This window comes from Rhizobium sp. R86522 (assembly GCF_042466255.1).
Classification (GTDB): domain Bacteria; phylum Pseudomonadota; class Alphaproteobacteria; order Rhizobiales; family Rhizobiaceae; genus Allorhizobium.
Genome location: NZ_JAXHBX010000002.1, coordinates 57,672 through 114,214, shown reverse-complemented (window position 1 = coordinate 114,214; position 56,543 = coordinate 57,672). Strand labels below are relative to the sequence as shown.

General features: G+C 57.8%; 55 protein-coding genes (2 of these 55 cut by a window edge). 38 read left to right on the top strand and 17 right to left on the bottom strand.

All coding sequences use genetic code 11. The features are described 5' to 3' along the window. The 5 genes from SJY08_RS22790 to SJY08_RS22770 form a co-directional block, all read left to right on the top strand. On the top strand, positions 1-1,382 hold the 3' portion of the coding sequence (locus SJY08_RS22790) for a ParB N-terminal domain-containing protein (RefSeq protein WP_377278962.1). It extends 370 nt beyond the left edge of the window; 1,382 of the gene's 1,752 nt are visible here — the last part of the coding sequence; its start codon lies beyond the left edge, outside the window; its stop codon occupies positions 1,380-1,382. Next, complete coding sequence (locus SJY08_RS22785) at positions 1,379-2,284, top strand: DUF7007 domain-containing protein (RefSeq protein WP_377278960.1); 906 nt, start codon at positions 1,379-1,381, stop codon at positions 2,282-2,284. The genes SJY08_RS22790 and SJY08_RS22785 overlap by 4 nt, the downstream gene beginning before the upstream one ends. Beyond that, on the top strand, positions 2,284-2,595 hold the full coding sequence (locus tag SJY08_RS22780; protein ID WP_113376162.1) for a hypothetical protein: 312 nt from the start codon (positions 2,284-2,286) through the stop codon (positions 2,593-2,595). The genes SJY08_RS22785 and SJY08_RS22780 overlap by 1 nt, the downstream gene beginning before the upstream one ends. Before the next feature lie 398 nt (positions 2,596-2,993). After that, positions 2,994-3,581 carry a hypothetical protein gene (locus SJY08_RS22775; protein WP_377278958.1) on the top strand — a complete coding sequence of 196 codons (588 nt, stop codon included), beginning with the start codon at positions 2,994-2,996 and terminating at the stop codon, positions 3,579-3,581. 274 nt (positions 3,582-3,855) lie between these two features. After that, entirely contained in the window at positions 3,856-4,779 is a 924-nt protein-coding gene (locus SJY08_RS22770; protein ID WP_377278956.1) for an ArdC family protein, read from the top strand. A 3-nt stretch (positions 4,780-4,782) separates the two neighbouring features. On the opposite strand, the gene SJY08_RS22765 is transcribed toward SJY08_RS22770, so the two are convergent. Further along, a complete protein-coding gene (locus SJY08_RS22765; RefSeq protein WP_168169002.1) occupies positions 4,783-4,956 on the bottom strand; it encodes a hypothetical protein in 174 nt (57 codons plus the stop codon). A 453-nt stretch (positions 4,957-5,409) separates the two neighbouring features. On the opposite strand from SJY08_RS22765, the gene SJY08_RS22760 reads away from it, so the two are divergent. The 3 genes from SJY08_RS22760 to SJY08_RS22750 all read left to right on the top strand — a co-directional run bounded on the left by SJY08_RS22760 (position 5,410) and on the right by SJY08_RS22750 (position 6,649). Then, positions 5,410-5,718, top strand: a complete 309-nt coding sequence (locus SJY08_RS22760) for a DUF736 domain-containing protein (protein WP_003585013.1) — start codon at positions 5,410-5,412, stop codon at positions 5,716-5,718. Between the two features lie 323 nt (positions 5,719-6,041). Beyond that, a complete protein-coding gene (locus tag SJY08_RS22755; RefSeq protein ID WP_377278952.1) occupies positions 6,042-6,176 on the top strand; it encodes a hypothetical protein in 135 nt (44 codons plus the stop codon). Positions 6,177-6,475: 299 nt separating this feature from the next. Beyond that, entirely contained in the window at positions 6,476-6,649 is a 174-nt protein-coding gene (locus SJY08_RS22750) for a hypothetical protein (protein ID WP_377278950.1), read from the top strand. A 40-nt stretch (positions 6,650-6,689) separates the two neighbouring features. Here SJY08_RS22750 and SJY08_RS22745 read toward each other — a convergent pair whose 3' ends face one another. Together SJY08_RS22745 and SJY08_RS22740 are read right to left on the bottom strand one after the other, a co-directional pair. Beyond that, entirely contained in the window at positions 6,690-7,112 is a 423-nt protein-coding gene (locus SJY08_RS22745; RefSeq protein WP_377278948.1) for a thermonuclease family protein, read from the bottom strand. Between the two features lie 94 nt (positions 7,113-7,206). Beyond that, positions 7,207-7,476, bottom strand: a complete 270-nt coding sequence (locus SJY08_RS22740) for a WGR domain-containing protein (protein WP_377278946.1) — start codon at positions 7,474-7,476, stop codon at positions 7,207-7,209. A gap of 205 nt (positions 7,477-7,681) precedes the next feature. Here SJY08_RS22740 and SJY08_RS22735 point away from each other — a divergent pair, with 205 nt between their 5' ends. Further along, a complete protein-coding gene (locus tag SJY08_RS22735) occupies positions 7,682-7,903 on the top strand; it encodes a hypothetical protein (RefSeq protein ID WP_377278944.1) in 222 nt (73 codons plus the stop codon). Between the two features lie 169 nt (positions 7,904-8,072). Here SJY08_RS22735 and traG read toward each other — a convergent pair whose 3' ends face one another. Genes traG through traC form a run of 3 tightly spaced genes read right to left on the bottom strand, consistent with a single transcriptional unit; the run spans position 8,073 to position 10,510 of the window. Continuing rightward, complete coding sequence (gene traG / locus SJY08_RS22730; protein WP_377278942.1) at positions 8,073-10,007, bottom strand: Ti-type conjugative transfer system protein TraG; 1,935 nt, start codon at positions 10,005-10,007, stop codon at positions 8,073-8,075. Then, positions 9,994-10,209, bottom strand: a complete 216-nt coding sequence (gene traD, locus SJY08_RS22725) for a type IV conjugative transfer system coupling protein TraD (RefSeq protein ID WP_377278940.1) — start codon at positions 10,207-10,209, stop codon at positions 9,994-9,996. The genes traG and traD overlap by 14 nt, the downstream gene beginning before the upstream one ends. Positions 10,210-10,213: 4 nt before the next feature. Then, positions 10,214-10,510: a conjugal transfer protein TraC gene (gene traC / locus SJY08_RS22720; protein ID WP_377278938.1), complete on the bottom strand. Its 297-nt coding sequence runs from the start codon at positions 10,508-10,510 to the stop codon at positions 10,214-10,216. Positions 10,511-10,765: 255 nt separating this feature from the next. On the opposite strand from traC, the gene traA reads away from it, so the two are divergent. Genes traA through SJY08_RS22700 form a run of 4 tightly spaced genes read left to right on the top strand, consistent with a single transcriptional unit; the run spans position 10,766 to position 16,425 of the window. Further along, positions 10,766-14,086, top strand: coding sequence for a Ti-type conjugative transfer relaxase TraA (traA, locus tag SJY08_RS22715; RefSeq protein WP_377278936.1), 3,321 nt, complete (start codon positions 10,766-10,768; stop codon positions 14,084-14,086). Beyond that, positions 14,083-14,649 (top strand): conjugative transfer signal peptidase TraF, encoded by a 567-nt coding sequence (gene traF, locus SJY08_RS22710; protein ID WP_377278934.1) that lies wholly within the window; start codon positions 14,083-14,085, stop codon positions 14,647-14,649. Before traA ends, traF begins: the two co-directional genes overlap by 4 nt. After that, complete coding sequence (locus SJY08_RS22705) at positions 14,639-15,799, top strand: conjugal transfer protein TraB (protein ID WP_377278932.1); 1,161 nt, start codon at positions 14,639-14,641, stop codon at positions 15,797-15,799. Before traF ends, SJY08_RS22705 begins: the two co-directional genes overlap by 11 nt. 14 nt (positions 15,800-15,813) lie before the next feature. Continuing rightward, entirely contained in the window at positions 15,814-16,425 is a 612-nt protein-coding gene (locus SJY08_RS22700) for a TraH family protein (RefSeq protein ID WP_377278930.1), read from the top strand. A 742-nt stretch (positions 16,426-17,167) separates the two neighbouring features. Here SJY08_RS22700 and SJY08_RS22695 read toward each other — a convergent pair. The 5 genes from SJY08_RS22695 to SJY08_RS22675 all read right to left on the bottom strand — a co-directional run bounded on the left by SJY08_RS22695 (position 17,168) and on the right by SJY08_RS22675 (position 22,488). Next, complete coding sequence (locus tag SJY08_RS22695; RefSeq protein ID WP_377278928.1) at positions 17,168-17,845, bottom strand: winged-helix domain-containing protein; 678 nt, start codon at positions 17,843-17,845, stop codon at positions 17,168-17,170. Between the two features lie 13 nt (positions 17,846-17,858). Continuing rightward, positions 17,859-18,635 (bottom strand): 3-oxoacyl-ACP reductase FabG, encoded by a 777-nt coding sequence (gene fabG / locus SJY08_RS22690; protein WP_377278926.1) that lies wholly within the window; start codon positions 18,633-18,635, stop codon positions 17,859-17,861. After that, the gene (locus tag SJY08_RS22685) at positions 18,635-20,350 is read right to left on the bottom strand and encodes an acetolactate synthase catalytic subunit (protein WP_377278924.1); all 1,716 of its coding nucleotides are present in this window, start codon (positions 20,348-20,350) and stop codon (positions 18,635-18,637) included. Before SJY08_RS22685 ends, fabG begins: the two co-directional genes overlap by 1 nt. Beyond that, the gene (locus tag SJY08_RS22680) at positions 20,347-21,699 is read right to left on the bottom strand and encodes an aspartate aminotransferase family protein (RefSeq protein WP_377278922.1); all 1,353 of its coding nucleotides are present in this window, start codon (positions 21,697-21,699) and stop codon (positions 20,347-20,349) included. Before SJY08_RS22680 ends, SJY08_RS22685 begins: the two co-directional genes overlap by 4 nt. Positions 21,700-21,810: 111 nt before the next feature. Then, a complete protein-coding gene (locus SJY08_RS22675; protein ID WP_377278920.1) occupies positions 21,811-22,488 on the bottom strand; it encodes a GntR family transcriptional regulator in 678 nt (225 codons plus the stop codon). 201 nt (positions 22,489-22,689) lie between these two features. Between SJY08_RS22675 and SJY08_RS22670 the strand changes: the two genes are divergently transcribed. The 8 genes from SJY08_RS22670 (at position 22,690) to SJY08_RS22635 (ending at position 30,061) form a co-directional block, all read left to right on the top strand. Beyond that, complete coding sequence (locus SJY08_RS22670) at positions 22,690-23,832, top strand: ABC transporter ATP-binding protein (protein ID WP_377278918.1); 1,143 nt, start codon at positions 22,690-22,692, stop codon at positions 23,830-23,832. A 10-nt stretch (positions 23,833-23,842) separates the two neighbouring features. Then, positions 23,843-24,736: an ABC transporter permease gene (locus SJY08_RS22665; protein WP_377278916.1), complete on the top strand. Its 894-nt coding sequence runs from the start codon at positions 23,843-23,845 to the stop codon at positions 24,734-24,736. Positions 24,737-24,755: 19 nt separating this feature from the next. Then, positions 24,756-25,616 (top strand): ABC transporter permease, encoded by an 861-nt coding sequence (locus SJY08_RS22660; RefSeq protein WP_377279003.1) that lies wholly within the window; start codon positions 24,756-24,758, stop codon positions 25,614-25,616. Beyond that, positions 25,613-26,671, top strand: a complete 1,059-nt coding sequence (locus SJY08_RS22655) for an extracellular solute-binding protein (protein WP_377278914.1) — start codon at positions 25,613-25,615, stop codon at positions 26,669-26,671. The genes SJY08_RS22660 and SJY08_RS22655 overlap by 4 nt, the downstream gene beginning before the upstream one ends. A gap of 124 nt (positions 26,672-26,795) precedes the next feature. Next, positions 26,796-27,506 (top strand): winged-helix domain-containing protein, encoded by a 711-nt coding sequence (locus SJY08_RS22650; protein WP_377278912.1) that lies wholly within the window; start codon positions 26,796-26,798, stop codon positions 27,504-27,506. 106 nt (positions 27,507-27,612) lie between these two features. Beyond that, complete coding sequence (locus tag SJY08_RS22645; RefSeq protein ID WP_377279000.1) at positions 27,613-28,866, top strand: aminotransferase class I/II-fold pyridoxal phosphate-dependent enzyme; 1,254 nt, start codon at positions 27,613-27,615, stop codon at positions 28,864-28,866. A gap of 91 nt (positions 28,867-28,957) precedes the next feature. Next, positions 28,958-29,110, top strand: a complete 153-nt coding sequence (locus tag SJY08_RS22640) for a hypothetical protein (protein ID WP_377278910.1) — start codon at positions 28,958-28,960, stop codon at positions 29,108-29,110. 45 nt (positions 29,111-29,155) lie between these two features. After that, the gene (locus SJY08_RS22635) at positions 29,156-30,061 is read left to right on the top strand and encodes a nucleotidyltransferase and HEPN domain-containing protein (RefSeq protein ID WP_377278908.1); all 906 of its coding nucleotides are present in this window, start codon (positions 29,156-29,158) and stop codon (positions 30,059-30,061) included. 45 nt (positions 30,062-30,106) lie between these two features. Here the strand turns inward: SJY08_RS22635 and SJY08_RS22630 are convergent, their stop codons facing one another. The 3 genes from SJY08_RS22630 to SJY08_RS22620 form a co-directional block, all read right to left on the bottom strand. Next, on the bottom strand, positions 30,107-31,456 hold the full coding sequence (locus SJY08_RS22630) for a hypothetical protein (RefSeq protein WP_377278906.1): 1,350 nt from the start codon (positions 31,454-31,456) through the stop codon (positions 30,107-30,109). 272 nt (positions 31,457-31,728) lie between these two features. After that, positions 31,729-32,937, bottom strand: a complete 1,209-nt coding sequence (locus SJY08_RS22625) for a mandelate racemase/muconate lactonizing enzyme family protein (RefSeq protein ID WP_377278903.1) — start codon at positions 32,935-32,937, stop codon at positions 31,729-31,731. 10 nt (positions 32,938-32,947) lie between these two features. After that, entirely contained in the window at positions 32,948-33,655 is a 708-nt protein-coding gene (locus tag SJY08_RS22620; protein WP_377278901.1) for a FadR/GntR family transcriptional regulator, read from the bottom strand. Between the two features lie 477 nt (positions 33,656-34,132). On the opposite strand from SJY08_RS22620, the gene SJY08_RS22615 reads away from it, so the two are divergent. The 8 genes from SJY08_RS22615 (at position 34,133) to SJY08_RS22580 (ending at position 43,807) form a co-directional block, all read left to right on the top strand. Further along, positions 34,133-35,215 (top strand): glycosyltransferase, encoded by a 1,083-nt coding sequence (locus SJY08_RS22615; RefSeq protein ID WP_377278899.1) that lies wholly within the window; start codon positions 34,133-34,135, stop codon positions 35,213-35,215. A 41-nt stretch (positions 35,216-35,256) separates the two neighbouring features. Further along, positions 35,257-36,699, top strand: a complete 1,443-nt coding sequence (locus SJY08_RS22610; RefSeq protein WP_377278897.1) for an ArnT family glycosyltransferase — start codon at positions 35,257-35,259, stop codon at positions 36,697-36,699. A gap of 22 nt (positions 36,700-36,721) precedes the next feature. Beyond that, the gene (locus SJY08_RS22605) at positions 36,722-37,456 is read left to right on the top strand and encodes a glycosyltransferase family 25 protein (protein WP_377278895.1); all 735 of its coding nucleotides are present in this window, start codon (positions 36,722-36,724) and stop codon (positions 37,454-37,456) included. 80 nt (positions 37,457-37,536) lie between these two features. Beyond that, positions 37,537-38,895, top strand: coding sequence for an O-antigen ligase family protein (locus SJY08_RS22600; protein ID WP_377278893.1), 1,359 nt, complete (start codon positions 37,537-37,539; stop codon positions 38,893-38,895). Next, positions 38,892-40,145, top strand: a complete 1,254-nt coding sequence (locus tag SJY08_RS22595) for a glycosyltransferase family 4 protein (RefSeq protein WP_377278998.1) — start codon at positions 38,892-38,894, stop codon at positions 40,143-40,145. Before SJY08_RS22600 ends, SJY08_RS22595 begins: the two co-directional genes overlap by 4 nt. Before the next feature lie 155 nt (positions 40,146-40,300). Continuing rightward, the gene (locus SJY08_RS22590; RefSeq protein WP_377278891.1) at positions 40,301-40,867 is read left to right on the top strand and encodes a sugar transferase; all 567 of its coding nucleotides are present in this window, start codon (positions 40,301-40,303) and stop codon (positions 40,865-40,867) included. A gap of 121 nt (positions 40,868-40,988) precedes the next feature. Further along, a complete protein-coding gene (locus tag SJY08_RS22585) occupies positions 40,989-42,863 on the top strand; it encodes a polysaccharide biosynthesis protein (RefSeq protein ID WP_377278996.1) in 1,875 nt (624 codons plus the stop codon). Then, positions 42,854-43,807: an NAD-dependent epimerase/dehydratase family protein gene (locus SJY08_RS22580; RefSeq protein ID WP_377278889.1), complete on the top strand. Its 954-nt coding sequence runs from the start codon at positions 42,854-42,856 to the stop codon at positions 43,805-43,807. Before SJY08_RS22585 ends, SJY08_RS22580 begins: the two co-directional genes overlap by 10 nt. 31 nt (positions 43,808-43,838) lie before the next feature. Here SJY08_RS22580 and SJY08_RS22575 read toward each other — a convergent pair. Both SJY08_RS22575 and SJY08_RS22570 read right to left on the bottom strand, forming a co-directional pair. Then, positions 43,839-45,028, bottom strand: a protein-coding gene (locus SJY08_RS22575) for an IS3 family transposase (protein ID WP_377278887.1) whose coding sequence is annotated in 2 segments (ribosomal slippage) — positions 43,839-44,782 and positions 44,782-45,028 — 1,191 coding nt in all. Because the reading frame shifts where the segments join, the coding sequence is not laid out codon by codon here. Positions 45,029-45,214: 186 nt separating this feature from the next. After that, on the bottom strand, positions 45,215-46,867 hold the full coding sequence (locus tag SJY08_RS22570) for a glycosyltransferase 61 family protein (RefSeq protein ID WP_377278884.1): 1,653 nt from the start codon (positions 46,865-46,867) through the stop codon (positions 45,215-45,217). Positions 46,868-47,143: 276 nt separating this feature from the next. On the opposite strand from SJY08_RS22570, the gene SJY08_RS22565 reads away from it, so the two are divergent. From SJY08_RS22565 to SJY08_RS22525, 9 genes are all read left to right on the top strand, one after another. Further along, complete coding sequence (locus SJY08_RS22565) at positions 47,144-48,265, top strand: DegT/DnrJ/EryC1/StrS family aminotransferase (RefSeq protein ID WP_377278882.1); 1,122 nt, start codon at positions 47,144-47,146, stop codon at positions 48,263-48,265. Positions 48,266-48,276: 11 nt separating this feature from the next. Then, entirely contained in the window at positions 48,277-48,990 is a 714-nt protein-coding gene (locus tag SJY08_RS22560; protein WP_377278880.1) for a WbqC family protein, read from the top strand. Beyond that, a complete protein-coding gene (locus SJY08_RS22555; RefSeq protein ID WP_377278877.1) occupies positions 48,983-49,951 on the top strand; it encodes a glycosylase in 969 nt (322 codons plus the stop codon). Before SJY08_RS22560 ends, SJY08_RS22555 begins: the two co-directional genes overlap by 8 nt. After that, positions 49,948-50,919 (top strand): hypothetical protein, encoded by a 972-nt coding sequence (locus SJY08_RS22550; protein WP_377278875.1) that lies wholly within the window; start codon positions 49,948-49,950, stop codon positions 50,917-50,919. The genes SJY08_RS22555 and SJY08_RS22550 overlap by 4 nt, the downstream gene beginning before the upstream one ends. After that, positions 50,916-51,362 (top strand): GNAT family N-acetyltransferase, encoded by a 447-nt coding sequence (locus SJY08_RS22545; RefSeq protein ID WP_377278873.1) that lies wholly within the window; start codon positions 50,916-50,918, stop codon positions 51,360-51,362. Before SJY08_RS22550 ends, SJY08_RS22545 begins: the two co-directional genes overlap by 4 nt. Positions 51,363-51,438: 76 nt before the next feature. Beyond that, entirely contained in the window at positions 51,439-52,188 is a 750-nt protein-coding gene (locus SJY08_RS22540; RefSeq protein ID WP_377278870.1) for a class I SAM-dependent methyltransferase, read from the top strand. After that, positions 52,181-53,116: a glycosyltransferase family 2 protein gene (locus tag SJY08_RS22535; RefSeq protein WP_377278868.1), complete on the top strand. Its 936-nt coding sequence runs from the start codon at positions 52,181-52,183 to the stop codon at positions 53,114-53,116. Before SJY08_RS22540 ends, SJY08_RS22535 begins: the two co-directional genes overlap by 8 nt. A gap of 121 nt (positions 53,117-53,237) precedes the next feature. Next, the gene (locus SJY08_RS22530) at positions 53,238-53,636 is read left to right on the top strand and encodes a GtrA family protein (RefSeq protein WP_377278866.1); all 399 of its coding nucleotides are present in this window, start codon (positions 53,238-53,240) and stop codon (positions 53,634-53,636) included. Continuing rightward, entirely contained in the window at positions 53,633-55,330 is a 1,698-nt protein-coding gene (locus SJY08_RS22525) for a hypothetical protein (protein WP_377278864.1), read from the top strand. The genes SJY08_RS22530 and SJY08_RS22525 overlap by 4 nt, the downstream gene beginning before the upstream one ends. A 204-nt stretch (positions 55,331-55,534) precedes the next feature. Here the strand turns inward: SJY08_RS22525 and SJY08_RS22520 are convergent. Beyond that, a protein-coding gene (locus SJY08_RS22520; RefSeq protein WP_377278862.1) for an IS3 family transposase occupies positions 55,535-56,543 on the bottom strand; the annotation gives its coding sequence in 2 pieces (ribosomal slippage) (positions 55,535-56,376 and positions 56,376-56,543; 1,104 coding nt in all) (it continues 94 nt past the right edge of the window).

Here is a 56,543-nt window from a genome sequence, read left to right as displayed (position 1 = left end):
TCGCCGTTGCTCTCGCCCTTCCCGTCCGCCAGATCCGCAAGCTGCGCCTGCTCGCCAATGTGTTTCCGGCCATGCTCGAGCAGATGGCGCTCGGCGACATGCCGTCAGAGCAGCAACTGCGTGTGATTGCCGCCGCCGTCCAGGTCGACCAGATGGAGGTCTGGAAAGCGCATAAGCCGAAGAAGGGCGACACTGCGCCCTGGTGGCAGATCGCCAACGCGCTGACCAAGAAGCGGATGTACGCGAGAGATGCGAGCTTCGGCGACGATCTCGCTCAGGCCTACGGTATCGAATGGGTCGAGGACCTCTTCGCGCCGGCCGATCAGGATGGTCGCTACACCACGAACGTCGAAGGGTTCCTCGGTGCCCAGCACGAGTGGATGATTAACAATCTGCCGAAGAACGGTGCGATCGTTGACGTCAACAACTGGGGCCAGCCGGAGCTGCCGAAGAAAGCCTCCCAGGTCTACGGCAAGCCGTCAAAGTCCGACCATCAGGCGATGTATCTCGATCGCGATGGCAAGGTGCAGGCGGTTCACTTCCGCATGCCCGAGGCGGCGAAGCCGAAGGGCGCCGGTGGTAATGGATCGGCCACTGGTGGTGATGAAGCTGATGCAATCGCCACACCGAAGGTCCGGCCCGATGTGACCCAGAAGGGTCACGACATGATCGGTGATTTCCGCACCGATGCGCTGCACGACGCGCTCGGCCGCGCTCCGATCGAGGACGGCATGCTGATGGCGCTGATGGTGCTGGCCTTCGCCGGGCAAAACGTTCGCGTCGACTCCGGCGCCGACGGGACGTTCTATGGCGGAAAGCGCTTCTCGCGGCATGCGGTCGGCCTGTTCGACGAGCATGGAAAGCTCGCTTTCGATCAGGATACGCTCCGGGTCGCCGTTCGCTCTGTGCTGATCGATGTGCTCTCGTGCCGCCGTGGCATGTCGAACAGCGGCATGGTCGCGCGCATCGCCGGCGAGGCGATCGGCGCCGACGAATTCCTGCCGAACATGGGTTCCGAGGACTTCCTCTTGTGCCTGTCGCGGCAGGCACTGGAAGCGTCTTGCGCCGAGGCATCGGTCCAGCCGCGGCAGAAGGTCCGCGAAACCCGTGCAGCGCTTGTGGAGCATTTCGCAAACGAGCACTTCGTCCATCCATCCGGCCGCTTCGCACCGCCGGGCGACGAGCTGCTCGACTGGATCCGGGCAAGCTCCGCTACGGATGTCATCGGCGCGGGCGGGGGCGACGGCGGACAAGCTGAGGACCCAGCTGATGAACAGGAAGAGCAGATCGACGAGGATGCAGATCACGATGCTCTGCAGGATACAGACGTCGCAGCCGATGACGAGCGCGACCAGGACTTCGATCAGAGGGCAGCAGCATGACTGCCGCCCTCACGTCGAAGATCGCAGCACCCACCCCCGATCTTTCGGGGGTGGAGTTTGCCACCAGCGCCGATGGCATGCCCGTCGCTCGCATCGATGATCTGGTCCTTGCCATGGTCACGTCGAACAGCAAGTTCGCCTATCTCGCAAGTGCCATCGCTCTCGGTCGCCCGCTCGCAGAGCTGACGCGCGCCGATTTTATCGGCCACGACGGCCGGGTGGCCAATGAGGCCGAGTTTCGAATGCGCGTCGCCGAGACGGCCGGTCATAAACACGATCTGGCCAAGCTCAACCGCGTGCAGACCCGCATGTCGGCGAGCACGCCCTGGGGCGGTTCACAGATGGCGGTCGTCTACGCCGAAGGCGTTGTCGCCCACAGTACGGCCGGCCACGGCGGCTTTCACCTCTCTTCCGACCGCAATTCCAAAGTCCATCCGCTGCTGCGGAAGAACACCACTTGGTACGAGGAAGACTGCGAATGGGCGATCGTCGCCATCACCTTCCCTGACCTCTTCACTGCCTATGAGCGGTCCCTGGCGAATAAGACCATCCGCAATACCTGGCCGGATGAATGGGAGGCGATCCGCAGCTGCAAGCTGGCTGAGGGTGAGAGCTGGGCCAAGGATCGCCGGGCGTTCGATGAACGTCATGCGTCAGACTATGTCGTCACCTCGGCAATCTTCTCCGATAAGAACCCCGGAATGACTGAGGTCGTGGCGGTCGTCGCCGGTGATAGAGGGGCGGGTGACCGAAAGGCCTGGGATAATGAACGTCGCTTCCTTGTGCCGAGCGACGAATATGCCAGGCGCGGTAGGTTCGGATTTGTGATCGATCCCGACCGTCATGCCGAATATCATGGGCCATCCTCATTCCTCGGCTGGCGAAGCCGGGGGATCGGGTAATGATTGATGTCCTCGCATCGAGATCGCTGGCGACGGCAGTCAGTGCCCGGCGTGAGACCCTGCGGCATCTGGATTGTCTGACCCGCCAGATTGCGGCGCGGGCCGGACGGCAGGCGATCACGGTGAAGACCAGGAGCCGGGCGCGCCGGCGATCCGGTCGCCGTCTCTATCATCAGGAGCTTGTCGAGCGCCTGGCCTTCGAGCGGTGGAGCGAACTCGACACGCTCACATGCAGGCTGGTGGTGCAAGAGCAGATCATCGATGAGCACGAGCTTCACGGACACGCGCCTGTTTTGCCTCTCGCGGGATAGGTGGAACCGACGTGGAATGGGCTGCGAGGTGGCTCTTCACCCCCATGCATCTCCGGAGTTAGCCAGGGTGTGGCGGATTTGGCCATGTCGCCATTCCGATGCTTGCGTCTGATATCGGACCCGAGCCGGACTGCCCTTCTTTGTCGCTGCGGTCTGAACCGGCGGCCGATCGTTTCAAGGCCGCTGTCGCGCCGCGTGGCGGCCGATCCAGCCTCTCTGCGCGAGGGCAGGCTCGCGGTCTGCTCAGGTCAAGACCTGCTGGCTCGCAACCCTGCCCCGCTGGCTCAGCCGGATCGGACCTTTGAAGCCGCCCGCCCTTTGCCGGTTCCTGGTCGCCCGCATCGAAGGGCAGACCGGCACGGGCCGGAACCGCTTCGCAAGCCAAGTAAGGAACAGACATGGCCAAGCCCGCCACCCCCAACCGCTCCAACCCACGGGTCTCGCAATCTCGCCGCGGTACCACCCTCGAAATGGTCCGCCTCTCCTGCCCCGATGCAATCCAGGCGTATAAGATCGCGACAAGCTTCGGCACGGCAATCGTCGACAGCGATGGCATCCGTAGCCTGCATGAGCGGCTGATCGTCGAGACCGCCGAGAGCCTCTCCGATGGCATCGGCGAGAAGGCCATGCAGATCCATCTGCAGCGTATCGTCGGAGCCTTCGTCGGATCCGCGCATGGCGCCGGGCAGTTTTACTCCCGCGCCGTCACCGAGGCGCGCGACGCGACCGCCAAGGCGTCGAACGACGCCCGCGATGAGGACCTAGACGGTCCGGTCGGCTATGACAGCGCGGCCCAGCGCAAGCGCGAGTTCGCAGCCGACATGGGCGTCCAGTCCCACTCGCTCCGAATGGCAGCCGAAGGCGCGGTTGCCGCCTACGAGCATGTGGTCGGCGAGACCTGGAAGCCCTTCGACCGGCCGGTCGAGAACCCCGGCGCCTCTCTTGATCGTAAGGCTGCCGAAGCGCAGATGGCGGCTCTCGGATAACACCACCGGCGGTGATGACCCCGCCCCTTTCTCCTCCCCGGGGCCGGCGCCAGACAGCGCCGGCCTTTTCCTTGTCGAAAGTAAAGCTGGAGACGTGCCTTTCGCGGCCCGTCCCGCTCGGCGGTCCTGCAGGAGCCGGGCACCCAAGCAACGGCTTCGCCGTCCTCCACGCTGTTGCGGCCGTTCCGGTGCATGGGCGCACCATCGGCCCCTGACTTCAGACCTCCGTGACGGACCGCGAAAGGCGCGGTTCTGAGAAATGGAGAAAGAAGTCATGGGCAGGAAAACGGATAACGATCGCATCGACATCTATACGCGGATCACCGAACGGATCGTAGAGGATCTCGAACAGGGCGTGCGCCCCTGGATGAAACCATGGAGTGCAGCCAGCACCGATGGGCGCATCACTCGGCCAATGCGCCATAACGGCCTGCCATACTCTGGTATGAACGTGCTGCTCCTGTGGTCGGAGCAGGTTTCGCGCGGTTTCTCCTCCTCGATGTGGATGACCTTCAAACAGGCGCTGGAACTGGGCGGGGCCGTGCGGAAAGGCGAAACGGGCTCGACAGTCGTCTTCGCCAGCAGGTTCACCAAGTCGGTGGCCGACGGAAACGGCAATGATGTCGATCGAGAGATCCCGTTCCTGAAGGCCTATTCTGTGTTCAATATCGAGCAGATCGACGATCTGCCCGACACGTATTATGCGCCGCCGGCCAAGGTCCGGGATCCTGTCGAGCGAATAGAGAGCGCCGATCGCTTCTTCCGCAACACCGGCGCCGTGATCCGATACGGCGGCAACCAGGCCTATTATTCGCCGATCATGGATTACATCCAAATGCCGCCCTTCGAGGCGTTTCGCGATGCTGCTGGGCACGCGGCCGTCCTCAGCCATGAGCTGACCCATTGGACAGCGGCGGCGCATCGCGTCGGACGTGATCTCTCGCGCTATACCAAGGACCGGACGGACCGCGCCCGCGAAGAACTGATTGCCGAGCTTGGAAGTTGCTTCCTTTGCGCCGATCTCGGCATTGCGCCAGAGCTCGAGCCGCGGCCCGATCACGCGTCCTACCTGCAGTCCTGGCTATCGGTGCTGGCCAACGACAAGCGGGCGATCTTCCAGGCGGCAGCCCATGCGCAGCGCGCGGTGAGTTTCCTGCATTCCCTACAGCCGGAATCGGAGGTGAAGGCTGCGGCCTGACGCTCAGTCGCGGTTGTCACCACCTGTGGCGACCGCGTGCTCCTCATCCCGTTCGTCCTTGAGACCTTGTGCGATGTCACCGCCCAGCCTTCCCCAGATTGACGGTTTTTGAGCGTCGGGTTTGGGTTTGCGGGATGGCTTGCGCTCAATGATGAACGGCTTTGTCTGCTGGCGCATTGATCCTCCAGGCTGCGATTCGCGAGTGCAACGATATCGCACAGTGTAAGCTGGGCAAGCGGGTCTACCATGTGAGGGCTTCCAGTCCCCGACTGAAACAAGCAACGACGGCAGAAGTGGGGGATGGCGCAAGAACATTCGTGCCCGGGCGAGTGCGGCGGAACACCATTTCCATATTTCTCACGTCAGAGTTTCAGGCAGCCCATCTGCGGGCTCGATGAGGCATGTCTGACCGGAGACCGGCTGCGCCTCGATCGTCTTCTCGCAACGACAAGGCTCAGATTTCTTACCCCGGAAGGCTGCGCCCTCCTCCTCTCCCGCTAACAAATCTGCGACTTGCCGCCCTCCATTTCATTCCGGCCCTATTGGGTGCGGTCCGATCGTCTCCGGTCTTGTCGACAGCTATCGAGGCCGCGATGGGCGCGGCCCGAACACGAGAAAAGGAATACGACAATGGCAACCATCGGCACATTCACCTCCACCGAAAACGGCTTCACCGGCTCCATCCGCACGCTCGCTCTCAACGTCAAGGCCCGCATAGCCCGGGTCGAAAACCCCTCCGACAAGGGCCCGCAGTTCCGCGTCTACGCCGGTAGCGTTGAACTCGGCGCGGCCTGGCAGAAGACCTCCGGTGAGGGCCGCGACTACCTCTCGGTCAAGCTTGACGATCCGAGCTTCCCGGCTCCGATCTACGCGACACTCGCCGAGGTCGAAGGCGAGGATGGTCTCCAACTCATCTGGTCCCGCCCGAACCGGGACTGATCAGGATCACGAGGCTCCGCCACCGGCGGGGCCTTCTCTCCCGTCGAGAGATCAAAGCCGGATCTGGCATCGAGCCAGGTCCGGCTTTTTTGGTGGTCTGCGGTGAGGGGGAGAAGCTGCTCAAAATGCAGGATTGTGCCAAGCGGCAATGCCGGCCTCAAGGATGAGCGGTTCCCCCAATTTGCTCCACCTGCCCTCAAGGGCAGATTGCGCAACTCGGCTCCCCCACTCCCCGGCTCTGCCGGTCGCTGGCGCGATCCGTGACCCCCGCATCCCCTTCTCGGACCGGTCGGTCATCTTTCACAAACGTCAAGGAGACGAAGATGACCTACGAACTCGAAATCCAGATCGAAGAACTGCGGGCCGAGCTGCGCAACGCTGTCGATGGCGCCGAGCACCGTCAAATCCAGGCCGAGCTCGAAATCGCCCAAGCGGAACTGGCCATCGAGGCTGCCTAGATGGATGGCCTTCTAGAAGCAGAGCCGCCCTTCTGAGGTGGCTGTCATCGCCCGCGTGACTTCGGCGTCGATCTGTTCCACTTCCCTGGCGATCCCGTTTTATCGACATTGGGAATGATGCGGATCGTGCGTCCCGCCGCAACCTCACGCCGTCAGAATTTTCCCCGCCTGCGGCTCCTCGCGGCCCAAAATTCAGCCGTCCTCAGGTCCTGCGCTGCGCTTCGGCCGTTCCGGTGCAGCACTCCTTCCCGATCCGCATTTCATCCCCGCGACGAAACGCAATCGACAGGAGAAACCAAATGCAACAACTCGCCAAATTCCTCAAGGCGACCGGCCGCCGCCTTCGCATCCTCGCCAGGGTGATCTTTCACTTCTTCCGCAAGGGCAAGCTCGGTTTGAAAATCGCGATCAAGATCCCGTTCTTCGTCGAGGTCGAGATCAATTTCGTGACCGACTGGAACCGACGGCGTTAAACGCCATACCGGCCCGGTTCGCCGGGCCGGTATCTACAGCTCAACACCAAGGTTCTCGCCGCCCGCTCCATGTCCTGGCGAGACCTTCTGAAACCATGACATCGCCGAGGCTCCGACCGTCGCGAACCAGCACGCGAAGCTTGCGCCCATAGTGGTCGGTGTCCCGAGCCGGCCATCCTTTGAGGTCGAACGAACCTTCGTTGATGAGTTCAAGCATTCTGTCCATGGCGAGTTTCCCAAGAACCAGTTCAGACGAGCATTTCGGCTCACTCACCTCTGGTGTGTCGATATCCGCGACACGAATATTCTGGCCACTTAACCAGATCGTGTCTCCGTCGACGACGCATGCTTGGCGCGTGCCAGTGGCACATTTTTGGAAGACCCCGCTCACCTTCGATGTGGCCCCGGACGCATAAACGTTGTCCTCAGCCGAAACAGAGACAGCTGGAGGAACTGCGAACATCAGCGACAGGATTAATTTATGACGCTCCGCATTTGCCCATGCACAACATTATCTGATGCGTTTTCCATGCCTGTCACTCCAATTCCGGCGCCATCTACCGCACATCGGGGCATGATTGACGGACAGTTGCTGAGTAGCCGCGGCGCTTCTTCTGCCGGAGGAGATCGAGGAAGAGGGCCACGGCCTCTCGCTCGGTTTCGAAATGATGACTCATGGTCTGGCCGTTCGTTCCGATACGTCCCCAACATCGTGTCAGGCACGCTTCGCCGAACAGGTTGGGCTCGATGGCCATCGCATAGAAACGGGCCATGTTTTTTGTGGCGTCCGTTCTCTCGACGTAGAGATGGTAAGGCTGGGTGATCATGCCGGCATGATCCTGTCTCCAACGCTTCCCGTCCAACGAGAGTTTTGAATCGTTCAGACGCAATCGATTCAATTTCGTGATGTCTCGGTGGACAACGGCAGTCCTCCATCTGTTGAAATGGCAACCTGGCCAACATCAGTACCTCGCGCTTGTCATTGGGTAACGTCTATGGAATGAAGCCGCCTGCCAACTTCAGGAGGAGCAGATGGACGACGCTATCCAGATCGACAACCGCGGCGATTTTGGCCTATGGGCCATCGAAGTGGCCAAGCAGATTGTCGCGGATCAGGGGTTTGAACTTGCCCGTGCTGCTCGCGATGGTTCTGAAGACGACGTCCGCATGGCTGGCAATGCTCTTGGCCAAGCCATAACCAACGCGATGATGGAGGTTTTCGACGGACTGACAGAGGATGTCTCCGGCGAGTAAGCGACCGTCTGAAGCGGAATGCCCCGGTCGGGGGCAGTCGGTCCCGGCTTCCGCTTACGCGGCGCTATGCTAAGCCTCCTGCGGCTGCCCGGTATCCGACCGAAGCATGACGAGAATTCCCGAAATCACACCCTGTCGGTCGTCGCTATGCTGATTTCTCCGATGCTCTTCATTGTTCGTCTGCAGGCGCTTCGCGCCGCCAAAACCTGCTCTCCTTAATGCAGGCTGTCATATCTTTCCGCCGGAGCCAGATGGCGCGGCCGCACCTCAACGGCGCGTTGCCTGCCGTGAACACGATCTGCTCGTCGGCGCGCATTCGAAGCACTTCGTGTGGCTGGATGAGCGGCCGGGCGGCCAGCTGCTTCGACCGCGTCCGCGACGACCCGCGGGATTGGAAGCTGCGGCTGACCTGATCGATTTCGACCGTCGTCATGCCGCATCGACGTGAGATGTAGTCTGCGGTCTCCGGATCGTTTATGGCGGCGAAACTGATCCAACTCGCACTCTCGAACCACTTGCTGGACGCGTCACGCCCGCCATAGGTTTCGCGCAGCTGGCCGATCGACTGATAGATCATCGTTAGCGTGACACCGTATTTCCGACCCGCGTCCCGCGCGGTCTCCAGAATGCGCATGTAGCCGAGACGAGCGACCTCATCGAGCAGGAACAGGGCCCGACCGTCCATGGTGCCATCGCGATTGTAGATCGCGTTGAGGAACGAGCCGATTACGACACGTGCCAGCCCGGCATGGGTCTCCAGCGTCTTCAGGTCGATGTTGATGAACACGTCGGTTTTGCCGGAAGCAATATCCTCCGTCCGGAACGTTGAACCGGACACGAGCGCTGCGTAGTTCTGATACGAGAGCCAATGCGTTTCCTTGATGGCATTGGCATAGACACCGGAGAAGGTTTCCGGCGTCATGTTGACGAAAGCGGCGACGTTCTCTTTCACGAAGTCCGATCCCGAATTGTCGTAGATATCCTGCAGGCGCTGCCGAAGCTTCGGCTCGGGTTCGGAAAGATTCTCGCGGACCTGGCGCAGCGTCTGCTTCTCCGTCGGTGTGTGACCGGACAGGCAGACATCGGCAATGATCGCCGTCAGGAGCTGCAGGCCGGAGGCACGGAAGAAGTCGTCGCGGACGCCACTCGCGCGACCGCTGTCGCTCATGATCCATGACGCGACCGAGGCAATGTCCTCCTCCTTCGTACCGCCATACTGGCCAACCCAGTCAAGCGCGTTGAAGCCTGTCGCGGGTTTGCGTGGATCGAGGATCCTGACACGCCGGCCCGCCTTTTCCCGATGGTCCGAGACCATGGGCGCGACCTCGCTCGAGGGGTCGAGTACGATGAGCGATCCGCCCCACTTCAACGCTGTCGGGATCGTCACGGAGGTCGTTTTGAAACCGCCCGATCCGGCAAAGACGATGCCGTGCGAGGAGCCAAACGAGCCGTCGAAGCAGAGCAGCGGAGACTTGCCGCCGGCGCCCCAGGTCTCGCTGGCATCGGCACGGAACGAGACACCGGCGACACTGTCGCGGTCAACACGATAACGCTCGCCGACCACGATCCCGCCAGAGCCTGGGAAGAGCTTCTCCGCTTCGGCAAGCTTCATCCAGTCGGCCTCGCCGTGCAGGGCACGCTTGCCGGCAATACGTCTCGGCGTAGGACGCGCGAAGGCGGCATTGCCGACCATCGCAACGCGGATCGCAAAGCAGCCGGACATCATTGCTGCGGCCGCGCCAATCATGGTCGATGGATCGAGATAGGAGAGCGCGGATCTTCCCGCCGGCACCTGAGAGGAGAGCTCTGCCAAGCGCACGCCTTCCCGCAAGCAAGCTATCAGGAAGACCGCGGCATTTCCGATTGCAGCACCAACGCCTGCGGCGCGAATGCTTGCAGAGCCGGCCGCCGCAAACAGGAAAATCAGGCCGAGCGCAGCCGCCGTCATGTAGGGTGCAGCGATCCCTGCCCGTCCCAGAGCAAGCTTTGCCGCATCTGATTTTCCGAACCCGGCAAGCCAGCTCTCGATCCCGGTCATCGCGAACACGGTCGCTACCATCATGGCCACGGGCAAAAGGACGAGAACGATCCTATTCACCTTCATTGCCGAACGCCTTCGTCCCGATTGCCGTCAACCGTGTCCGTTCTCTGTCGTCCGACTTCAGCCGCTGCTGCAAGTCCATCAACGCGCCGAGCAGAAGGGCGCGCTTCTCGAAGCGAAGGCCGGCTTTGACGATCAGGCCACCAAGTTCGATCTTGTCGCGCGTGTCCTTCTTCCGGGCGTCAGATGTTACGCTCCTGCTCATGCGCTCAAGCCTCAGCAGTGCCGCCCGAAGCCGCACCAGACGCGACCGTTTCGGACTGCCCGCCGCCCGTGTTGCTTTCACCTGCCCCTTTCCTCCCGCTCGTGCCGGGCTTGCCTTCGCGAAAGCGTTTCGCCAGATCCTCGAACGCCACCTGGAGGTCCGCTTCATCGATCTCGATCTCACCAAGCCCTGCCCTGAGTGCAATGCGGCCAATGCGCTCTGCCTCTCTTGTCTCCGCGTGCTTGAGCTGCTCCTGGAGTTTCGCGATCTCTTCTCGGATTTTGGAGGATGGCTTCTTCATCTCTGGATTGTCCTCTATTGCTGCATGTCTTGGTTCACGCAGCCAGAGTCATTCAGATTGGCGTGCCGATCTACTAACAAAAATGCGAGTAGGCGAAGCCTACGCTTTTGAGCATCATCCCGACCGTTCGCAAGGACGGATCCGAAGGGCGCAATTATACGTCGCTGATGCGACGCTCTGCTTTTGTCCCCTAGCGGGGCCGTCCACTTCTTGCGAACACGTTGATTTTGCTCGATCGCAGGAGTGTTTTTTGTCATGGCCGTCCCGCATTTCTCTGTCAGCATCGTCGCCCGCGGCTCCGGCCGCAGTGCGGTGCTGTCGGCGGCTTACCGGCATTGCGCCAACATGGACTATGAGCGGGAAGCGAGAACGATCGACTACACGCGCAAGCAAGGACTGCTGCACGAGGAGTTCGTCATTCCCGCCGATGCCCCGGAGTGGTTGCAATCGATGATTGCTGACCGGTCCGTGTCGGGTGCATCGGAAGCCTTCTGGAACAAGGTCGAAGAGTTTGAAAAGCGATCGGATGCGCAGCTCGCTAAGGACGTAACCATCGCTCTGCCGATCGAGCTTTCAGCCGAGCAGAACATCGAGCTCGTCAGGGACTTTGTGGCGCGGCACATCACGGCTCAGGGCATGGTGGCTGACTGGGTCTTCCACGACGCGCCGGGCAATCCGCATATCCATCTGATGACGACGCTGCGGCCGCTCACCGGGAGCGGTTTCGGGTCGAAGAAGCTGGCGGTCACTGGACCGGACGGCAAAACGCTGCGCAACGATAGCGGCAAGATCGTCTACGAGCTTTGGGCCGGTGGCATTGATGAGTTCAATGCGTTTCGCGACGGCTGGTTCGCCTGCCAGAACCGGCATCTCGCGCTTGCCGGCCTCGATATCAGGATCGATGGTCGCTCCTTCGAGAAGCAGGGAATTGAGCTGACCCCAACCATCCATCTTGGCGTCGGTACGAAGGCGATCGAGAAGAAGGCGGCCGGCGCTAATGGGCCGGCGGACGAGAAGGTAGTGCTCGAACGCCTCGAGCTGCAAGAAGAGCGGCGAGCTGAGAACGCTCGCCGGATCCACCGCAATCCGGAGATCGTGCTGGATCTGATCACGCGGGAGAAGAGCGTGTTCGACAGCCAAGATGTCGCGAAGATCCTCCATCGCTATATCGACGATGCGGGCCTCTTTCAGAGCTTAATGGCACGCATCCTGCAGAGCCCAGAAACCCTTCGCCTCGACCGCGAGCGCCTGGACTTCGCGACCGGGGTCCGGGCGCCGGCAAAATACACGACACGCGAACTGATCCGCCTCGAAGCCGAGATGGTCAACCGGGCAATCTGGCTCTCGCAGCGGTCGTCGCATGGCGTCCAGCAGCCAGTGCGCGAGGCGACGTTTGCGCGCCATGATCGGCTGTCGGACGAGCAGAAGGCGGCCATCGAACACGTTGCTGGTGTCGAGCGGATCGCCGCCGTGATCGGCCGTGCCGGCGCTGGCAAGACAACGATGATGAAGGCGGCGCGTGAGGCCTGGGAAGCAGCCGGCTACCGTGTCGTCGGTGGCGCTCTCGCCGGCAAGGCGGCGGAAGGTCTGGAGAAGGAAGCGGGTATTATCTCCCGCACGTTGTCGTCCTGGGAACTCCGCTGGAGCCAGGGGCGCGGGCAGCTCGACGACAAGACCGTTTTCGTTCTGGACGAGGCCGGCATGGTGTCGTCGCGGCAGATGGCGATATTTGTCGAAGCAGTCACAAAGGCTGGCGCCAAGCTCGTGCTTGTCGGTGATCCAGAGCAGCTTCAGCCGATCGAAGCGGGTGCTGCCTTCCGCGCCATTGCCGATCGCATCGGCTATGCGGAACTCGAAACGATCTATCGCCAGCGTGAGCAATGGATGCGCGACGCATCGCACGATCTGGCGCGTACCAATGTTGGCAAAGCCGTCTCAGCCTATCAGTCGAATGGCAAGATGATCGGCTCGGAGCTGAAGGCCGAGGCTGTCACGAACCTCATCGCCGACTGGAACCGGGATTACGATCCTGCCAAGTCCACATTAATCCTCGCGCACCTGCGCCGTGACGTCCGCATGCTGAATGGGCTGGCGCGCACGAAGCTCATCGAGCGCGGCATCATCGACCACGGTTCGCCGTTCAAGACCTCCGACGGTGTCAGACGTTTTGCTGCCGGCGACCAGATCGTATTCCTGAAGAATGAAGGCTCGATCGGCGTCAAGAACGGCATGCTAGGCAAGTTGGTGGAAGCAGCGCCCGGTCGCATCGTGGCCGTGATCGGCGAAGGTGAAGATCGTCGCCAGGTTTCGGTCGAGCAGCGCTTCTATAACAATGTCGATCACGGCTACGCCACCACGGTGCACAAGAGCCAGGGTGCGACCGTCGACCGCGTCAAGGTGCTGGCGTCCCTCTCCCTTGATCGTCACTTGACCTATGTCGCGATGACCCGTCACCGCGAGGATCTCGGCGTCTATTACGGCAGCCGATCCTTCGCCAAGGCCGGCGGTCTGGTCGAGATCCTGTCGCGCAGGAATTCCAAGGAAACGACGCTCGATTATGCCGGCGGCAGCATCTACGGCCAAGCACTCCGCTTTGCCGAAGCGCGCGGGATGCACGTCGTCAACGTCGCCAGAACCGTCGCGCGCGACCGTCTCGAATGGACGGTCCGGCAGAAACAGAAGCTCTTTGATCTCACCGGGCGTCTCATGACCATCGGTGCCAAGCTCGGCTTTGCCACCTCGACAGCCGGCACAACTCGAACGTCAGCAAAGGAGGCCAAGCCTATGGTGGCCGGTATAACCACTTATCCCAAATCGATCGATCAGGCAGTCGAGGACAAGCTCGCATCCGACCCTGCGCTCAAGAAGCAATGGGAGGAAGTCTCCATGCGTTTCCACCATGTTTACGCGCAGCCGGAAAGCGCCTTCAAAGCCATCGATGTCGACACGATGTTGCGGGATCAGGCAACGGCGGCAAAGACGATCGCCAGGATTGCCAGCGAGCCTGAAACCTTCGGTGTCCTCAAGGGTAAGACGGGCCTGCTCGCGAGCCGCAGCGAAAAGGCGGACCGCGACCGTGCACTGAAGAACGTGACGCCGCTCGCCGACAGCATCAGCGACTATCTCCGCCAGCGCGGCGATGCGGAGCGGCGAAATCATGCCGAGGAGCTGGCGGTGCGTCGGCGGGTTGCGCTGGATATCCCCGCTCTCTCGTCCAATGCCAAAAGCGTGCTTGAGCGTGTGCGTGATGCCATCGACCGCAACGACCTGCCTTCGGGTCTTGAATACACGCTCGCCGATAAAATGGTGAAGGCCGAACTCGAAGGTTTCGCGAAGGCGGTCACTGAACGTTTTGGAGAGAGGACGTTTTTGCCCCTTGCCGCGAAGGACCCCAATGGCGAGGCGTTCCAGCGGGTCACATCGGGGATGAATGCCGTCCAAAAGAACGAAGTGCAACAGGCCTGGAACACGATGCGGACCGTGCAGCAGCTGTCGGCCCACGAGCGCAGTGTGACGGCACTCAAGCAGGCGGAAGCATTGCGTCAGACGAGATCGCAGGGGCTTACCCTCAAATGAAAATTCGTCATCGACACAGAGTGCTGCGGCGCATGAAGCGGCTCGTCTGGTTCTATCGTATCTGCAGCGTCAGCCTTTTCAAACTTGGCCTCATTGTGCTGCTCGGAGGTCAGGGTTTCAGGGTCAATCTCACACCAAGCGAAGCGCTGGGCCTGTGGCGGATCGTCAAACCCGATCGTCCGATCCTGGTCGGCGATCTGGTCTTCATTTGCCCACCGAACACCGACACGATGCGTGAGGCGCGTGCGCGGGAGTATCTGCGTTTCGGCCTCTGCGCCGGTTGGGTCGCACCACTGATCAAAACGGTAGCGGCAACATCTGGACAGGCGATCGAGATAGTTGATGACGTTCGCGTCGATGGTCGGCCGCTGCCTAACTCCCGTGTTGCGAGGGTGGACGGTAAGGGGCGTGAGATGCTGCGCTACGACGGGGGCGTCGTTCCGCCTGGAACGGTCTTCCTGCATTCTGCGTTTTCGGGATCGTTCGATAGCCGGTATTTCGGTCCTTTGCCGATGGAGGGAATAATAGGACTGGCGCGAAAGGTTTGGACCTATGCGCCGTGAGCTTTTCCGAACGGGTGTCCTCGTCGCGCTATCTGCAAGCGCCGGGTGGACCGGCTGGAGCGGTCACATGCTCCTCCTTCCTTTGGTTGCAGTCTTCCCCATGCTCTGGTCCATGGCACGGACACGTCTGCAGGCAACGGCGATCTCTGCTGCGTACTTCCTTGCTGCATCGCGAGGACTGCCGCAGGGGGCGGCGAACTTCTATTCTTCGGATATCTGGCCTGGTCTCGTGCTATGGCTGGTCGCATCCTCCGCCTTCGTGGCAGTCCATTCGGTGCTCTGGTCGGATCGTAAGGGATGGCAAATGCCGATCCGCTACCTGTCTGCTTGCGTCGTAATGGCGATCCCACCTTTCGGCATTCTGGGATGGGCGCATCCGATCACTGCCGCGGGCACTCTGTTTACCGGCTGGGGATGGTGGGGTCTGGCAATAATGGCAGCCGGCCTGGGCGTCATGACGACGCGGTATCGGCCGGCTGCAGCCTTGGCCATGGCAGGCTTCTGGCTCTGGTCCGCCGCTGAGTGGACGCCGCCAATTCTACGTGCGTCGTGGACAGGTGTCGACCTCGAAATGGGCGCATCTCTCGGACGCGAAGCTGGCCTCGAGCGGCAACAGGAGCTGATCGACGTTGTGCGCGCCCAAGCGCCAGGCACTACGGTTGTGCTGCCTGAAAGCACTCTTGGTTTCTGGACGCCGACAGTTGCTCGTTTCTGGCAAAATGGGCTCGCTGGGACGGAACTGACGGTCATCGCTGGAGCTGCCTTCATCGACAGTGAGGGCTACGACAATGTGCTCGTCAAACTGTCGGCTGATGGAGCCGATATTCTCTACCGCGAGCGAATGCCGGTCCCGGGGTCGATGTGGCAGCCGTGGCGAGCCTGGATCGGCGATCGAGGCGGCGCCCGGGCACATTTCTTCGCCAACCCTGTCGTTGAGGTCGGTAACCAGAGTGTGGCGCCCCTGATCTGCTACGAGCTGCTTCTCGTCTGGCCGATCCTGCAATCGGCCTTTCACCGGCCTGACGCCGTCGTCGCAGTCGGAAACGGCTGGTGGACCGCAGGGACATCGATCATCGACATTCAGCGGGCGAGCAGCGAGGCCTGGGCCCGTCTGTTCGGACTGCCGCTCGTGATATCGTTCAACACTTAACGTCTGAAGCTCGGATGCTGGAAGCTGCGCTGATCAAGGAATGTACCGACCCATCGTTGAAACCTGATATCGTCGAACAGTTTGTCCGGGCGGTCGGCTCCGAGGACCCGCTCGCGATTACCGTCAAATCTGGCGGCCGACTGATCCTCGTTCCCAAACCGAAGACGCCTGAAGAAGCGATTGATATCGTTCGTGAGAGCATCGGCGGCTCTGTCGTGCGGGTGGGTCTCACCCAGATCCCTGCAGGGATCGGGTTGAAGGACGTGTCGGAGTTGAAGGTCGATCTTGTCGACCCTTGCGCCAATCTGCGGATGGGCACAGCGATGTTCGCCAAAATCCTTCGCATCGTTGCCAAGTGGTACGGAAATCCAACAAGCGAAGAGGTGTTCCCGCAGCTGTTCGACGATGCGATCCACGCCCGGCTAAGCGGCAAGTTCGAAGGGGAGAGCGTGTTTCAGGCTGAGGATCCTGGTGGAGCGGTCTTGCAACAGTGGTCCGTGTTCGAGATGGACAATGCTATCCATAAAGAGGAAGACGAAATCGTTGAGGTGCCGGATCAAGCACAGACCGAACCTAACGACGCGAGTATCTGGATCGATCTTACACGCATTCGGGGCCACAAGTGATGCTGCTTCAGATCGAAGGACTATCTGATTTAAATCAGACGGACTTCGGCTTAAGATTGGACGGAACTTCAGACACGTAAAAGGCAAAACCGCGATTAGGCTGCAAAATTGATCGACATCGGCTTTTCGAGGAATTTTGTCAGCCTTTATGAACATGTCTTGGTAGCGAATAGGGCAAGTGTTTCATCGGATGGCGACTGACACGTGCTGTCTCGAAAGCAGCCATCCCTCGATGGGATTCAGCCGCACCTGACATCCACCTCGTTCCGTTCCGCTGTCGGATAGTCTGACTTCACAGCCACCGCCCCTTTGATGCAAGGCTTGCTCGCTCGCAACCCAGGCGATCCGTGCAATGGGAAGCACGTCCGCTCTTGCCAATCGGCCTATGGCCTGTATCATCGAACCTATCAAAGCTCATTGAGCCCCGATCAGCCAGGGACGGCACACATGCTCAATCTTGGGCATGCGCTGTGCGACACCGTCCGGCACATGTTCGGTTCAACTCCTCTGCCGGACGCAGGGAGAGTTCTTTGTCGCGAGTTCCATCGAGGCGTATCACCCAAGCTTTGCCTCAGCCGCCTTCGAAGTGCGGTGAAGGCGCGGCCCATACAACAGAACACGCGCGGGTGCTGTTCGGTTCGGAAGCATCAACTGTGGTTGCTTTCTGCGCCCTGGACGCCTGGCTCGATGGCGAAGAGGTGGAGTATCGATCTTTGGCTCACCTGTTTCAAAGACTGAGCAACTAGCTCGGCACTTCGAGCGCGTAGCCACGTCCGCGGATCGTGCGGATCAGATCTGGCCCGGTTCCCATGAGCGCCCGCCGGATGTGTCCGATATGGATGTCGACGGTGCGTGGCTCGACTTCGGCAGTCTGCGGCCAGCACGCTTCGATCAGCACATCGCGGTCACAAACCGCCAAGGGCGTTTGCAGCAAGCGTCGCAACAAACGGAACTCGAGAGCCGTCAATTGTATGGCGCGGCCGGCGCGTTGAACCTTGACGGCTGCAAGATCCATCGACAGATCGGCGAACCGAAGGATTGCACCAGAATCCGCCCTCTCCTCTTCGATCGACCGGTTTCTCAGACGTTGAAGGAAATCGATGAGAAGAGCAGGATCGAGCGGGCTCTCCAACAGCAGATCACAAGCATCCGACGAGATCTCTCTGCCCGGCATTTTCCGGAGAAGATGGATGACCGAAGCCTGCGGGAAAAGTGTCCGAGCATGACTGAAACCCGCATTCAGATCGGCGTCTCCTGCTCCTCTATCGACAAGCATGGCCACGATCTGGCGGCTGCCGGCCAAGACCGAAACTTCCGCCGGTGTCGTTACCAGTAGAGCCTCGAACCCTGCCCTGTTCAGGAGAAACCGAAGCATCAGGAAGAGCTGGGCATCCGTCACGAAGATAAGGATCTTCAACATGACTTTCTCTCGTTCAGACAGGCGTGAACTCGCCGCCATTCACGTCAAGGATTGCGCCATTGATAAATCCTGCCTTGTCCGAGACGAGAAACGCGATGGCGTGTGCGAGGTCAAAACTTGTGCCGAGCCGCCCGACGGGAATACGCTCCAGGGCAGCCAAGTTGACCGGACTGTTCGCTGGTCCGGCCATCTCGGTCAGGATACGCCCCGGTGCGACGACATTGACCGTGACCTGACTGCCGCGGCAGCTCGAAACCAGCGAGCGACAAAGGCCCGAGAGCCCGGCCTTGGAGGCGACATAGGCCGGGCCCGCAACTTTCGGCAAAGCGCGGCCGGCGATCGAGCCCACCAGGACGATGCGGCCGAAGCGTTTCGACATCATGGATGGAATGACGGCCTGGCAGCAAAGCATGGCACCGGTCAGGTTGACCGAAAGGACCCTTTGCCATTCGTCCAGGTCCATATTGGCAAAAGATGCCGCCTGACCGTCGGGCCGCTTCGGCGATATTCCGGCATTGCAGATCAGCGTATCCGGGGTCGCCCAGATCCTGGCCACCTCGGCAAAGAACGCTGCGACATCCTCTGGCACGGCGATGTCTGCGCACCGACCAATGACATTTCGGGGATCGAATTGTCGATGCAGCGTGGTCAGCGCTGCATCGACATGGGTGATGTTCTGTCCGAAAAACGCCACCTTGTATCCCGCAGCAAGCAGCTGTTTGACAACGGCAAGCCCGATCCCTGAGCTTCCGCCGCTGACAACCGCGATGCGTTGCGGGAGATCATCCATCAGGCTGCCTCGTCCATCTTGGCAAACAGCGAGAGCGGTGGGTGTGCATCCGGATCCGTCATCACCTCGATCAGATAGGGACCATCAGCCTCAATCCCCTCACTCAGCCGTTCAGCTAGCTGTGCCGGGTCCGCAACGCGCGCCGATCGGCATCCGCAGGCCTCCGCGATTTTCGCATGATCGACCGGCGCAAAATGGCAGGCCGTGGTGTAGCGGCCGAACTTGACCGTCTCGGCATCACGCTGAAACCCGAGAATGCCATTGTTGAGAACGATGACAGTGACGGGAATTTCCATGCGGACCATGGTTTCAAGCTCGGCCCAGCTATGGGCAAAGCCGCCGTCACCGACAAGAGCGACCACCGGTGCGTCAGGACGGGCAAGCTTGGCGCCGATCGCAAGCGGCAGGCCCCAGCCAAGCCCGGCAAGCCCACGCGGGGTGATGAACCGGGTGCCCGAGGAGACCGAGCGCAGTTGTCCCGTGACCCACATGGACGAATAGCTGGCGTCTGCGACAACTGTCAGGTCCTTGTTCAGCCAGGGCTGAAGCTCACGCATCACCCGCTCGGGCCGTATCGGCGAACGCTCCGACTGATAATGGGAGGCGCGCGCCGCTTCGAACTGTTGCCAGCACATGGCCACCGCACGCTCGAGGTCTGGCCGGCCGGCACTTCGCAGACCAAGATCACGCCTTGCAAGGGCTGCGTTCAGGGCGATAAGCGTTTCGCGTGCATCGCCTGCGAGCCGCAGGGCTTCGAAGTTGCGGCCAATCTCGCTCGGATCGATATCGATATGCACAAGCCGCGCGCTCTGTGGGATCTGCGACCAGTTGTCGGTGCCGTTCTGATTGGTGCGGGTCCCGACAAGGATGATCAGATCGGCATTCGCGAGAAACGTGGCAGTGTGCAGCCCAAGCGATGCCGGGCCGGTCAGCGACCCGAGCACGCCAAGGGACAGCGGATGATGCTCGTCGACGGTTCCCTTGCCCATATTGGTGGTGGCGACAGCAAGGCTTGCGAGATGCTGAAGACGGGCCAGTTCGTGAGAGGCACGAGCGCCGTGGACGCCGCCTCCCGCAAGCACCACCGGACGTTTGGCAGACGCGATCCAGTCGGCTGCCTGTTCAATCAGTGTGTCTGCAGGTCTTTGTCGATCAAGCGGATAATGGCCAAGGCTCGCACGCCGCAATGTCACAGGAGACGTGATCTTGGCGCGCAAGAGATCGGCAGGCAAAAGCAGGGCGACCGGACCTGGACGCCCGGAATTCGCCGCCGTGAAGGCAGCGTCAATATAGTCTTCTATGCGGTCTTCGACCTGAACCCGGCGAACCCACTTCGTGCAGGACTGAAAGAGCGCGACATGATCGAGTTCCTGGAAGGCGTTGCGATCCGCCTGATCACGTTCGACTTCCTGGACAAGGGCAACGATTGGCACGCTTGCTTTCATGGCTTCAGCAAGCGGCGGCACGAGCAGGGTTGCAGCTGGCCCGTTTTGGGCTGCGACCACGCCGACCTTGCCTGAGATCCGAGCATAGCCATCGGCCATCGCGCCGCCCATGTTCTCCTGGCGATAGGAGATCTGGCGGATGCCACGGGCTTCTGCCGCAAGAACGACGGCCGAGGGCAGGCTCTGGGCAAAGAGATAGTCGACCTTGTGGCGCAACAAAGCGTCGGCCACACGATCGGCCACGGTCTCCTGGACAATGTGTGCATTCATGATTTTGGCTCCAAGTCCTTAAAATCGTAGGTTTTGAGAAATTGTTCGAAGACGGAGGCGACCTGGTCGATGTCCTGATCCGTCATTGCCGTTGACAGGCAGGCAGCGGCACCGAAGGGCAGCAGGATGCCCCGTCGTTCACGGAAGAACCGCGTGAGATCCTGCATGCATGCCTTTTCGGCTTCGCTCATGCGGGTCTCGGCATAGGTCTGGGGAAGGACCGGCTTCGGATGGATGCGAAACAGGGAAGCCGCACCTGATACCGAAAACGGACGATCAAGCCTTGCCGCACAATCACGCAAGTTCCCGCAGAGCCTTTGCCCCATGAGCTCCAGCCGGTCGAATTCCTCATGCGTCAGCGCCTGCATGGCGATGAGGCCTGCGACCATCGACACCGGATTGGCCGAGAATGTCCCGCCCTGCGGCACAAGCGGGCCATCGCCCGCAAAGACGGCCATGACCTCGGCCCGCCCGCCGATGGCGCCGATCGGAAAGCCGCCACCAATGATCTTGCCGGCAGTCAGAAGATCGGGCTCCAGGCCATAGCGGCGCGATGCCCCGCGAAAGCTTTGCCGAAGGTTCAACACTTCGTCTGCAATGACCAGGATGCCATGGCGCTTGGAAAGAGCATTGAGACGTTTGATGAATTTCGGCAAAGGCTGCAACAGACCTGCGCGGCTCGGCATGGGGTCGATCAAAATAGCCGCCAGGTGATCGGCATGGCGCTTGATGCCACGCTCCAGCCCTTCGACATCGTTGAACTCGAGCACGACGACGTCGTCTGCCGACTGGGCCGGTGCGCCGGCATAGGCCGCAACACCGATCGTACCGGGGACCCCGCCCGGTGCAGTCACACCGTTCTGCCCCGTTTCGGCCCAGTCGTAAGAACCATGATAGCAACCGGAAAACCGGATGATCGCCGATCGCCCGGTATAGGCACGGGCTGCCTTGATCGCGAACATCACGGCCTCGGTGCCGGTATTGACGAAGCGGACCTGCTCGACCGCCGGAATGCGATCAATCAGCAATTCCGCAAGCGCGATTTCATGCTGGGTCGGATTGGAAAAGCATGATCCCTGGCGCAGGAGCGCGCCGACCGCCTCTGCGACCGGTGCATAACCATGACCATGGATAAGCGTGGTGAAATTGTTGTTCAGGTCGAGGAAGCGATTGCCATCCACATCTTCGACATAAGCGCCGGAGCCGGAAGCCAGGTAGATCGGCTCAGGGTCCAGTTCGATCGTGGCGCGAGTGACACCGCCGGGAAAGACGGCGCGGCCACGGTGATAGAGGTCGGCGGACCGCGGACGCTTAAGCGCCGCAGTCCCGACTGCCATTTCTGGTAACATGGGTGCTTGCCTTTGTGTTGCTCAATATCAGGCACTTTGCAAAGTTGCCATAATTGATATAACAAAAAATCCGAAGGTCAAGCTCGTATAACAATTTTTACAATTCCAGCCCTACCGCTCGCGCAAAGCCTGGCGTAGCCGCCGATAGCCGTCGCGGATATCGTTCTCGATCGCCGCCCGCAACGCGCCTCCATCCCGGTCGATCAGCGCCTCGATGACCATCTCGTGGTTTCGCACGCCATGGCGCGCCTCGGCAAATTCCGGATAGAGACGATAAAAGGACGGACCGACTTTTAGCCAAAGCGGCTCGATCATCGAAACCAGATGCGGCAGGCCTGAGCGGCCATAGACATGGAAATGGAATTCCTTGTTGTGCCAGAGCGCATCGCCATAGTCGCGAGCCTCCAGGGCAGAGTTGATGCGGCCCTGAATTTCATTCAGCAAATCAATATCTTGCTGCGAACAGTTCATGGCCGCTTTTTCTGCCGCAAGCCCTTCAAGGGCAATGCGTATCAGCGTCACCTCTCTCAGGTCGGCATCGTTCAGGACCGGAATGATGACGGTCTTCGGACCCGCGTAAACAAGCGCACCATCGGCAACCAGCCGGTTGACCGCATCGCGCGCAGGCGACAGCCCGACGTCCAGCACCTCCGCCACAGAGCGGATGGAGAGCTTGTCGCCGGGCCTGTAGGCGCCGCGCGTGACGCGATCCTTCAGCAGCGCATAGGTGGCATCTCCGATATTCGGCGGCTGCTCGCGTCGCGAGTATTCAGAACCAGTCTCCGTCATTCTTCCCCCAGAGCGTGTTGACAGCTTCAATTTTTGATGTAACAAAAATGGAATTGTGAAGTTTCAGCAAAGTTTGTCTGAACAAACATTAGCAATTTGCGCATTCCAAGTCACCTCCCGCGAAGGGCACGGCCAGACAGCCGCCAAGCGTATCGGGCGCAGAAGAACAGGTCGCATTCCAAGAAAAACAAGGGGTACACGATGGGACAGCCACTGGCGCTACGCCATGTCCAGAAACAATACGGGGCCGTCTGGGCGGTCAAGGATACGAGTCTCGACGTCAGACCAGGAGAGTTCGTCTCGATCGTCGGCCCATCCGGTTCCGGCAAGACCTCACTGCTCACCATGATTGCCGGGTTCGAAGCCCCGACCGCGGGCGCCATCCTCGTCGGCGATCAGGATGTCACGGCACTTGCCCCCAATCACCGCAATATCGGCATGGTGTTCCAGAAATACGCCCTGTTTCCCCACATGACCGTCCGGCAGAACATTGCTTTCCCGCTGAAGATGCGTCGATTGGCGAAAGGCAAAGCCGCTGACAGCCGCGTCGATGCCATGCTCGATCTTGTCCAGCTCGATGCGCTCGAACATCGCTATCCGCATGAGCTTTCCGGCGGCCAGCAACAGCGCGTTGCCGTCGCCCGGGCGCTTGTCTTCGATCCACCGGTGATCCTGATGGACGAGCCGCTTGGCGCTCTCGACAAGAAGCTGCGCGAAAGCATGCAGGTCGAGATCAAGCAGATCCAGGAGCGCATCGGCGCGACCGTGATCTATGTCACGCATGATCAGGAAGAGGCTCTCACCATGTCCGACCGGGTTGCCGTCATGCATGGCGGCCAGCTTGAGCAGATCGGCACTCCGGTTGAGCTTTATGCAAGGCCGAAGACGGCCTTCATCGCTGACTTTGTCGGCTCGATCAATTTCATCCCCGGCATCATCTGCCAGTCTGCGGGATCATCGGTCACGATCCGCTGCGGCACGGCGCTTCTTGAGACAAGCCCGTCCAATCTCCAGGACGGCGCACCACCTGATATCGGCGAGCGCGTGCGGATAGGCGTCAGACCAGAGCACCTCGAGATCGATACTCTGCCTCAAGACGGAGCGCTCAGCACCGCACGGGGTGGTTCACGCTCTGTGTCCAATCCAGGTGCCGGCCTCACGGGCACGGTCGAGACGATCATCTTTGCCGGCGCATCACGATTGGCACTGATCCGGCTTCACGACGCCCCCGGGATCGTTCTCAAGGCCTCCCTCCCCGCGCAGCTCGGAGCGCTTCCCGAGCGCGGCGCAAAGGTTGCCTTGCGCATCGCGCCGAGTGCCGCCCTGATCTTTGATGCGGGTTGAGGAGGTCCCGATGACGATACAGGTTTCGCCTCTTTCTGCACCGCGCTTCGCAAGTCTCATCAAGGCCCGCGACGCAGGCCATTTCTCAGTTCTGGTCTCAGGACTGCTTGCTGCACCTCTGCTTGCCGCACTGGCGCTTGGCTTCATCTACCCGGTGGCAAGGCTCGTGGTTTTGAGTCTTGCCGATGGTGGCGCAAGCTACCTGCGCATCTGGGAGGATATGCTCTATCTGAACATCCTCCTCGATACGGTTGTGACCGCAGCCATCGTGACAGGCTTCTGCCTGGTTCTCGGCTATCCTGTCGCGTTGGTGATGGCTCAGCTGCAAAAGAGAACGGCCTTTGTCGTTGCAGCTTGCGTCTTCGTGCCGCTCTGGACGTCGGTCCTGATCCGCTCCTATGCCTGGATCCTGCTTCTTCAGCGCAACGGGCCGATCAACAGCTTCCTGGCCGATCACGGCCTGATTGATGGCCCGCTGAAGCTCCTCTACACGCATGGTGCCGTCGTTCTCGGCATGACGCATGTGCTTTTGCCCTTTGCGATCCTGCCGATTTTCGCGACGTTGAAGACATTGTCGCCCGACTATCGGCGCGCGGCTGCCAATCTCGGTGCCAACCGGCTTCAGACCTTCCTGAGGATCATCCTGCCCTTGAGCCTGCCGGGTGTATTTGCCGGCGGTCTCCTGTGTTTCGTCCTGGCGCTCGGCTTTTACATCACGCCGGCCCTGCTTGGTGGGCCCGGCTCCATGCTGATGGCGACGCTGATCGGTCAGCAGACCACCGTCCTCCTCGACTGGCCATTTGCGGCCGCCCTGTCGACCGTCTTGCTCGCGGTGACGCTCGTCATCGTCTTCCTGTTCCGCAAGGCGCTGTCACTCAACAAGGGGTTTCACAGTGTACGTTGATAGAAAGATCAATCCCGTCATGGCCGCGAACAAGCCCGACAATCCGTCCATCAGGTTTGCGGCAAATGGTCTGCGAGCAGCCATCAAGGTGCTGGGCACGCTTGGCGTGCTTGCGATCCTGTTCTTCCTGATCCTGCCCACCTTGATGATCCTGCCGATGTCGCTCAGCACATCGACCTATCTGCAGTTCCCGCCGGAAGGGCTGACGTTTGACTGGTATCTGGCCTTCTTCGGTGATCCCGACTGGATGGCCGCGACCTGGTTCAGCCTGCGGATCGCGATTGCCACATCGCTGACCGCGACCGTCATCGGAACCATGGCCGCCCTTGCCATCGAGCGCGGCGAACTGCCCTACAAGGGGCTCGTCAATGCATTGGCGCTGGGGCCAATGATCGTTCCGCACATCGTCATGGGCGTTGCCTTGTATCTCGTCTTTGCACCGCTGAAGCTGACCGGCACGCTGATCGGCTTTCTGATCGCCCATACGGTGCTGGCCGTCCCATTCGTCATCATCACGGTGACGGCAGCCTTAAAGCGGCTCGATCCAGCACTGGAACTTGCCGCACTCAATTGTGGCGCCGGTCGCTGGCAGAGCTTTCGCTACGTCACGCTTCCGAACATTGCCCCGGGCGTCGGTTCGGGGGCCGTCTTTGCGTTTCTCGCGTCCTTCGACGAGGCGACGGTTGCCTTCTTCATCTCGGATGTCGGCGGCAAGGCGATCGGCCGCAAGATGTTCGAGGACATCGACTTCAACCTGACACCGGTGATTGCGGCCGCATCCAGCGTCACGGTGATCGCCTCCCTCATACTGATCGGCCTCACGCATCTGGTCACCACGGCCAGAAACCCTCAGAACCAAAAAGGAGTGGAACAGCAATGAAGACGACATCCGCATTCGGCCTCGCTATCAGCCTCACAATCGGCGCAGCCTGCGCAGATCGGCCGGCCTGGGCTCAAGACCCGATCATCATCGCGTCGACCGGGGGCGCCTATGACCGCGCCTTGAAGGAAGCCTGGTTCGATCCCTTTACCGCCGAGACTGGCATTCCGGTGACGATCGTCTCGGCAACCAATGCCGAGATGCGCGCGAAGGCGTCAGCCATGGTCAAGGCCGGCAATGTCACCTGGGACCTTTACCTTGAAGGCGAGATCCAGGCGGCATCCGAGGCGCACCGCCTGGCGACGGAGGACCTGACAGAGTTTTGCCGTCAGTTCCAGGCGAGGCAAGATCTGCCGGAAAATGCCTGCACGGCCGGCGGCGCATTGTTGCAATCGACAGCCACGCTTCTGGCCTACAGGATCAAGGATGACCGGGCAGTGCAACCGCGCAGCTGGGCAGACATGTGGGATACCAAGACATTTCCCGGAGGCCGTGCCTTTCCGAACTTCGACGATCCCTGGCGGGTGCTCGCTGCCGCACTTCTGGCAGACGGCGTGAAGAAGGAAGACCTGTTTCCGCTCGATGTGGAGCGCGCTTTCACCAAGCTCGACGAGATCCGCGACGATGTGACCGTGTGGTGGAAGACCGGTGACCAGAGCGTCCAGGGGTTCCGCAACGCGGAATATGATCTTGGACAGATCTGGCTGACGCGCGCGCGTGCAATGAAGAACGAGGACCTGCCGATCGCCTGGTCCTATGAGGCCTCCTTCCTGGTCGGCGACCGCGTCGCATTGGTGAAGGGGGCGCCGAACCGCGAAAACGCGTTGAAACTGATTGCCTACTGGCTCGACAACCCGGCTGTCCAGGCAAAGGCCTGCGATGTGCTGTCCTGCACGCCACCGAGCACGGAGGCCTTAGCACTGATGTCCGAGGCCACCCGACAATCCATGCCGACGGCAGAAGACCTGCGCCGCAATGTGATTGTGCCGGACGCCGAGTGGATCAACGTCAATGCAGCATCCCTGCTGCAGCAATGGAACAGCTGGGTGCGGTAAAGGCAGGCAAACAGCCGATACGAGCACCGTCACCGGCAGCAATGCCCACAGCACGACAGGACCAGGCATGGGAACAGTGCCTGGCTCCAACGGTCCTGGCACCCCATGGAGGCGAGCGAGATCAATGGCCAACCTTGTACTGATCTACTCGAAGGATCCCGACTTCTACATGCTGATGAGCCATATCCTGGCGACATCCGGCTTTGAGACATCGCCAGTCGACGGCCTGGAGGCGATCCTGGCAGCGCCCCTTTCGAGCGCCATCACCATCCTTGTCGACACGAGCGACGGGATCGAGCGCCTGACCCGCTTTTGCGAAGAGGCAAAGGCACATAGCCAGACATCAAAATTACCGATCGTCGCTCTGATCCCTGCCCGCCATGAGGAGAATTATCTCCTGCTGCTGAAGGCAGGGATCGACGAGGTCTTCATGCGTCCCACCTCACCTGAGCGCATCCTCATCTATCTGCATGAATTGACTGGCACGAGCCGCCACAATGACAGGCCTCAATCCCCCATCGACGACGTCAGCCGGTTTGGTGAGCTCGAGATCGACACAAAGACACGCCGCCTGAAGAACGGGGATCGGACAACGCATCTCAGTCCGATCAAGTTCAGCCTGTTCCGGCGGCTTCTTCAAACGCCTGGACAGGTCGTGTCACGCGCCGAGCTGATCGAGGCTGCCTGGCCTGAACGGGGCCATGTGAGCGCGCGTACCGTTGACGTGCATATTGCAAATCTGAGACGCGACATCGCCACCACAACCAGGCACACCAGCATACGCACGGTGCGCTCCAGCGGCTACGTCCTGATTGCAGGCCGATCCCCCGGCTGAACCGACGGTCTCTTTGAACAAACTTGAAGTTTTCTTTGCGAAAGCTTCGTTGTCATGACAAACAAACCAAGGCCAGATGCTCGCTCAGGTAGCGAGGAAGGCCATGATGAACAAAAGAGGTCAGCCACCGGACGGCGCAAGCCGCCCACCCAATTTCCGCAACACGGCAACCATGATCGATGCCGCCGGCGCCAATTTTGAGGCGGCGCATTATCAGGGCATCATGGCGCTCTACGCAGCACCCGGGCCTGGACGCACGGTTCGGCTTGCGCAAGACGGCAGAGAGATCCGTGACTTTGTTCGCTGCTCCTATCTCGGGCTCGACAACCATCCGCAAATCGTCGCCGCTGCGCAAAAGGCCGTTCATGATGCAGGCGCGCTGCATTGGTCCTGCGCACGCACACGGCTGAACTTCAGCATCCTGGGCGAGCTCGAGGAGGACCTGTCGGACCTCTTCAAGGCGCGGGTCATCACGTTTACGACGGTGCTTGCGGCCAATATGAGTGCGCTGCCGCTTTTAGCCTCCGGGCATCTGACCGGAGGGACCAAACCCCTTGTCGTCTTCGACCGGTCGGCGCATGCAACGCTTGCCCAGCACAAGGCAACGGTTGCCGGAGAGACCGGCGTCGAGACGATCCAGCACAATGACATGTTCGCGCTCGAAGCGCTTTGCCGCAGCCACCCTTGCGTGGCCTATGTCTGCGACGGCGTCTACTCGATGGGCGGCAGCGCACCGTTAAAGGCACTTCGGGCGCTGCAGGACCGATATGGTCTCTTCCTCTATATCGACGATGCGCATGGCATTTCGCTGTTCGGTGAGAATGGTGCCGGCTATGCCCGATCGGAATTCGTCGAACTTGGCGACAAAACCATTATCGCGGCCTCACTCGGCAAGGGCTTTGGCGCCTCGGGCGGCATCCTGATGCTGGGGACGGCTGCGCAGGAACTGCTCTTCCGTCGCTTTGCCGTGGCGCATGCGTTTTCGGCCTCGCTCAACACGGCCGCGATCGGTGCGGCGAAAGCGTCGGCTGCCATTCACAGAAGCGGTGAACTGGCAGAACGGCAGCGGTCGCTGCGTCAGAACCTCTCTTTGCTTGATGAGCTGCTGCCGACCCGTGACAGCACGAAGGATCTGCCGATCCGCACGATCCGCTTCGGCGACGAGCTGATTTCGGTGGCGGCCGCACGACAGCTGCTGGCGCTCGGTTTCTACACCTCGGCAATCTTCTTTCCGACTGTTGCGCGCGGCGATGCCGGGCTTCGCATCTGCCTGACGGCCTCGCATAGCCAAGCCGAGATCCGCGATCTCTGCGCAGCGCTCGAAACCATCAACAAGGAGATCCGTGATGCCCATGCATGAAGGACAGGAAACAGACCAGAAACCAGCCGGACTTTCGACAAACCAAATCATATCTCTGCGCTGGGTATCCGAGGGACGGACACTCAAGGAAGTGGCGATGATCGAAGGCACCGACATGCCGACGATCAAAGGTCACCTGAGCGATGCCTGCGAAAGGCTTGGCGTCTCCACAATCAAGGAGGCGGTCGCGAGAGCCAGCCAGCTGAAGCTTCTGCAAAAACACGCAGCCGACGACAAACCGTAAAATGTGCGAGTAGACGGAGCACAGCCTTTGTCCTATCGATTGGCCATGAAATCCAGCCTTGATCACCTCCCCGAGAAGAAGCAGCGTGAGCTTGCCCGTGTCGTCGAGATCCTCGAGGAAGAATTCGCCGACGCGCTGGCCGGTGCCGAAGCCAAGTTCAAGAAGCGCGGCCGGATCCTGAAGATCATCCTCTTCGGCTCTTATGCGCGAGGCACCTGGGTCGACGAACCTCATACGATGAAGGGCTACCGGTCCGACTACGACATCCTCGTCATCGTCAACACGGCCAAGCTTGCCGATCGGCAATACTGGGACAAGGCGGAAGACCGCCTCCTATGGGATCCAGGCGTCAAGACACCGGTCGGCCTGATCGTCCATGGCCTGCGCGAGGTCAACAAGGCTCTGAAAGACGGCCAGTACTTCTTCGCCGACATCCGCCGCGAAGGCATCGTCCTGCATGAGATCGACGATGAGCCACTGGCGGAACCGCAGTACCTGACGGCAGACCAAGCATACAAACAGAGCCAGCGACATTTCCGCGAACAGCTCCCAGCTTCAGATGAATTTGCAGAACTAGCGCGGCTCGCGTTCGAAAGAGGCTGGCAAAAGCGGGCGGCGTTTCTGCTGCATCAGGCCGTCGAAACTGCCTACTCCTGCATCCTGCTGACGCTAACCAACTACAGCCCAGCATCGCACAACATCAAGTTCCTGCGCGGCCTCGCCGAGGGACTCGATCGTGGGCTCGTCGACGTCTGGCCACGCGACCAACATCGCTTCAACGCTTGGTACAACATCTTGAACGAAGCCTATGTCAAGGCACGGTATTCAGAACACTTCGAGATCAGCGACGAGGCACTTTCATGGCTGATCCTCCGGACTGAGCAGCTCCAGCGGGCTGTCGAAGCCACGTGCCAAAACCATCTCGCAGTTCTTGAAGCAAAAACCCGCTGAAGCGCAAGCGTTTCCCATCTTTATCAGCCGTCTGGGTAGCGACATTTACCATGTTTCGAACTCGTGTTCTGCCGCATTCATCATGTCGAAGAAATAGTAGAGGCAGGCCGTCGCCTCGGCGGTAAACCCAAGCTTCAGCGCTGAGGCCTCGAGATGATCTTTCCCCTTGAACTCCCTGGCTTCGTGCAGATAGGGATGCCTCAGAACCTCGACGGGCTCTGCAAACTTGACCTCGTTTCGCGCGCGGATCTGCTCCAGTCTAGCGGCCTCCATCTGTTTGGCGATCTTTTCGGGGGCCTGCTCTGAGAAACCGATGAAAAAGAGCTGAGGCTTTCCGCCACGCATCAATTCGCGGCATACTCCGACTAGCTCGAGCTTCACACTGCCAGGCGGAAAACCGACCTCGTCGCGCAGCTCCCTGTAGATGTCGTCCTCGATATAGGCCTGGAAACTGTCTTCGGTGCTCCGCGGATCCTTTGGCCATTCAGCAGCACCCGAGGCCGTGCAGTGCCATCCTCCGCCGTTAAAGACTGCGGTATCGACCGAACGCATGACCTGGAGCGGCACAAGCTTTCCATCCAGTTCGTAAAACACGAGAACCGCACAGCCCAAAGAATTGACCAGACGGTCGTCATTCAAGGGCGGCAGCCTGGAACCATATTCCTTCAGAAGCTGCGCTCTGATCGTCTCATCTGACTTCTGGCCGTTCGGCAATTCATCAAAGTCCAGGATCAGATTGGACATTGCCTGATCTTTGTATCTAGCCTCCTGAATGACGAGAACGCAGCCCTCTTTCGTCGGCTTTACTTCACTCACCCGCACGACTGCGCTATCACGGGTCAGCCGGTTTTCTTGTTTCAGCGCCCCCACGGCACTATCGACTAGCCAATCCGTCTCTTCGTTGTCCCATCTGCGCAACTGGAACCTGTCCCGCTTAATCTCGAGCTCGATCCTCGGCTTCTTCCCTTTGGCGAGGAGCTTCGAGAAGTTGGCCAGTTCGACGTAAGGAATATGCGGCGAAATCGGCTTTTCGGCGCTGTATTGCTGAACGGCGAAATCTGGATCCTCGATCAGAAAGCGGCTTCTGCGCTTCTTGATCAGAAATGGGGGGCGCTCTGACGAACCGAGCACCATCGCACCAAGTGACCTCAAGGTCAGGGACAGCCCTGAACCGATGAGGATCTGGGATATTCCTTCCCGAACGAACCCCTTGACCTGGTCGATGATGATGCTTTTTCCCTCATCCTTGATCTGGTCGACGATATGCTCCCTCTTCATGCGCTGATCCCTTTGCCCCAACTGCCTCGAGGATAGGGCCATGGTGGCTAGCGCGCAATGCCGCGCCACCTGTAGTTGCCATATGAGTCCCGTCCCTAATTGGCCTCTCCAATGCACCCAAGCCGAAGGTCAGGCACCCGCCCTTCGACCTGGACGGGCTTTCCTCGCGATTTCGACACCATCATCCGGCCGACATAACATGGGCGTTGCAAGGTCACGGCGCCCCGTGCTGCTCAAGCCGCAAACCGCCGCCTGGGATCATCTGACTGCCGACGATCGAATGTCATAATCGCATACCGGTCATCAGAACCGCATCCCGAGACATCACCTGCGAGACCATCTGCCGAAACGACTGCAGAACCTGGCTCGTCTGATGAGAGAAGGGCGCCCTAAAGGCTCGTGGCGTCTGACGTCCGGCGAAACACGGTAAACACCCGCGCCAGATCAGGATTCAATTCCATCCCGAGCCCTGGACCTGGCGGAACTGTAATCATGCCGTTCTTCACCTGCGGAAGTGCCGTCACCAGATCGCGATACCAGGTCTTGTAGAAAGCCCTGACACTTTCCTGGACCAGAGCGTTGGGGGCGTTAAGCGATAGATGCGTCGATGCACACAGCACCACCGGGCCCGTGCAGTCATGAGGTGCAACGGGCAAATGCCATGCTTCGGCCATAGCCGCGATTTTCCTTGCCTCCGAGATCCCACCGCACCAGCTGATATCCAGCATGACGACGCCGGCTGCCCCGGTCTCCAACAAATCCCTGAATGCAAAACGTGAACCAAGCGTCTCTGAGGCGGAGATGGGAGCCGGAGAGACTGCAGCATATCGCGTCAAGCTGGACAGACTGTCCATCTTGATGGGGTCTTCGTGCCAGAAGGTCTGGTAGGGCGAAAGAGCCTTGGCGATCTGCATGGCTGGCAAGAGTTGCCACATGGAGTGGAACTCGACCATAATGTCCATCTTGTCGCCGACGGCCGAGCAAATCTTCTCGAACGGCTCAAGCGCGCGTTTCAGGTCCGGCATGGAGATGTATTGGCCACGGCTCTTCTCCGCGGCCATATCGAAGGGCCAGATCTTCATGGCCGTGATGCCGTCCTCAAGCAGAGAATGGGCAAGCTCATCAGCTCGAAGAAGAAAGCCGTTAAGGTCATCATAGGCCCTTGTCGCCGATGTCGACAGATCATAATTCGCCGTTGTCTGCCCCGTCGCCTTCTTGATGTATTCGGTGCCGGCGCAGGTATTGTAGGTCCGAATTTCGCGACGGCTGAAGCCGCCCAGCAGTTGGGCGATAGGCTGCCCGGTCGCCTTGCCGAAGATGTCCCACAAGGCAATATCAAAGGCGGAATTGCCGCGCACCTCAGCTCCGGAAGAGCGGAAACCGAGATAGCCGACGAGATCCGCCGCCAAAAGATCAATCTGGAGCGGATCGCGGCCAATGACGCGAGGGGCGACATATTCATGGATATAGGCCTCCACGGTTTCTGCCCCGAAAAAGGTCTCTCCCAGCCCGGTGATACCCTCGTCCGTATGGACCAGGATCCAGAGGAGATTTTGCCGCTCCGCAATGCGCACGGTTTCCAGCTTGGTGATTTTCATGGGGGCTTCCTTAAGCAATGCCGGCAGCGAGGAGCGCCTTGGCGCTTTCATCAAAATGTTTTGCCATCAACTGGCTTGCTGCCTGCGGATCCCCTGCAAGGATAGCTTCGGCGATCGACAGATGCAGTGAGTTCATGGCCTTTCGCTCCTCGTCCGAAGAGCGACTGCGCCACCCAATCGGCCAGGTTTGTCGCGAGACAGTTTGAAACGCGCCAAGGATCAGCGAAAAAATCGGGTTCTTCGACGCCTTGGCAATGGCCAGGTGGAAGGCGAGATCATGTTCCATCACCTTCTCAGGCAGAAGAAACTGTGTCTCCATGGCGGTCGCATGGTCCAGGAGAATGCGAGCCTCTTCCTCGGTACGTCGCAGGGCAGCAAGACTAGCTGTCCGCATTTCGATCGTCCGCCGCACATCATATATCTGATGAACGTTGATTTGCTCGGTACCCACACCATGTTCAATCATCAGTGACATGGCGCCATGGTCAAGCTCCGCCACCCGCGCCCGCTTTCCCACATGCAGGTCTAGCAGTCTCATGGCTGCAAGAGAGCGAAAGGCCTCCCGAATGACAGTGCGCGAGACGCGCAGTTCTTTCGAAAGCGCCAGTTCGCTGGGCAGGCTATCTCCAGGGCAGAGCTCGTGGTCTCGGATATAAGAGGTGAGCGCACCGATTACGCCATCAACCCGACCATCACTGCCAAAATCAAGACTAGCCATCGATGACAACATCCAGAACGACACAACCTGTCCTACAGCTTCCGCCCATTTTGTCTAGAATCCGCTATCGTTCTTGTCAAATGCAGTCACGCGAGCCCGTGTACTCAACGCAGTTTCCGCACTCAAATCGTATGGTGTTCGTCGTGCCGCAAGGGCTGCTAAGAAGAGCTTCACGATCCTTCAAACGCTGCGCCCCAGCAAACACTTCTCTCGGCCGGTCGATGCTGGTCGAAGCACCAGCCTGAAACTCAAGCAATCGGCCATCAATCGTCCTCAACAGGCAAGATGACCACAGCCTGTTGCTGCATCAGCGCCCAAATGCTACCGAGCCGTGGAAACGAGGGAATGCGGCTTAAAAAGCCCGGACGGGGTCTACGGAACATGAGTATGAGCACTCGGTACAGGCATGTCAGCTCAAAGGACCAGGGTCCCCGCATGGGCTCCCATCCTCAGCGAAACCTTCGATAGGCTGAACCTGTGCTGTCGAAACGTATCTCCATCATTGCTCCGACCTACAATGAGGTCAAAAACGTCATACCTTTCGCCGAACGCGTGAAGACTGCACTCGCAGATCGCGACTGGGAATTGCTGTTTGTCGACGACAATTCCGCTGATGGTACGGCTCAAAAGGCATTTGATTACGGCAAGATAGAACCGCGAGTACGTCCCGTCATTCGTTTTGCCGATCGAGGCCTCGCAAAGTCGAGCATCCAGGGCATGCTTTCGGCCAAGGGAGACCTGCTCTGCGTCATGGACGCAGACGGACAGCACGATCCGGCAGTGCTGATCGAAATGGTCGAACGCATGGAACGCGATGGTCTCGACATCGTCAGCGCCGCCCGCCGGCTTGAAGACGAGCAGGCCCTGGAAGGACTATCGCCGCTTCGCCGCAAACTCTCGCAGATCGGCAATGCGCTGAGCAGCTTCGTCATCGGACGGAAACTCTCCGATCCCCTGACGGGCTTCTTCTTGATCCGCCGGGACCGCTTCCTCAAGCTCGCGCCCGACCTCGGTGATCCCGGCTTCAAATTGCTCCTGGACATCCTCTACACGGACAAGACCCTGCGCCATGGGGAAGTCTTCTTCGATTTCGGAACTCGTCTCCACGGCAGTTCAAAGCTGGACAGCTACGTTCTCTGGAAATTCGCAACGTTTCTGATGAGCAAGATGACGAGAGGCATCGTTCCGGCGAGCCTCATCTCCTTCTTGTTTGTCGGTGGATCCGGGGTGTTCGTGCATTTCGCCGTGCTCTACTCGGCACTTGCGGCCTCGGCTTCCTTTGCCGTTGCCCAGACGATTGCCACGCTGATTGCCGCGACGAGCAATTTCCTTCTCAACAACCTCCTGACATTCCAGGACAGGCGACTGCACGGGATGCGGCTCTTGTCGGGCTATTTGAAGTTTCTGGCGGTCTCCGCCGTCGGCATCGTGGCCAATGTTTCCGCCGCCACCCTTGCCTACGAGAACCTCATCCACGTCGTCTTCATCGCAACACTGGCCGGCATCGCGATCGACACCGTCTGGAAATTTGTCATCGCCAATAGGTTCATCTGGAAATGAGCACGAAAGCCGGTCCTAGCCCCATGCCTTCGCGGACAGTCATGAATGCCGTCTGGTTGATTCTGCTTGGCGCCATCTGCCTGCAGATCCTTATTCAGCTCGTTCATGTGTCCATGTTTTTCGACGGCGGCATCTATGCGACCCTTGCGCGCAATCTGGCGGAGGGGCGTGGATCGATATGGGCACCGTACCTTTCAGACACTTTGTTTCCGACCTTCGCCGAACATCCTCCGCTGATGTTCTGGCTGCAGGCGATCGGATTTGCGCTTTTCGGTGACAGCATCGCAGTCGAAAAAGGCTTCTCTTTTCTAACCTTCATCGTTTGCGCTGTGTTGCTGTTTCAGATCTGGAAGCGGCTGAACAAGGACGACGTTCTCGTACAGGCGGCATTCCCATTCGCCCTGATGCTTGCCCTCATCGCAGGCCGGGTAAACTGGGGCTTTGCCAATGGCCTGTTGGACAACCTGCTCGCCGTATTCTCTCTGACTTCAGTGCTTCTGCTGGTTGCCGCCTATGATCGGCCGGCGCCCCTTACATCTGTACGGCGTCTCGCTCTGGTTTCAGCCGCCGGTCTCGCGATCTGCATGTCGCTGATGACCAAGGGACCAGTCGGCCTTTTTCCCCTGGCAGTCCCTGCAATCCACTGGATGGTGTTCCGGCGGCAGTCCTTCCTGGCAATGCTGATCGATAGTGTTGTTATTGTTCTCGTCATCGGACTGTTTCTCGGGTTACTTTACGCATTCGACCCGTCACGCGAAGCCATTGATCGATACGTTACCGCGCAACTCCTATCGAGCCTGAGTGGCGCCCGTGGTCATTATGGCGGTGGCCTTTACGTCTTCCGCAAGATCCTTGGTGTCAACGGATACTCGCTGGCAATCCTGGCACTCGCAGCTCTCGCGGGATGGCGCTGGAAGCTTGGCAAAAGTGCCCCCGAGGTGAATAGATCGCGTCTGAAGCGCGCTGCATTCTTGATCCTGGTTGGGATGTCAGCGTCACTGCCAATCGGCCTCAGCCCAAGGGTCGCGAACTTCTATTTCAACACGTCGCTTCTCTTCTACTCGTCAGGCTTCGCGATGCTGGTGGCGCCCCCGCTCATGGACGGGTTGTCGCGCCTGACAGAACAGCGCAGTAAGCTTCTGAGGTTTGGTTCACTGCTATTCCTCGCAACTTCCATCGTGATCGTGCTCGCAAATCTCGGCCGCCCAGGCGCCGATGCCCGAACGATCGAGCAAGCTGCAGCCATCAGGGAACTGGTGTGTACGAATGAAGCCAACTGTAAGCCCGTGATCAGCGCATGCCAAATTGCCTGGCAGGACTGGGCGCTTCACACCTACATGCAGCGCTTCTACAAAATCAGCATTGCCAAACAAGCCGACGTCGACGCCGACTTTGTCATTGCCGATGAAACTTGTAGCAATCTCCAAGGCCGAAAAGACACAGGCATCGACATCTCCCCTTACCTCCTGCTCGAAAGAGGATGAGGGTATGCAAGGACATGAGAACATGAATGTCGCAACTCTTGCGATCAATCTGGATCGATCAACCGACCGCTGGGAAATCCTGGCGGATCGCGCCAGCGCACTAGGCTTGTCCCTCACCCGCGTCTCGGCAGTCGACGGCAAGTTGACACCGGAAGCAGAGCGGGAGGCAGTCGATGATGCCGCATTCCGCCGCAACACGGGTCGCCTGATGCTCGCCGGCGAGTATGGCTGCTACAGGAGCCATATCAGGGCGCTCAACGCATTCCTCACAACGACCAACGATATCGCCCTCATCATTGAAGACGACGTCGAACTGAGCGCCGATCTCAAGGATCGGGTGCAAGCCGCGTTCGACGCGGTTCCGGATGCAGACGTGATCAAGTTCTTCAATCACCGTGTCGTCGGATTCCGAAAGACCAACACATCAAGCCAAGGTGACGAGATCGGTCGCGCCATTCACGGCCCGCTCGGTTCATCGGCCTGTTATGCCGTTTCCCGGCGAGGAGCAGCGCTCTTGATCGAACACCTGACGGTCATGCGCTACCCTTGGGACGCAGCCCTCGAACGGGGCTGGGACCATAGTGGGCTTGTCTACACGACGCGAAAGAACGTGGCGAATATAGCGCGCGGCGGCACGACAATTGCAACGCGCGATATCTACCGCTCCGTCAAATTCCCGAAGTGGAAACGACTCGGGACCTATATTCGAAGGCTACGGGATGATTTTGTAAGACTGGCCTATGCACTTCGCGCTTGAACAAGCGTGACAGGACGTTTCGAGCCGGCACAACAGCTGACCTTCTCGTCCTCAAACCTTGAGACATCTGGAACGGGACCATGAAGACCCATATCGACCGCTTGTGGCATGCCTCGGACATCCTATTTCTCACTGGGCTTGCCGTCGCATTGTTTCTCGGCAGCAAGGTAACGCCACTGTTGGTCGTCGCAGGCGTCCTCCCCATCCCTTTCTTGTTGCATGCGCTCAAAAACAGGCACTATCAGGTGCCAATCTGGACGCTGCTGGTCCCGTTCGGAATCTACTTCGCATACTGCCTGTTCGTCCTTTTCTTTTTCACAGGGCTTGAGGCTTCAGATCCCCGCCCGGTCAATCCAAGCTTGGAATCATATTCTATCGCGATTGCCATGCTCGCCGTCGGACTGGTGCGGAGCCTGCAGATCAAAGACCTGGCCTCAAAGTTTCGCAGACTGATGCCCTGGCTGCTCGTCGCCTGCTTCGCCGTTTTGTCCTATATGATGTTTGCCGGGATCAGGGACGCCTGTCGTGTAAGGGGACTGGCGCCCTGGCCTTTCATCCCTGCTCTCCTGTTCTCGACACTGACGTTTATCTGTCTGGTCGGGTGGGAAAGGCTTGGCAATCGCGAGCGCTGGCTTCGGGTCGGCCTGCTCGCGCTGAGCATCATCGTCTCGACGACCTATACAGGCTCCCGCGGCGTGGCCGTGGCGCAAGTTGGCGTTTTTGGCTTGCTTATGCTCCTGAGCCTCCTGCCTTCTTTGAGGGAAAGCACACCACGCTTCTATCAGCTGGCCACAGCGGCAACCGCGGGAGCGGTGGTTTCCGTCCTAATCGGCCTGGCAACGGACTGCGGCCCAGCAAGCCGGTTCTCCTCGACAGTTGAGACCCTGGGGAGGATTACCTCACAGCTCATCGCAGTTGATGAGGAAGCCACTTCCCCAACACAGGCGGCCCCGGCACCACAAGCGGTGCAGATTCCGGATAACTCCGAGCCAGCAACAGCAACGCCGTCCGAGCTTAGCCAATCGACAGAAGTCACCAATGATGATTCGATCGGACTTCGGCTCGCCATGTGGGATACGTCGATCGCGGCGATCAAGGAGAGCCCCGTCTTCGGTCATGGCTCACTCTATTTGCAGAAGCTGATACACGCGACCTATGGCTTCGAGCATAATCACAATCAGTATCTCACCTGGCTCGTAACCGGCGGAGTGCTGCAGCTTACGCTCGGTCTGATCTTCCTTGCGATCCCTTGGTTTGTTTCCAAGGGTCTGTCGACTGCCGACAGATTACTCCTGACAACAGGAGTGTCACTCTTTTGGGCGATTGCGATGATGTTCGATTCGTTCCTGAATCTGAAATTCTACACGCATTACTTCTGCCTGCTCTGCGGTGTACTCTATGCCCTGTCAAACAGTATGCAGGAGGAGGCATCCACATGAGCGGACCTCTCTATTTCGATCTCACCGAGGCATTGCTCTCCACATCGGGCAAGCGCACGCAATATTACGGCATTGCCCGCACGGTCCACGAAATTGGCCGGGAAGCCGCCGCGCTCAGCGAAGACATCCGCTTCGTTGTCTTCTCCTTTGGCATGCAGGAATTCTACGAAGTCACCTGGCAGAAGCGAGAGGACGGAAGCGTCGAGTTCGATCTGCCGAAGGATGTCGGTCAGAAATGGGTGAGGTCGTATTTCGGCAAAAACCCCGTCCTGCCATTGATCTTCAGCCTCTTGAACCTGATGACGCCGAAGAAAAACAGGGCCAGTTGGCTTAAACGCGCCGGACATCTGAAGCCCGTCGCAATCGAAAGCGGCATCTTCTTGTCCGCAGCACGGCCGAAACTGATCGTGGACATGGTGAGGGTTCTCCGTGAGAGCGGTTCAAGAGCGACCATCGTGGCCTTGCTGCATGATTTCATGCCCCTGCATGACCGAGCGACGAAACGATTCCGCAAACTCGACCGCAACTTCCTGGCCGACAACCAATACCTGATCGAGCATGCTGGCCGGATTCTGACGAATTCGCACTTCACCGCAAAAGAGCTCAAGAGCTTCGTCGAAAAGGGCATGCTTCCCACACCGCGCGGGCCGGTCGATGTGGTGCAACTCGTCCACCATTGTCCTGATGGCACAGAAACATCTGAAATCTCCGTGCCGACGGAACCATACCTGCTGACGGTTGCTCTCAATCTGGGCCGAAAAAACATAGAGGTCGTGCTCGAGGCCCTCAGACAAATGCGGGCTGACGGCAAGCCCGTGCCGCAACTCGTGATCGCCGGCTCGCACAGAAAGCGCCTGCGTCGCTATGCATCGAGAGCAGTTTTTCAGGGCATTCAGGACAAGCTGATCTTCATCGACAACCCCAACCAGACCGATCTTGTCAAGCTCTACAAGGGAGCCCTCGCTCTGGTAATGCCGAGCAAGTTGGAAGGTTGGGGCCTGCCAGCCGGCGAGGCGCTCTGGTGCGGCACACCGGCAATCTGCTCAACAGCAGAAGCGTTGCGGGAAGTCTGCCGGGATCTGGCGATTTACTTCGAACCTGATGATGCAACCCACCTGGCCAAGATCATTCAACGCCTTATGGCGGATGAAGAGTTCAGGCTCGATTTGCGCCGCACGGTCAACCTCGCCAGACCAAACCTAAGGACATGGCAAACAGTGGCTGAGGACACGTTACGAACTATCGTCTGATCCACCTCGCCGACAAGGACAGATGGGCAATCACGGTAGGCAACGCCGCAACCGCCAATTATGTATCTATCCATTCGCGCTGCCAAACGTCACTGGCGGCAGACCAGCAATTGGATTATTGAGCCAAGTCTCGTTTTAAGAGCAACGGATGCAATATGAGTATGAAGCGACTTTTCGACGCTGTAGTTGCCGCGACCACTCTCGTCGTTATTTGCGTGCCGATGGCTTTGATTGCGCTTGCCGTAAGGATGACGTCCGCCGGCCCTGCCCTTTACTGGTCGAAAAGAGTGGGACGGGGAAACCAATTGTTCTTGATGCCAAAGTTTCGCACCATGCGTACAGATACGCCGGTCGTTGCCACCCATCTGCTGGGCGATGCCGCACGCCATCTCACACCGATTGGCGGTTTCTTGCGCAAATCGAGCCTGGACGAGCTCCCGCAGCTCTGGTCCATCCTTGTGGGCGATATGAGTCTGGTCGGCCCCCGACCTGCGCTGTTCAACCAGGACGACCTTATCGCCGCGCGCACCGAAAAAGGGGTGCACCAGCTGAGGCCGGGATTAACGGGCTGGGCTCAGGTGAACGGTCGAGACGAACTCGAGATACCCATCAAAGTGGCCTTTGATACAGAGTACCTACTGCGCCAGAGCTTCCTGTTCGACTTGCGGATTCTGATGCTGACCGTCATCAAGGTCATCCGAGCCAAGGGGGTGTCCCATTAATGCGCCATCCAGCCCGAAAGCACACAGCGCCATGAGCAAAAGCAAGCTGGTCGACAAAGTGGTCGTGAGAACAATTCGCGAGACGATTATCCGCACCCCGCGCCGCTGGAAACGGGCGCTGATGATCCTGATGGATTGCATTTCTCTGCTGGTCGCTCTTTGGGCCGCATATGCGCTTCGTTTGTCTGACTGGTTACCCGCCATCACATCGGAGCGCCTGACTCTTGCAGTATTCGCGCCACTCGTTGCGATCCCAGTCTTCATTCGCATGGGCCTCTATAGATCTGTCATTCGCTATCTCCCGGAGGCCGCCGTCTGGACCATAATCCAGGCCATGATGATCGCGACGGTCAGTTGGATCATCATCATCTTTTTGATGGAAATGGCAGGCCAGGGCATTGTTCCCCGATCTGTCCCTTTCCTCTACTTCCTGATCGGCACACTGCTTGTCGGCTCTTCCCGTTTTGTCGCCAAATGGATCCTGAACATGGGGACAGGCATGCGACGCAACGAGGAGCCGATCTTTATCTATGGAGCCGGCCCAACCGCAGCGCAGCTGGCACGTGCGTTACGGGGTCATGGAAACCGATATGTCATGGGCCTCATTGACGACGATCCTGCGAATCATGGACGCGATGTAGCGGGCTACAGGGTCTTTCCACCCCAACAGCTGCCAAGCCTTGTTGAACGGTACGGAATTCGCGAGATCGTTCTCAGTATGTCGTCGATCCCTGCCGAAAGCCGGCAAGCAGTCATCGGGCGAGTTGCTGGACTTGGGGTTAAGGTACGTAGTGTTCCCGACATCTCTGATATCGTCGACGGCCGATACATCGTCAATCAGATTAGAGAGATCGAGATCGATGAGCTTCTCGGACGATCATTCGTGCCGCCGGACAAAGCGCTTCTGGCTCAGGCGTTGACCGGCAAGACAGTGCTGGTGACGGGCGCCGGCGGCTCCATCGGCTCCCAGCTCTGTCGCCTCATCGCATCCTGGAAGCCATCGAAGCTGATCCTCCTGGAGTCGAGTGAATTCGCGCTGTACCGCATTGAGCAAGAGCTGCTGAGCGGAACTAAAACACCGATAACTCCAGTCTTGGGCTCCGTGACCGATGCCCAACTTGTGCGTAGAACACTGCGAGATAACGGTGTTGAAGTCGTTTACCACGCAGCCGCTCATAAACATGTGCCACTGGTTGAGGCCAACGTCTTGGAAGGCATCCGCAACAACGTCTTCGGCACCTTGACCATCGCGAAAGCCGCGGCAGAACAGAATGTAGCAAGTTTCGTGCTGATATCTTCAGACAAGGCTGTGCGCCCGACCAATGTTATGGGAGCGACAAAACGGTGGGCCGAGCTGATCGTTCGTCAGATTGCGGTCGACGCAAAAAAAGATGGATATGAACAAACCTTCTGCGCCGTTCGCTTTGGCAATGTAATCGGGTCCAACGGTTCGGTTGTGCCGCTATTCAAGGAACAGATCGCAAAAGGCGGCCCTGTCACAGTCACGGATCCGGAAATGACACGGTACTTCATGTCTATTCCTGAAGCAGCCGAACTGATCGTTCAGGCCGGCGCTCTGTCAGAGGGTGGCGACGTTTTTCTCCTCGACATGGGCGAGCCAGTCCGCATACGCGAACTCGCAGAAAACATGATCCGACTCGCGGGTTTCTCTGTCAAAGACGACAAGGCAACCGATGGAGGAATTGCGATTGAGTATGTCGGCATAAGGCCAGGAGAGAAACTCTTCGAAGAGTTGTTTTACGACAGCCAAAACGCACAACCCACGCATCATCCCAAAATTCAGAGGGCCAATTCCTCATCTATCGTCAGCTACGAGATATTCTCAGCGTTGAACAAGCTGCAGTTAGCTCTAGAGACTGGTGACGAACAATTAATTAGAAAAATCCTATTCGACGTAGTCTTTAGTAAAGATAAGATTCTCAACAATCAAATGAGCGCAGCCCCCGCAGATTCTGAGAAGCCAGCATGGGATTAACACTGATTACCGGGGCATCAGGTTTTGTTGGTTCGCATTTGGCAGCGGACATGAGAAACCGTGGCATGCCTATCAGGGCTATAAGCCGGAGCGAAAGCCAAGGATCAACCAAGATCCAATCCTATGCGCCAGAGACCGATTGGCGCCCTTTCTTGCATGAAGTGGATACCGTCGTACATCTAGCAGCTCGTGTTCATGTCATGCGAGATACTGAAGCCGATCCGCTCAATGTATTTCGCATCGCAAATGTCGACGCGACACTCAACCTAGCGCGGCAAGCGGCATTCGCTGGTGTCAGTCGCTTCATCTTCATGAGTACTGTAAAAGTAAACGGTGAGGAAACCCAGCCTGGAGAACCATTTACGAATTTGGATCCGCGTAATCCGCAAGATCCTTACGCGATATCTAAAGCAGAGGCAGAGGTGGGTTTGCTGGACGTTGGACGGCAAACTAAAATGGACGTTGCCATTATAAGACCGCCTCTTGTTTTCGGTCCAAGGGTGGGGGGTAATTTTGCCACTTTGATGAAGTGGACTGAACGCGGTTGCCCCTCGCTATTCTCACATGTTAAAAACAAACGCTCGATGATCTATGTGGGCAACCTCACCGACTTTGTGATTGCCGTCATCAGCTATGCCGACCCCGTCAAACGGCATTTTTTAATCAGCGATCAGCCCGCACTATCAACCGACGAGTTATTTGCCCAACTTAGGACTGCAACGGGTCGTGCTCCGAGAGCCATTCCTGTTCCGCGAGTGTTACTGGACCTAGCTGATACTCTTACTGGCAACAATAAAACACTACGACGGCTATTGAGTAGCCTTGAGATTGACGATCAAGAGACTCGTAAAACATTCTCGTGGAAACAGCCGTTTGAATTTACAGCAGCCATCACGGAGACGGTGTCGACCGCCAATCGTACATATTCTCTATCACAAGGGTAACCGCGCAGGCCATTGACCTTGCCCCCAAGTTTTATCCAGTTTTGAGTTCGCTCCGGCGGTTTTGGGTTGCGGCATTGTGGGCAGTAGCGGCGGGTTGCGGTGCGGAGCCATTCCGGCTGCGCAGCACCGCATCACGTCGCGGGTTGATGGTCTGAGCAAACTCGGCCGGTGTGAGCCAGCCGAGGCCGGAATGTGGTCGATGATCGTTGTAGTCGCTGCGCCAGTTTGAAAGCGATGACCGAGCATGGGGCAGTGACGAGAAGAGCGTCTCGTTCAGGAGCTCATCCCGCAGTCGGCCATTGAAGCTTTCGATGAAGGCGTTCTGGATCGGCTTGCCCGGCGCGATGTAGTGCCATTCCACCTTGACCTGGTCCGTCCATTGCAGGATCGCGTTGCTGGTGAACTCGCTCCCGTTGTCACTGACGATCATCTTAGGCTTGCCACGCTTCTCGATGATCTGATCCAGCTCACGAGCAACCCGAAGGCCCGAGAGCGATGTATCGGCGACGAGGCTCAGGCATTCTCTCGTGCAATCATCGACGATCGTTAAGACCCGGAACCTGCGGCCATCGGTGAGTTGATCCGACACGAAGTCCAGCGACCAGCGGTCATTGGCCGCCATCGGCACCCGCATTGGCGCGCGTGTGCCGATGGCTCGTTTCCGACCGCCGCGCTTGCGCACCGTCAGCTTCTCCTCCCGATACAGCCGGAAGAGCTTTTTGTGGTTCACACGGTGCCCTTCGCGCTTGAGCAGCACGTGGATGCGTCGATAACCGAAGCGACGGCGCTCATGCGCCAATGCTTTCGTCCGCTCGCGAAGACGATCATCGTCGCCGCGCCTGGTTTCGTAACGGATCGTCATTCGGCAAAAGCCGCTGGCTTTACACGCCCGCCGTTCGCTCATCTGATGGGAGTGCATCAAATACGCGACAGCGTTCCGCTGGGCTGCGGGCGTTACCACTTCTTTCCCAAGAGGTCCTTCAAAGCCGCATTGTCGAGCATTGCATCGGCCAGAAGCCGCTTCAACTTCGCGTTCTCATCCTCAAGAGTCTTCAGCCGTTTAGCCTCAGACACGTCCATGCCGCCGAATTTGGCCTTCCATTTGTAGATGCTGGCATCGCTGACGCCATGCTTCCGGCAAAGCTCAGAGACCGGCGTGCCTGCCTCGTGCTCCTTCAGTATGCCGATAATCTGTTCGTCCGTGAAACGGTTGCGCTTCATTCTCTGGTCCTCTCAATAGGCCAGAGCTTACTTCAAAATGGATTAGTTCAGCGGGGCGAGGTCACTCTGCATCGGAATACTTAATCTTCTCACTATGCGCTCTGAGCATTCTTCTCGCTGAAGTGCCCGAGCTCACTTCCCTTTAGAGTTCAGACCAGGAAGTTCGATCGTTTCAGGACCCGCCGTTTATGGAGCTGTGTTAAGGAGTAGTGTCCGCACAAGATCAATGTCGATGCCATAGCTAGCGTGTTTGCTGACCGGATCGCCCGTTGTGGCCATGATCATGCATGGGTTCAGACCAATTTCTCGAAGGGGACCGACCCAGCCCCCCCAATTGTGCGGGTACTTCTGAGAAAAGATTAGCAACTTGGTGTCGTAGTTGGCAAACATCAGCATATTGAGAGCCGACCCAGCCGGAGCGACGATGGTAGAGGCCTGTTGAATTGTCCTGACCTGTTCAGCAAAAGGCATGGTCTCAAGACGTACGGGCCGAAGGCCCAGCGCGGGGGCCTGCGCCAATAGATCATCTTCGTTGAGAGGGCGCCCCCACGAGCTACTTTCGCGGCTGAGATAGATAGCCTCTCCCTCGGCGGCTGGTTGGTTACCCAATGAAGCAAAGACCCGATCGCGCATATAGCGCATGGCTGGTCCGGACCACGATGCCTGTTCTTCAAGTGGCACGGAATGGCCTGAGAGTAGGTCAAATGGGAAGAAGCCGATGGTTGGGGCTACAATTAAACGTGCAACTTGAACGACATCGTCTTGCGCGATGCGGACCAAAGGATTGTCACAAAGTAAAGCAAGAAACTCATAGTGGGCGCGAGGCATGTCGTCGTTGACAAGTATCGCGATATCGGAACTGTTGTCCAGTCGCGCGATGTGACGCATGCGCGGAAGAAATTCGGCAGCCCAATGGCCAAAGTGTTTCGAAGCTGGTCCAACGAGACTGATGGCGCGGTCAAGACGTCGGGTAGGTTTGGCTAGGGAAAAAATAGCCGCATCACCACTTCTAGCAATGATCGTTGCATCTGCGCGCAAATCCACAGAAGCGCCGAAACGCGGATCGGCATAGGTGTCTGACAGGATCTCATCCCCTGGCCCAAATACGGCGCTGGATTTAGCGCAGACAAGCACATCACGCAGTTCTGCCACATATGCCGGATAACCTGCAACGGTAGCTCTGACACCGGTCGTTGTGGCAACAGGTGCGCCTTCAAATTCAGCAAACCGAATCGTGTCTGCCGTGTCCTGCCAGAGCATTTCACCTAGGCCGTTGGCAACCCCTGTCGCCATTGTGATGATTGGCCCTGCGGCCAAGCAGACGGTGTTCGTGGACTGAGATCCAATGTAGCGACGTGTCGCATCGAGACCTTCGACAATTAAAGTGGCGGCAGGCAATACTGTCGTCTTACTGTCGGGCACCTCCGCGCTGCGGGTTTTGAGCGCCGAGACAAATCCTGAGCGCAGCGAGGGGTTGCTGCTAACAGCTAGGCTGGTTAAACCCGCCTGCACGATATCGCTAAAAGGACCCGATGCGCAGTCTCCATGCCACTGCTGAATGTAATCAGTCGCACGCGCTATAGCCTGATCGGCATCTCCAGCAACACTTAAAGCCTGAACCAGATAGGACATAGCGAAGGTATCGCCTGGCGCAAGTTGCAGCGCGCGCGAGAAATGATGGGCAGCCTCCGCTGGGCGGGATAGGTGGAAGAGGCAATAACCCGAAATGAAACTCGCCGCGTGATCATGTGAGACGTCAGCAACAGAAGCCTTGCATGCTGCTAGTGCGTCCTCATATAGGCCGCTGAATGCAAGGGAGGAAAAACTGTCATTGGCCATACACTAGCCCTTTAAAGCTCAATCGTGACCCGCAGACAGACATCAATTTAGGTCAGTGTTCAAGTCAATTCTCTTGCCGGTCAGGAGATGGCCGTCCGGTTCGCCATGCAGGGCAAAATGTTGATCTCTGAATTGTGTTGTCACAACTGTCCGGCGAAGTGGGGGCAATTCACACATACGCGTTCACGACCCACACATTGATTCAGCATTGCGGAACCTATAGCGAACGAGTAAGTAGAGCTAGGCACGACTACCGGGACAAGATTGCACACAGACATGACAGATGACATTTATGTAACGCGTCCGCACCTGCCTCCGCTCGAAGAGTTCAAAGATCTGCTGGGCAAAATTTGGGACCGAGGGGTATTAACCAACTGCGGCCCCTACCATGAAGAGCTCGAAGCAAGCCTGTGTAGCTACCTGAACGTGCCGCATATCTCGCTCTTCAACAATGGCACCGTCGCCTTGATAGTCGCTTTGCGAGCGCTGGGGATCAAAGGGGAAGTGATCACGACGCCCTACTCTTTTGTGGCTACGACTCATGCAATTTTATGGATGGGTTGCACACCGGTCTTTGTCGATGTGGATCCCGTCAGTTTAAACCTCGACCCAGCTCGAATTGAAGCGGCCATCACGGAGAATACCGCTGCAATTTTGCCTGTCCATTGTTATGGCCACCCCGCGGACGTGGACGCGATTGACGCTATAGGCCTAAAACATCGTATACCGGTAATATATGACGCCGCCCATGCATTTGGCGTGGAATGTCATTGTGGTTCTGTCTTGACCCACGGGGATTTATCGGTTTTGAGCTTCCACGCGACCAAGGTGTTCAATACATTCGAGGGCGGAGCAATTGTCTGTAGGACGCCGGAACAGAAGCGTTATATCGACCAGCTTAAGAATTTCGGCCATGATGGGGAAACATCTGTTATAGAAACCGGCATCAATGGCAAGATGAGCGAGATCAACGCGGCTTTTGGTCTGCTGCAGCTTAAATATGTCGACGAGGCGATCGGCAGGCGCGCTGCGATTGACAAACGCTATCGGGCTGAACTTGCCGGACTGCCGGGCGTCCAATGTTTGACTGATACTGGCCAAAGCCGCCAGAACCACTCCTATTTTCCGATCCGTATTGGGGACGCCTTCCCCATGAACCGCGATGACCTGTTTCATTACATGAAGGAGCGCGGCGTGCATCCGAGGCGGTATTTCTATCCGCTGATATCGAATTTCTCTATGTACCGAAGCTTGCCATCGTCGGATCCTGCCGGTCTTCCAAACGCAGTGGCGGCAGCCGAAGAAATACTATGTTTGCCGATTTATCCAGACTTAGATGACGCTTCGGTGACCCGCATAGTGGCGATGCTGCACGAGGCAGCAACAAAGGGTACATAGGTCGAAACCCGATGCGCGTCGCTATCATGCAGCCTTACTTCCTGCCTTATATCGGCTATTTTCAGTTGATACAGCAGGCTGATGTATTTGTAATATATGATGATGTGCAGTTTACCAAAAAGGGTTGGATCCATCGCAACCGTTTTCTACGCAACGGCGAGCCGGTGCTGTTCACCCTGCCTTTAAAAAAAGGGTCAGATTACTCTGATGTGCGTGACCGTGAACTGTCTGACGACTACAACGGAATAAAGATGGTAGCACAGATCTCAAACGCCTATAGGAGAGCTCCACAATTTGAAACGATGATGCCTGTTATCGAAGACATTTTCGTTACAGCTGAGACCAACCTGTTTGAATTCATTCATCAGAGCTTAGTCCGGCTTACTGCCTTGCTCGAGATTGACACACCGATCATTGTCTCTTCGTCTTTAGGGGACACCAAATCGTTGAAGGGGCAAGATCGAGTTCTGGCGATCTGCCAAGCGTTGGGAGCCACGCACTATATCAATCCGATCGGCGGCGTTGAACTTTACCAGGCCGATGCTTTTCGCGACAAGGGAATCGATCTGCAATTTATACGTCGAACCGACATAAGCTACGGCCAATTTGGCAACCCGTTTGTGCCAGACTTGTCGATTCTGGATGTGATGATGTTCAACTCGCTTTCGGAGGTCCGAGAGCTTATTTTAAGTCATCTCACCATGGTTAGCCCGAAAAATGACTGATATGTTTGTATGGAAGAAACTGGGTAAGGTCTTCGATCCTAGGGATTTTCCCGGGCGGCCTTGGATGGAGAATTTTGCCCAGGCGCCAGCGACATTGATCCGCGATGATCATGTCCGTGTCTATTTTTCCACCAGACCGATGGGAGATGCACTGGGCCAGTTCAAAAGCTATACATCGTGGCTTGATTTAGATCGCGCGGATTTAACGAAAGTTATACGTGTAGCTGACAACCCTGTGTTGAGCCTTGGCGAGACAGGTACGTTTGACGAATTCGGCACCTACCCATTTTCAGTACTTGAAACCGAGCAGGGAATTTTGGGCTTTTATGGAGGGTGGACACGCTGCGAAAGTGTACCTTTTGATGTAGCTATCGGAGCGGCACTCAGCATTGATGGGGGGGCAACTTTTGAAAAATTGGGCCCAGGACCTATCATTGGACGATCGCCGGACGAACCCTTTGTGATGAGCGGTCCGAAGATTCGTAGGTTTAACGATAAATACTACTTGTTCTACATTGCAGGCACCAAATGGGTAATCGACGGCGGACGACCTGAACCCATCTACCGTATTCGGATGGCGTATTCTGATGATGGCGTAAATTGGTACAAACATCATCTTCATTTAATCGACACAGTGGTGGAAGTGGACGAGGCCCAAGCCAGCCCTGATGTTCATTATCACAATGGGCGCTATCACATGTTTTTCTGCTATCGCTTTTCTACTGGGTATCGCAGCCATGCTCGAGGATACCGCATCGGCTATGCCCACAGCGATGATCTGATCACGTGGTATCGTGACGATGCGCGCGCGGGTTTACTACCTTCAGCGGCGGGCTGGGATAGTGAAATGGTATCTTACCCACATGTCTTTAGCGTCGATGGGCACACCTATATTGCCTATCTTGGCAACGGGGTGGGACGAGAAGGGTTTGGCATAGCAAGGCTTGAGGCCCGCCCATGATTTGCTTCACGATTGAGAAACTGGGGAAGATATTTGACCCAAGTGTCCACATACTAAACGATGGACCCGGCTTCTTCGCGCAATCACCTCAGGCGCTTGCCTTGCCTAACGGAAACGTTCGGATCTACTTCTCAACGCGGTCAACGGATGGAGATACGGGTAAGTTTATTAGTTATGTTTGTTATGCCGATTTCAAAGATGACCTTACCACGCTAGTGAATGTCGCGCGACATGACGTTTTGGGTCGCGGTCAACTTGGAGCATTTGACGAACATGGAATCTTTCCGTTGAATCCAGTTCGTATCGGCGATGAGGTGTGGGGTTACACCACAGGATGGACGCGCCGCGTATCTGTCTCAGTCGACACCGCTATCGGCTTGGTCAAAAGCCTCGACGGCGGACGCACGTTTCAACGAGTGGGCACCGGTCCTGTACTTAGCGCCGGGAGATATGAGCCCTTTCTCGTGGGCGATGGCTTTGTGCGGCAAATCGGGCGGCGCTTTCATATGTGGTATATTTTCGGTCAAAGGTGGGTGCGCGAGGATGAGACGGCTGAGCCAGACCGGGTTTATAAGATTGCACAAGCCACGTCTCACGACGGGCAAAACTGGTACCGCGAAAGTGGCCAGGCAATATTGCCGGACATACTGGGGCCAAACGAATGCCAAGCTCTGCCCAGTGTTGCTTACCACAGCGGCTTCTATCACATGGTATTTTGCTATCGTTATGCGCATGGTTTCCGCACTGAGCCGACCAAAGGGTACCGCTTGGGTTATGCAGTTTCTGCCGACGCAAAGTCCTGGCGGCGCGATGATAGCGTGCTTGGACTAGCGGGCTCAAAAGACGACTGGGACGCAGACATGCAATGCTATCCGCATATATTTGTGCACCAAGATCAGCTGTGCCTTCTCTACAATGGGAATGCCTTCGGTAAAGAGGGGTTTGGTTTGGCCCGGCTGAAGCGATGACGTCCGTCCACGGTCTCACGCGCAACATAGCCAACGTTTCACAAGTAACTGCGTTACTCACGGCTTGCGATTTGGACTTCAGCCCTCCGCTGTCGGCACGACTGGAGATTCCGACCTATGCCGAACGTATTTGCACCCAGGCGGAGCGGTTCGAGCACTGGGATCAAAGCACTCTCGTTGGCCTGCTCGCGATTTATTGCGTCACCCCGGCAGGGGCTCCAGCGTTCATCACGAATCTAAGCGTGTGTTCGGATCAGAGGGGACGGGGCTTGGCGGACGCTCTTTTGCGCGCAGCCCTTATGCATGCTCGTAGCTGTGGTTTTGCTGCTGTAGCGCTCGAAGTAGATGTTAATGCACACGCAGCGCGCCGACTTTACGCGAAACATGAGTTTTTGCTGCAGAGCGCAAAGGGCGGGACGCTTTTGCTGCAGGTCACCCTCTGATTGTGCGTGAGGGAGGCGTTTACCCCTCACCGTTTTTGCTTTAATCCGCGCAAGTGCCACACAAACGGAATCGAAGATGAGCCAAACACGAGACTACGACGCCGAGTTTAAAGACAATACCGAGCGTAAATATGCTTATGATTTCGATTTCGATGTCATGCATAGCTATATGATCAAAGCGTTCCGAAGCTTTTTTCGCTCCGGAAATTGTTTAGAATTGGGCAGCTTTAAAGGAGACTTCACGAGACGCTTAGTAGATTACTTCCCTGATATTACCTGTGTTGAGGCGTCGGCCGAGGCAATAGAAATAGCGAAAGAGAATTTGCCCCAGACTATCGCGTTTCACCAGTCACTGTTCGAAGAAGTCACTCTGCAAAAACGGTATGACAACATTATACTGACCCACGTGCTGGAACATCTCGATGATCCGATAGGGGTGCTCAAGCGCATCAACACCGATTGGTTAGCCCCGGGTGGACGGCTTTTTGTAGCGTGCCCTAACGCCAATGCACCCTCGCGTCAGATCGCTGTGGCAATGGGGCTCATCAGCCACAACGCCGCAGTGACTCCGGCAGAGGCAGAGCACGGTCACCGCATAACCTACAGTCTCGATACATTGGAGCGTGATGCCAGACAAGCCGGTCTCAACATAGTCCATCGCTCAGGCATCTTCTTTAAAGCTATGGCCAATTTCCAATGGGATAGGCTGCTGACCACGGACATTATATCACCGGAATACCTCGATGGCTGCTATGAACTTGGTCAGCGCTATCCAGATTTGTGTTCGAGTATTTACCTAGTTTGCGAGGCTGGATCAGATGGCTGAAAACCGACTGAAGAAAGTCTCCGTAGTAGTGGCGGTCTATCAAAACGAAGGCTCGCTAACCAAGACCCATCAAGAGATTGCAGAACTATTTGCTAACAGTATGCCAGAGATCGCGCTGGAATGGGTCTTTGTCAACGACGGCTCCACGGATGGATCGCTCGACGAATTGCGACAAATTCGCGCCAACGATGATCGAGTGCGAGTGATAACTTTTACACGAAATTTCGGTCAGATGGCCGCTATGCTCGCAGGCTTTAAAGCGGCGACGGGCGAAGCGGTTATCAACATTTCTGCCGATCTTCAAGATCCGGTGGAGCTGATGGAGGAGATGATAGAGAGTTGGCTGAGAGGATCGGAAATCGTGGTCTGCTATCGCACCAGCCGAAACGATCCCCCCACTGCCCGCCTGTTTTCCAGCGTGGCCTACCGGCTGATGCGTATGGCTGTGCCACAGATCCCTAAAGGTGGGTTTGACTACGTGTTAATGGACCGTGTGGTGATGGATGAGTTCAACACGATGGATGTGCGCCACCGGTTCTTTCAAGGCGATCTTCTTTGGAGTGGGCGCCGCACCAGTTTCATACCCTACGAGCGTCGGAAGCGCGTCGTAGGGCGATCGCAGTATAATCTCGCGAAGAAGCTGAAAAACTTCATCGACGCAATGCTTGACGCATCATTCTTGCCAATCCGCTTCATCTCATTATGTGGCGTCGCCACCTTTCTGGTGGGGGCCTTGTATTCTATTTCGATTGTTGTCGCATGGAGCATCGGTGATGCACCGTTTGATGGCTGGGCGCCACTGATGATCGCCGTTTTGATGATCGGCGGCGCCATCATGCTAATGCTTGGGATCATCGGAGAGTATGTCTGGCGCATCAATGAAGAAGTGCGTAAGAGACCCAACTATGTTATCCGTGACGAATTATAACCTTGATTGATCTTCAGAACATAACACAACATTTACATCAGAAGTCGAAGAATAGACCTCTACAAAGGCCATTTCGTCGAATCGATCCGAAGAATTTTTCTAGAACCAGCTGGCGCAGGACATGCTATTAGGATCGCAGGCAGTAAAATTTATAGCAGTAGGCGCGATTAATTTCTGGCTCACGATGGCCGTATTTCTGCTATCTTTGCACTGTTTAGATTTACACTATCTATCTGCGCTATTGCTCTCTTGGTTTCTCGGAATGCTCTTTAGCTACATATGGAATTTCATCTGGGTTTTTAGACCGTCTGGACAACTTCAATTCGGACGGCGGTTCGTAAAATATCTCTTGGCAGGAAGTGCGTCCATTTCTTTAAACTTGGCTGCACTACATGTCTTGGTTGAATTTTTGGCACTGGATCCCTTCTGGACGCAGTTAGCTTTGATACCCTTCATAGTGATTTTCAATTTTTTGACGGCTAAATTTTGGTCATTACGTCGCAGTAATTTAGTGTCATGACTTCCTCAACACAGCATAATTCGCACAGAATACTTAACGCAACCACCATTGTGGCTGCAGTTATATTGTTGGCCGTTGTGATATGGGTGTCAGATCGTGCGATCGACATCACGGACGAGGCCTATTACATATTGTCAGGCGCCCATCCCAATACGATAACCGCTTACATTTCTGCTCAGCATTGGGCGCTAGCGCCGCTATGGAACCTATCAGGGACCTTACAACATTTCCGCCTGGTGGGCACGGCCACTTTGATAGCCAGCATCACGCTCTTGGCTTACGGCAGCTATCGCGTAGCGACACAGCAAGCTTTGCTGTGTAAAACACCCTTGCTGATTGTTGCTTTGGCGGCCGCAGGGAGTATCGGAGCGCTGCTCTACGTCGCTACAATCTTACCCAGTCCGTCTTACAATTTGTTGGCCTCGGCTGGTGGTTACGCTGCACTGGGGTTGGCCTTCATTAGTGCGACGTCGCAAAGCCGAAGGTTGGATGTTATCTGCGGAACTTTGTGTGGTGTTGCGCTAGCAATCACCTTCATAAACAAACCCTCCGCCAGCGTGTGCTGTGCCCTTCTCGCATGTATTGCCATCGTGACGTTAGGCGATCGGCGCCGCATATGGGTTCCAATTACCGCGGGCGTCGTCGGCGGCTCTTCGTTCTTGGGTGCCATGGTGGCTTTCAATTGGCAAAACGGGGCGATGATCGAACATTTACAAACCGGGTTTACCCTGTTCCGCCAAGTACAGACAGAGCCAATTGCCGTCCGTCTTTGGAGATACTGTGGGACGATGGTGCAGTCCGCAATTCTCTCTTTGGCTTGGTTTGCCCCAGCGCTGGCCCTCAGCCTCCGCATGCTGTGGGCACCGCGACGGTGGATGCCAACCGCTATTGTGGCCCTCGCGCTGAGCGCTATTGTATATGGCGAGCATTACTTAGGTGGCCGCACACAATATCAACAGCAAATCCAAGCCTTATTTGCCTTGTTGATTATGACACTTCTAGTGACGTTTCACGTGTGGAGCTCGAGACGCCAAGCGGCCAGCTTGGTGCTCTTGCTTGTTTGCCTACCTTATGCCGTCGCTATGGGCACAGGCAATTCAATGTTTACACAGGTTATCGTAACAGCAGGTAGTTGGCCACTCCTTGTGCTCCTTTTGGCCAACGGAAGGACCAACATACCGTCCGCTAGAACAACTGCCCAGGGTCTAGCGCTAGTCATGATGACGCTAATTGTAGTGCAAGTCTTAAGCAGCTTTGGCCGTGATCCGTATCATCTAGCCCAACCCATTTTTGCGCAGAGCGAACTGACCGAGGTGCCCGTTCTCGGAGCGGTACGCGTAGATCTCGAAACTCGGCAAATGCTTACGGCGCTGGAGGTAGCGCGCGACAATTGTAAAATCGCACCTGGGGCGTCCTTCTTTGGGCTCTACAACGTGCCGGGACTCGCATTGCTAATCAATGCCGTACCTCCGATTTCTCCTTGGATTACCAATCCCCAGCAGCTGGCAACGTTGTTCACAGGGTGGAAGCCAAGTGGACGTACGGTCCTAGCGCTGTCAGCCGAAGCACAAATATCGCGGGGCGGCCTGCCAGATATATTACAGCCGATCGAAGAGAAATACGCCTTTTGTGGCACCTTGATCGTTCCGTTTAGCAACGAAACTATTGAGATTTGGGCCTCCAAACTGGAATAACCGAAAAGGACTACGGGTTAGTTTTCAATCTCCCTCTCGGCATCTCTCAAATTGACCTGAGACCCGATTTCTATTCAGCTTTCAGGAAAGTCTTAGGTTTTCTGCTCTGGGACCGAACCCCGGACCGCCGGGAATTAGAGCTTCACGGCTCTTGCTCTGGGACCAAACCTTGGACCGCCGGAAGCTGGAGTTTTCCGGTTCTGATCACGATGGCTGGCTGGTGGCGCCACCGGGATTATGCAGAGCGATCGGGACGTTATATCCGATCGCCGAGTGAGGACGTTCCTCGTTGTAGTATCGACGCCAAGTGTCCAACTTTTCGCGCGAATCCGCAAGGGTCAGGAACCAATGGGCGTTCAGGCACTCCGATCTCAGCTTGCTGTTGAAGGCCTCGATGAAGCCGTTGTCAGTTGGTTTGCCAGGCCTTGAGAAGTCCAGGGTGACGTTGTTGGCATAGGCCCACAGGTCAAGATCACGGGAGATGAACTCACTGCCATTGTCCACCCTGATCGTCTTCGGATAGCCGGTCTTCCGGCAGATGCCTTCTAGGGTCTGTACGACATCCTCGCCGCGATAGGTGAAGCGTGCGTCGGCGGCCGGGCAGTAGCGCGAGTGCGTGTCGACCACGGTCAGTATGCGCAGCTTCTTGCCGGTTGCGAGCTGGTCGTGAACGAAGTCCATTGCCCAGACATCGTTCGGCCCGACAGCCTCCTGGCGATCATCTCTGAGCTTTGCCTTCACCCGGCGCTTCGGATGCTTGTTGCGCAGTTGAAGCCCTAACTCGCTGTAAATCCTGCGTGTCTTCTTCATGTTGATCTTCCAACCATCGCGGCGCAAATGCACATGGACGCGGCGGTAGCCATACCGCACGCGTGTCTCGCAAATCTCCTTGATGCGTCGTTCCAGTGGGGCCTGTCCGGTGCGGCGGGATTTATAGTGGTAGGTCGATGTATCGAACTTCAGGACCTTGCAGGCCCGTCGGATCGATATGCCCCAGTCCACCAGCATCCCATCGATTAGCTGGCGCTTCCGAACAGGCCTCAGAGCTTTCGGCGGATCACGTCCTGGAGCATCTCCCGGTCCAGCGTCAGGTCGGCGACGATCTTCTTCAGCCTGGAATTCTCATCCTCCAGAGCCTTCAATCGACGCATCTCATCGGGCAGCAGACCCGCATACTTCTTACGCCAATTGAAATAGGTCGCCTGGCTGATCC

Bases quoted from the DNA above. Each gene is read 5' to 3' on its own strand.
- SJY08_RS22785 (WP_377278960.1), top strand. From the start codon at position 1,379: ATGACTGCCGCCCTCACGTCGAAGATCGCAGCACCCACCCCCGATCTT.
- SJY08_RS22780 (WP_113376162.1), top strand. From the start codon at position 2,284: ATGATTGATGTCCTCGCATCGAGATCGCTGGCGACGGCAGTCAGTGCC.
- SJY08_RS22775 (WP_377278958.1), top strand. From the start codon at position 2,994: ATGGCCAAGCCCGCCACCCCCAACCGCTCCAACCCACGGGTCTCGCAA.
- SJY08_RS22770 (WP_377278956.1), top strand. From the start codon at position 3,856: ATGGGCAGGAAAACGGATAACGATCGCATCGACATCTATACGCGGATC.
- SJY08_RS22765 (WP_168169002.1), bottom strand. From the start codon at position 4,956: ATGCGCCAGCAGACAAAGCCGTTCATCATTGAGCGCAAGCCATCCCGC.
- SJY08_RS22760 (WP_003585013.1), top strand. From the start codon at position 5,410: ATGGCAACCATCGGCACATTCACCTCCACCGAAAACGGCTTCACCGGC.
- SJY08_RS22755 (WP_377278952.1), top strand. From the start codon at position 6,042: ATGACCTACGAACTCGAAATCCAGATCGAAGAACTGCGGGCCGAGCTG.
- SJY08_RS22750 (WP_377278950.1), top strand. From the start codon at position 6,476: ATGCAACAACTCGCCAAATTCCTCAAGGCGACCGGCCGCCGCCTTCGC.
- SJY08_RS22745 (WP_377278948.1), bottom strand. From the start codon at position 7,112: ATGTTCGCAGTTCCTCCAGCTGTCTCTGTTTCGGCTGAGGACAACGTT.
- SJY08_RS22740 (WP_377278946.1), bottom strand. From the start codon at position 7,476: ATGATCACCCAGCCTTACCATCTCTACGTCGAGAGAACGGACGCCACA.
- SJY08_RS22735 (WP_377278944.1), top strand. From the start codon at position 7,682: ATGGACGACGCTATCCAGATCGACAACCGCGGCGATTTTGGCCTATGG.
- traG (WP_377278942.1), bottom strand. From the start codon at position 10,007: ATGAAGGTGAATAGGATCGTTCTCGTCCTTTTGCCCGTGGCCATGATG.
- traD (WP_377278940.1), bottom strand. From the start codon at position 10,209: ATGAGCAGGAGCGTAACATCTGACGCCCGGAAGAAGGACACGCGCGAC.
- traC (WP_377278938.1), bottom strand. From the start codon at position 10,510: ATGAAGAAGCCATCCTCCAAAATCCGAGAAGAGATCGCGAAACTCCAG.
- traA (WP_377278936.1), top strand. From the start codon at position 10,766: ATGGCCGTCCCGCATTTCTCTGTCAGCATCGTCGCCCGCGGCTCCGGC.
- traF (WP_377278934.1), top strand. From the start codon at position 14,083: ATGAAAATTCGTCATCGACACAGAGTGCTGCGGCGCATGAAGCGGCTC.
- SJY08_RS22705 (WP_377278932.1), top strand. From the start codon at position 14,639: ATGCGCCGTGAGCTTTTCCGAACGGGTGTCCTCGTCGCGCTATCTGCA.
- SJY08_RS22700 (WP_377278930.1), top strand. From the start codon at position 15,814: ATGCTGGAAGCTGCGCTGATCAAGGAATGTACCGACCCATCGTTGAAA.
- SJY08_RS22695 (WP_377278928.1), bottom strand. From the start codon at position 17,845: ATGTTGAAGATCCTTATCTTCGTGACGGATGCCCAGCTCTTCCTGATG.
- fabG (WP_377278926.1), bottom strand. From the start codon at position 18,635: ATGGATGATCTCCCGCAACGCATCGCGGTTGTCAGCGGCGGAAGCTCA.
- SJY08_RS22685 (WP_377278924.1), bottom strand. From the start codon at position 20,350: ATGAATGCACACATTGTCCAGGAGACCGTGGCCGATCGTGTGGCCGAC.
- SJY08_RS22680 (WP_377278922.1), bottom strand. From the start codon at position 21,699: ATGTTACCAGAAATGGCAGTCGGGACTGCGGCGCTTAAGCGTCCGCGG.
- SJY08_RS22675 (WP_377278920.1), bottom strand. From the start codon at position 22,488: ATGACGGAGACTGGTTCTGAATACTCGCGACGCGAGCAGCCGCCGAAT.
- SJY08_RS22670 (WP_377278918.1), top strand. From the start codon at position 22,690: ATGGGACAGCCACTGGCGCTACGCCATGTCCAGAAACAATACGGGGCC.
- SJY08_RS22665 (WP_377278916.1), top strand. From the start codon at position 23,843: ATGACGATACAGGTTTCGCCTCTTTCTGCACCGCGCTTCGCAAGTCTC.
- SJY08_RS22660 (WP_377279003.1), top strand. From the start codon at position 24,756: ATGGCCGCGAACAAGCCCGACAATCCGTCCATCAGGTTTGCGGCAAAT.
- SJY08_RS22655 (WP_377278914.1), top strand. From the start codon at position 25,613: ATGAAGACGACATCCGCATTCGGCCTCGCTATCAGCCTCACAATCGGC.
- SJY08_RS22650 (WP_377278912.1), top strand. From the start codon at position 26,796: ATGGCCAACCTTGTACTGATCTACTCGAAGGATCCCGACTTCTACATG.
- SJY08_RS22645 (WP_377279000.1), top strand. From the start codon at position 27,613: ATGAACAAAAGAGGTCAGCCACCGGACGGCGCAAGCCGCCCACCCAAT.
- SJY08_RS22635 (WP_377278908.1), top strand. From the start codon at position 29,156: ATGAAATCCAGCCTTGATCACCTCCCCGAGAAGAAGCAGCGTGAGCTT.
- SJY08_RS22625 (WP_377278903.1), bottom strand. From the start codon at position 32,937: ATGAAAATCACCAAGCTGGAAACCGTGCGCATTGCGGAGCGGCAAAAT.
- SJY08_RS22620 (WP_377278901.1), bottom strand. From the start codon at position 33,655: ATGGCTAGTCTTGATTTTGGCAGTGATGGTCGGGTTGATGGCGTAATC.
- SJY08_RS22610 (WP_377278897.1), top strand. From the start codon at position 35,257: ATGAATGCCGTCTGGTTGATTCTGCTTGGCGCCATCTGCCTGCAGATC.
- SJY08_RS22605 (WP_377278895.1), top strand. From the start codon at position 36,722: ATGAATGTCGCAACTCTTGCGATCAATCTGGATCGATCAACCGACCGC.
- SJY08_RS22600 (WP_377278893.1), top strand. From the start codon at position 37,537: ATGAAGACCCATATCGACCGCTTGTGGCATGCCTCGGACATCCTATTT.
- SJY08_RS22595 (WP_377278998.1), top strand. From the start codon at position 38,892: ATGAGCGGACCTCTCTATTTCGATCTCACCGAGGCATTGCTCTCCACA.
- SJY08_RS22590 (WP_377278891.1), top strand. From the start codon at position 40,301: ATGAGTATGAAGCGACTTTTCGACGCTGTAGTTGCCGCGACCACTCTC.
- SJY08_RS22585 (WP_377278996.1), top strand. From the start codon at position 40,989: ATGATCCTGATGGATTGCATTTCTCTGCTGGTCGCTCTTTGGGCCGCA.
- SJY08_RS22580 (WP_377278889.1), top strand. From the start codon at position 42,854: ATGGGATTAACACTGATTACCGGGGCATCAGGTTTTGTTGGTTCGCAT.
- SJY08_RS22570 (WP_377278884.1), bottom strand. From the start codon at position 46,867: ATGGCCAATGACAGTTTTTCCTCCCTTGCATTCAGCGGCCTATATGAG.
- SJY08_RS22565 (WP_377278882.1), top strand. From the start codon at position 47,144: ATGACAGATGACATTTATGTAACGCGTCCGCACCTGCCTCCGCTCGAA.
- SJY08_RS22560 (WP_377278880.1), top strand. From the start codon at position 48,277: ATGCGCGTCGCTATCATGCAGCCTTACTTCCTGCCTTATATCGGCTAT.
- SJY08_RS22555 (WP_377278877.1), top strand. From the start codon at position 48,983: ATGACTGATATGTTTGTATGGAAGAAACTGGGTAAGGTCTTCGATCCT.
- SJY08_RS22550 (WP_377278875.1), top strand. From the start codon at position 49,948: ATGATTTGCTTCACGATTGAGAAACTGGGGAAGATATTTGACCCAAGT.
- SJY08_RS22545 (WP_377278873.1), top strand. From the start codon at position 50,916: ATGACGTCCGTCCACGGTCTCACGCGCAACATAGCCAACGTTTCACAA.
- SJY08_RS22540 (WP_377278870.1), top strand. From the start codon at position 51,439: ATGAGCCAAACACGAGACTACGACGCCGAGTTTAAAGACAATACCGAG.
- SJY08_RS22535 (WP_377278868.1), top strand. From the start codon at position 52,181: ATGGCTGAAAACCGACTGAAGAAAGTCTCCGTAGTAGTGGCGGTCTAT.
- SJY08_RS22530 (WP_377278866.1), top strand. From the start codon at position 53,238: ATGCTATTAGGATCGCAGGCAGTAAAATTTATAGCAGTAGGCGCGATT.
- SJY08_RS22525 (WP_377278864.1), top strand. From the start codon at position 53,633: ATGACTTCCTCAACACAGCATAATTCGCACAGAATACTTAACGCAACC.